Annotated in this window: 63 protein-coding genes and 1 riboswitch (2 of these 64 cut by a window edge); of the genes, 42 read left to right on the top strand and 21 right to left on the bottom strand. The window is 34.0% G+C overall.

Annotated elements, in window-relative coordinates; translation table 11 throughout:
- Positions 1-143 carry the beginning of an arylamine N-acetyltransferase family protein gene (locus P3U32_RS10905; RefSeq protein WP_323703172.1) on the bottom strand. The gene continues 643 nt to the left of window position 1, outside the view, so the window shows 143 of its 786 coding nt (coding positions 1-143); it begins with the start codon at positions 141-143; its stop codon lies off the left edge, out of view.
- Positions 144-254: 111 nt separating this feature from the next.
- Between P3U32_RS10905 and P3U32_RS10900 the strand changes: the two genes are divergently transcribed.
- From P3U32_RS10900 to P3U32_RS10890, 3 genes are all read left to right on the top strand, one after another.
- Positions 255-1070, top strand: coding sequence for a metallophosphoesterase (locus P3U32_RS10900; RefSeq protein WP_323704880.1), 816 nt, complete (start codon positions 255-257; stop codon positions 1068-1070).
- 154 nt (positions 1071-1224) lie between these two features.
- Positions 1225-2274, top strand: coding sequence for an ABC transporter permease (locus P3U32_RS10895; protein ID WP_323703171.1), 1050 nt, complete (start codon positions 1225-1227; stop codon positions 2272-2274).
- 12 nt (positions 2275-2286) lie between these two features.
- Positions 2287-2949, top strand: a complete 663-nt coding sequence (locus P3U32_RS10890; protein ID WP_323703170.1) for an ABC transporter ATP-binding protein — start codon at positions 2287-2289, stop codon at positions 2947-2949.
- Between the two features lie 71 nt (positions 2950-3020).
- Here P3U32_RS10890 and isaB read toward each other — a convergent pair whose 3' ends face one another.
- Together isaB and P3U32_RS10880 are read right to left on the bottom strand one after the other, a co-directional pair.
- On the bottom strand, positions 3021-3593 hold the full coding sequence (gene isaB / locus P3U32_RS10885) for an immunodominant staphylococcal antigen IsaB family protein (protein WP_323703168.1): 573 nt from the start codon (positions 3591-3593) through the stop codon (positions 3021-3023).
- 259 nt (positions 3594-3852) lie between these two features.
- On the bottom strand, positions 3853-4800 hold the full coding sequence (locus tag P3U32_RS10880) for a nucleoside hydrolase (protein ID WP_323703167.1): 948 nt from the start codon (positions 4798-4800) through the stop codon (positions 3853-3855).
- Positions 4801-4972: 172 nt separating this feature from the next.
- Here P3U32_RS10880 and adcA point away from each other — a divergent pair, with 172 nt between their 5' ends.
- The 8 genes from adcA to celB all read left to right on the top strand — a co-directional run bounded on the left by adcA (position 4973) and on the right by celB (position 12944).
- Positions 4973-6505 (top strand): zinc ABC transporter substrate-binding lipoprotein AdcA, encoded by a 1533-nt coding sequence (gene adcA, locus P3U32_RS10875; RefSeq protein ID WP_323703165.1) that lies wholly within the window; start codon positions 4973-4975, stop codon positions 6503-6505.
- 159 nt (positions 6506-6664) lie between these two features.
- Positions 6665-7399: a class I SAM-dependent DNA methyltransferase gene (locus P3U32_RS10870; protein WP_323703163.1), complete on the top strand. Its 735-nt coding sequence runs from the start codon at positions 6665-6667 to the stop codon at positions 7397-7399.
- Between the two features lie 78 nt (positions 7400-7477).
- Complete coding sequence (locus P3U32_RS10865) at positions 7478-8392, top strand: DUF7916 family protein (RefSeq protein WP_323703162.1); 915 nt, start codon at positions 7478-7480, stop codon at positions 8390-8392.
- 436 nt (positions 8393-8828) lie between these two features.
- Positions 8829-10094, top strand: a complete 1266-nt coding sequence (locus P3U32_RS10860; protein ID WP_323703160.1) for a 6-phospho-beta-glucosidase — start codon at positions 8829-8831, stop codon at positions 10092-10094.
- Between the two features lie 27 nt (positions 10095-10121).
- The gene (locus tag P3U32_RS10855; protein WP_323703158.1) at positions 10122-10712 is read left to right on the top strand and encodes a PTS sugar transporter subunit IIA; all 591 of its coding nucleotides are present in this window, start codon (positions 10122-10124) and stop codon (positions 10710-10712) included.
- A 13-nt stretch (positions 10713-10725) separates the two neighbouring features.
- The gene (locus P3U32_RS10850) at positions 10726-11040 is read left to right on the top strand and encodes a PTS cellobiose transporter subunit IIA (protein ID WP_323703156.1); all 315 of its coding nucleotides are present in this window, start codon (positions 10726-10728) and stop codon (positions 11038-11040) included.
- A gap of 23 nt (positions 11041-11063) precedes the next feature.
- On the top strand, positions 11064-11567 hold the full coding sequence (locus tag P3U32_RS10845) for a hypothetical protein (protein WP_323703155.1): 504 nt from the start codon (positions 11064-11066) through the stop codon (positions 11565-11567).
- 21 nt (positions 11568-11588) lie between these two features.
- Positions 11589-12944: a PTS cellobiose transporter subunit IIC gene (gene celB / locus P3U32_RS10840; protein ID WP_323703154.1), complete on the top strand. Its 1356-nt coding sequence runs from the start codon at positions 11589-11591 to the stop codon at positions 12942-12944.
- Positions 12945-13273: 329 nt separating this feature from the next.
- On the opposite strand, the gene P3U32_RS10835 is transcribed toward celB, so the two are convergent.
- Positions 13274-13495, bottom strand: coding sequence for a hypothetical protein (locus P3U32_RS10835; RefSeq protein WP_323703153.1), 222 nt, complete (start codon positions 13493-13495; stop codon positions 13274-13276).
- 73 nt (positions 13496-13568) lie between these two features.
- A riboswitch (SAM riboswitch) is annotated at positions 13569-13668 on the bottom strand.
- A gap of 217 nt (positions 13669-13885) precedes the next feature.
- Between P3U32_RS10835 and P3U32_RS10830 the strand changes: the two genes are divergently transcribed.
- Complete coding sequence (locus P3U32_RS10830) at positions 13886-14614, top strand: NADPH-dependent F420 reductase (protein WP_323703152.1); 729 nt, start codon at positions 13886-13888, stop codon at positions 14612-14614.
- 171 nt (positions 14615-14785) lie between these two features.
- On the opposite strand, the gene P3U32_RS10825 is transcribed toward P3U32_RS10830, so the two are convergent.
- Positions 14786-15133, bottom strand: a complete 348-nt coding sequence (locus tag P3U32_RS10825) for an antibiotic biosynthesis monooxygenase family protein (RefSeq protein WP_323703151.1) — start codon at positions 15131-15133, stop codon at positions 14786-14788.
- 203 nt (positions 15134-15336) lie between these two features.
- Here P3U32_RS10825 and P3U32_RS10820 point away from each other — a divergent pair, with 203 nt between their 5' ends.
- From P3U32_RS10820 to P3U32_RS10805, 4 genes are all read left to right on the top strand, one after another.
- The gene (locus P3U32_RS10820; RefSeq protein WP_323703150.1) at positions 15337-16197 is read left to right on the top strand and encodes an ABC transporter ATP-binding protein; all 861 of its coding nucleotides are present in this window, start codon (positions 15337-15339) and stop codon (positions 16195-16197) included.
- Positions 16198-16203: 6 nt separating this feature from the next.
- A complete protein-coding gene (locus P3U32_RS10815; RefSeq protein ID WP_323703149.1) occupies positions 16204-16935 on the top strand; it encodes an ABC transporter permease in 732 nt (243 codons plus the stop codon).
- Between the two features lie 119 nt (positions 16936-17054).
- The gene (locus tag P3U32_RS10810; RefSeq protein ID WP_323703148.1) at positions 17055-18041 is read left to right on the top strand and encodes a sensor histidine kinase; all 987 of its coding nucleotides are present in this window, start codon (positions 17055-17057) and stop codon (positions 18039-18041) included.
- Complete coding sequence (locus P3U32_RS10805) at positions 18038-18640, top strand: response regulator transcription factor (RefSeq protein ID WP_323703147.1); 603 nt, start codon at positions 18038-18040, stop codon at positions 18638-18640. The genes P3U32_RS10810 and P3U32_RS10805 overlap by 4 nt, the downstream gene beginning before the upstream one ends.
- A gap of 142 nt (positions 18641-18782) precedes the next feature.
- Here P3U32_RS10805 and P3U32_RS10800 read toward each other — a convergent pair whose 3' ends face one another.
- The gene (locus P3U32_RS10800; protein ID WP_323703146.1) at positions 18783-19427 is read right to left on the bottom strand and encodes a FusB/FusC family EF-G-binding protein; all 645 of its coding nucleotides are present in this window, start codon (positions 19425-19427) and stop codon (positions 18783-18785) included.
- 271 nt (positions 19428-19698) lie between these two features.
- On the opposite strand from P3U32_RS10800, the gene glpT reads away from it, so the two are divergent.
- Positions 19699-21060, top strand: coding sequence for a glycerol-3-phosphate transporter (gene glpT, locus P3U32_RS10795; protein WP_323703145.1), 1362 nt, complete (start codon positions 19699-19701; stop codon positions 21058-21060).
- A 216-nt stretch (positions 21061-21276) separates the two neighbouring features.
- Positions 21277-22164, top strand: coding sequence for a helix-turn-helix transcriptional regulator (locus P3U32_RS10790; protein ID WP_323703144.1), 888 nt, complete (start codon positions 21277-21279; stop codon positions 22162-22164).
- 40 nt (positions 22165-22204) lie between these two features.
- On the opposite strand, the gene P3U32_RS10785 is transcribed toward P3U32_RS10790, so the two are convergent.
- Positions 22205-23239, bottom strand: coding sequence for an NAD(P)/FAD-dependent oxidoreductase (locus P3U32_RS10785; RefSeq protein ID WP_323704879.1), 1035 nt, complete (start codon positions 23237-23239; stop codon positions 22205-22207).
- Between the two features lie 154 nt (positions 23240-23393).
- Between P3U32_RS10785 and P3U32_RS10780 the strand changes: the two genes are divergently transcribed.
- A complete protein-coding gene (locus P3U32_RS10780) occupies positions 23394-23561 on the top strand; it encodes a hypothetical protein (protein ID WP_323703143.1) in 168 nt (55 codons plus the stop codon).
- Between the two features lie 207 nt (positions 23562-23768).
- On the opposite strand, the gene P3U32_RS10775 is transcribed toward P3U32_RS10780, so the two are convergent.
- Together P3U32_RS10775 and P3U32_RS10770 are read right to left on the bottom strand one after the other, a co-directional pair.
- Entirely contained in the window at positions 23769-24695 is a 927-nt protein-coding gene (locus tag P3U32_RS10775; RefSeq protein WP_323703142.1) for an aldo/keto reductase, read from the bottom strand.
- Between the two features lie 16 nt (positions 24696-24711).
- Positions 24712-25542: an aldo/keto reductase gene (locus P3U32_RS10770; RefSeq protein WP_323703141.1), complete on the bottom strand. Its 831-nt coding sequence runs from the start codon at positions 25540-25542 to the stop codon at positions 24712-24714.
- Positions 25543-25751: 209 nt separating this feature from the next.
- On the opposite strand from P3U32_RS10770, the gene P3U32_RS10765 reads away from it, so the two are divergent.
- From P3U32_RS10765 to P3U32_RS10755, 3 genes are all read left to right on the top strand, one after another.
- Complete coding sequence (locus P3U32_RS10765; protein ID WP_323703140.1) at positions 25752-25961, top strand: hypothetical protein; 210 nt, start codon at positions 25752-25754, stop codon at positions 25959-25961.
- Between the two features lie 183 nt (positions 25962-26144).
- Positions 26145-27359, top strand: a complete 1215-nt coding sequence (locus P3U32_RS10760; protein WP_323703139.1) for a NupC/NupG family nucleoside CNT transporter — start codon at positions 26145-26147, stop codon at positions 27357-27359.
- A gap of 149 nt (positions 27360-27508) precedes the next feature.
- A complete protein-coding gene (locus tag P3U32_RS10755) occupies positions 27509-28066 on the top strand; it encodes a DNA-3-methyladenine glycosylase I (protein WP_323703138.1) in 558 nt (185 codons plus the stop codon).
- A gap of 68 nt (positions 28067-28134) precedes the next feature.
- Here P3U32_RS10755 and P3U32_RS10750 read toward each other — a convergent pair whose 3' ends face one another.
- Positions 28135-28572: a MarR family winged helix-turn-helix transcriptional regulator gene (locus P3U32_RS10750; protein ID WP_323703137.1), complete on the bottom strand. Its 438-nt coding sequence runs from the start codon at positions 28570-28572 to the stop codon at positions 28135-28137.
- A 222-nt stretch (positions 28573-28794) separates the two neighbouring features.
- On the opposite strand from P3U32_RS10750, the gene P3U32_RS10745 reads away from it, so the two are divergent.
- Positions 28795-29553, top strand: coding sequence for a threonine/serine exporter family protein (locus P3U32_RS10745; protein ID WP_323703136.1), 759 nt, complete (start codon positions 28795-28797; stop codon positions 29551-29553).
- Positions 29554-29563: 10 nt separating this feature from the next.
- Entirely contained in the window at positions 29564-30028 is a 465-nt protein-coding gene (locus P3U32_RS10740; protein ID WP_323703135.1) for a threonine/serine exporter family protein, read from the top strand.
- Between the two features lie 831 nt (positions 30029-30859).
- Here the strand turns inward: P3U32_RS10740 and P3U32_RS10735 are convergent.
- The 3 genes from P3U32_RS10735 to P3U32_RS10725 form a co-directional block, all read right to left on the bottom strand.
- Positions 30860-31303, bottom strand: coding sequence for a YtoQ family protein (locus P3U32_RS10735; protein ID WP_323703134.1), 444 nt, complete (start codon positions 31301-31303; stop codon positions 30860-30862).
- Positions 31304-31364: 61 nt separating this feature from the next.
- Positions 31365-32591 (bottom strand): Nramp family divalent metal transporter, encoded by a 1227-nt coding sequence (locus P3U32_RS10730; protein WP_323703133.1) that lies wholly within the window; start codon positions 32589-32591, stop codon positions 31365-31367.
- Between the two features lie 28 nt (positions 32592-32619).
- Complete coding sequence (locus tag P3U32_RS10725) at positions 32620-33561, bottom strand: agmatinase family protein (RefSeq protein WP_323703132.1); 942 nt, start codon at positions 33559-33561, stop codon at positions 32620-32622.
- A 157-nt stretch (positions 33562-33718) separates the two neighbouring features.
- Here P3U32_RS10725 and P3U32_RS10720 point away from each other — a divergent pair, with 157 nt between their 5' ends.
- From P3U32_RS10720 to P3U32_RS10710, 3 genes are all read left to right on the top strand, one after another.
- Entirely contained in the window at positions 33719-34561 is an 843-nt protein-coding gene (locus P3U32_RS10720) for a hypothetical protein (protein WP_323703131.1), read from the top strand.
- Positions 34562-34727: 166 nt separating this feature from the next.
- Positions 34728-36161 carry a sucrose-specific PTS transporter subunit IIBC gene (locus P3U32_RS10715; protein WP_323703130.1) on the top strand — a complete coding sequence of 478 codons (1434 nt, stop codon included), beginning with the start codon at positions 34728-34730 and terminating at the stop codon, positions 36159-36161.
- Between the two features lie 78 nt (positions 36162-36239).
- Positions 36240-36569, top strand: a complete 330-nt coding sequence (locus tag P3U32_RS10710) for a hypothetical protein (protein WP_323703129.1) — start codon at positions 36240-36242, stop codon at positions 36567-36569.
- A gap of 677 nt (positions 36570-37246) precedes the next feature.
- Here P3U32_RS10710 and P3U32_RS10705 read toward each other — a convergent pair.
- Positions 37247-37663 carry an OsmC family protein gene (locus P3U32_RS10705; RefSeq protein WP_323703128.1) on the bottom strand — a complete coding sequence of 139 codons (417 nt, stop codon included), beginning with the start codon at positions 37661-37663 and terminating at the stop codon, positions 37247-37249.
- Between the two features lie 171 nt (positions 37664-37834).
- On the opposite strand from P3U32_RS10705, the gene P3U32_RS10700 reads away from it, so the two are divergent.
- Both P3U32_RS10700 and P3U32_RS10695 read left to right on the top strand, forming a co-directional pair.
- Positions 37835-38887: an ABC transporter permease gene (locus P3U32_RS10700; protein ID WP_323703127.1), complete on the top strand. Its 1053-nt coding sequence runs from the start codon at positions 37835-37837 to the stop codon at positions 38885-38887.
- Positions 38888-38889: 2 nt separating this feature from the next.
- Positions 38890-39567 (top strand): ABC transporter ATP-binding protein, encoded by a 678-nt coding sequence (locus P3U32_RS10695; RefSeq protein WP_323703126.1) that lies wholly within the window; start codon positions 38890-38892, stop codon positions 39565-39567.
- 899 nt (positions 39568-40466) lie between these two features.
- Here P3U32_RS10695 and nfsA read toward each other — a convergent pair.
- Together nfsA and P3U32_RS10685 are read right to left on the bottom strand one after the other, a co-directional pair.
- The gene (nfsA, locus tag P3U32_RS10690) at positions 40467-41222 is read right to left on the bottom strand and encodes an oxygen-insensitive NADPH nitroreductase (protein ID WP_323703125.1); all 756 of its coding nucleotides are present in this window, start codon (positions 41220-41222) and stop codon (positions 40467-40469) included.
- A gap of 79 nt (positions 41223-41301) precedes the next feature.
- A complete protein-coding gene (locus P3U32_RS10685; protein WP_323703124.1) occupies positions 41302-42585 on the bottom strand; it encodes a homocysteine synthase in 1284 nt (427 codons plus the stop codon).
- Positions 42586-42745: 160 nt separating this feature from the next.
- Between P3U32_RS10685 and P3U32_RS10680 the strand changes: the two genes are divergently transcribed.
- Entirely contained in the window at positions 42746-43273 is a 528-nt protein-coding gene (locus tag P3U32_RS10680; protein ID WP_323703123.1) for a GNAT family N-acetyltransferase, read from the top strand.
- Positions 43274-43293: 20 nt separating this feature from the next.
- Here P3U32_RS10680 and P3U32_RS10675 read toward each other — a convergent pair whose 3' ends face one another.
- Entirely contained in the window at positions 43294-43977 is a 684-nt protein-coding gene (locus P3U32_RS10675; RefSeq protein WP_323703122.1) for a DUF1129 family protein, read from the bottom strand.
- A 143-nt stretch (positions 43978-44120) separates the two neighbouring features.
- Between P3U32_RS10675 and P3U32_RS10670 the strand changes: the two genes are divergently transcribed.
- The 10 genes from P3U32_RS10670 to P3U32_RS10625 all read left to right on the top strand — a co-directional run bounded on the left by P3U32_RS10670 (position 44121) and on the right by P3U32_RS10625 (position 53454).
- Entirely contained in the window at positions 44121-44873 is a 753-nt protein-coding gene (locus tag P3U32_RS10670) for a sulfite exporter TauE/SafE family protein (protein WP_323704878.1), read from the top strand.
- 11 nt (positions 44874-44884) lie between these two features.
- A complete protein-coding gene (locus tag P3U32_RS10665; RefSeq protein ID WP_323703121.1) occupies positions 44885-45322 on the top strand; it encodes a GNAT family N-acetyltransferase in 438 nt (145 codons plus the stop codon).
- An 18-nt stretch (positions 45323-45340) separates the two neighbouring features.
- The gene (locus tag P3U32_RS10660; protein ID WP_323703120.1) at positions 45341-47383 is read left to right on the top strand and encodes a cation:proton antiporter; all 2043 of its coding nucleotides are present in this window, start codon (positions 45341-45343) and stop codon (positions 47381-47383) included.
- A 70-nt stretch (positions 47384-47453) separates the two neighbouring features.
- Complete coding sequence (locus tag P3U32_RS10655) at positions 47454-48290, top strand: SA0632 family lipoprotein (protein WP_323703119.1); 837 nt, start codon at positions 47454-47456, stop codon at positions 48288-48290.
- A gap of 67 nt (positions 48291-48357) precedes the next feature.
- Entirely contained in the window at positions 48358-48651 is a 294-nt protein-coding gene (locus P3U32_RS10650) for a hypothetical protein (RefSeq protein WP_323703118.1), read from the top strand.
- Between the two features lie 83 nt (positions 48652-48734).
- Entirely contained in the window at positions 48735-50297 is a 1563-nt protein-coding gene (locus P3U32_RS10645) for a Gldg family protein (RefSeq protein WP_323703117.1), read from the top strand.
- A 213-nt stretch (positions 50298-50510) separates the two neighbouring features.
- Positions 50511-52031 carry an acetaldehyde dehydrogenase ExaC gene (locus P3U32_RS10640; protein ID WP_323703116.1) on the top strand — a complete coding sequence of 507 codons (1521 nt, stop codon included), beginning with the start codon at positions 50511-50513 and terminating at the stop codon, positions 52029-52031.
- Positions 52032-52364, top strand: coding sequence for a DUF779 domain-containing protein (locus P3U32_RS10635; RefSeq protein WP_323703115.1), 333 nt, complete (start codon positions 52032-52034; stop codon positions 52362-52364). It abuts the gene before it with no gap.
- A 67-nt stretch (positions 52365-52431) separates the two neighbouring features.
- Complete coding sequence (locus P3U32_RS10630) at positions 52432-52971, top strand: GNAT family N-acetyltransferase (RefSeq protein ID WP_323703114.1); 540 nt, start codon at positions 52432-52434, stop codon at positions 52969-52971.
- 12 nt (positions 52972-52983) lie between these two features.
- On the top strand, positions 52984-53454 hold the full coding sequence (locus P3U32_RS10625) for a 2-thiouracil desulfurase family protein (RefSeq protein WP_323703113.1): 471 nt from the start codon (positions 52984-52986) through the stop codon (positions 53452-53454).
- Here P3U32_RS10625 and P3U32_RS10620 read toward each other — a convergent pair.
- A complete protein-coding gene (locus tag P3U32_RS10620) occupies positions 53429-53998 on the bottom strand; it encodes an LOG family protein (RefSeq protein ID WP_323703112.1) in 570 nt (189 codons plus the stop codon). The two genes, P3U32_RS10625 and P3U32_RS10620, sit on opposite strands and share 26 nt — an antisense overlap.
- A gap of 54 nt (positions 53999-54052) precedes the next feature.
- Here P3U32_RS10620 and P3U32_RS10615 point away from each other — a divergent pair, with 54 nt between their 5' ends.
- Positions 54053-54304 carry a hypothetical protein gene (locus P3U32_RS10615; protein WP_323703111.1) on the top strand — a complete coding sequence of 84 codons (252 nt, stop codon included), beginning with the start codon at positions 54053-54055 and terminating at the stop codon, positions 54302-54304.
- 48 nt (positions 54305-54352) lie between these two features.
- On the opposite strand, the gene P3U32_RS10610 is transcribed toward P3U32_RS10615, so the two are convergent.
- The 3 genes from P3U32_RS10610 to P3U32_RS10600 all read right to left on the bottom strand — a co-directional run bounded on the left by P3U32_RS10610 (position 54353) and on the right by P3U32_RS10600 (position 56572).
- Entirely contained in the window at positions 54353-54796 is a 444-nt protein-coding gene (locus P3U32_RS10610) for a YaiI/YqxD family protein (protein WP_416361249.1), read from the bottom strand.
- Entirely contained in the window at positions 54796-55641 is an 846-nt protein-coding gene (locus P3U32_RS10605) for a hypothetical protein (protein WP_323703109.1), read from the bottom strand. The genes P3U32_RS10610 and P3U32_RS10605 overlap by 1 nt, the downstream gene beginning before the upstream one ends.
- 88 nt (positions 55642-55729) lie before the next feature.
- A complete protein-coding gene (locus tag P3U32_RS10600; RefSeq protein ID WP_323703108.1) occupies positions 55730-56572 on the bottom strand; it encodes an undecaprenyl-diphosphate phosphatase in 843 nt (280 codons plus the stop codon).
- 922 nt (positions 56573-57494) lie between these two features.
- On the opposite strand from P3U32_RS10600, the gene P3U32_RS10595 reads away from it, so the two are divergent.
- Positions 57495-57671, top strand: the beginning of a protein-coding gene (locus tag P3U32_RS10595) for an ABC transporter ATP-binding protein/permease (protein ID WP_323703107.1). 1434 nt of this gene lie beyond the right edge of the window; 177 of the gene's 1611 nt are visible here — the first part of the coding sequence; its start codon is at positions 57495-57497; its stop codon lies off the right edge, out of view.

Raw genomic sequence — 57671 nt, 5'->3', positions numbered from 1 at the left:
GGGGTATTGTTTTGAACGCTTATATTCTCAAAAGGTACTGTGTGCATAAATCTTTTAATAAAATGGTTTAAACTGTTTAAATCGATTTGATGATATGTGTCTGAATCAATATTTAAATAGTTTTCAAATTGTTGAATATCCAAAGTCGTCCCTCCAAAAAAATGCTTGGTGCTATTATAACGGATATCAAGCATGAATGTGTTAATATGAAATTAAAATTACATGGTTATAAAATAGAAAGCTAGGTCATGCTTATGAAAATTGGTACGATTTCGGATCTACATATAGATAGAAGTAAAGATTATTATCCACAAGATTTTGAGATGATTTTGGTGAAAGAAATCATGCGTTTGGAGTTGGATTTATTATTAATAGCAGGAGATATTTCGAATCACTACTCACAAACAATACAATTTGTTCAAAATGTTAAGCATCAATCTAATATAGACGTCTTGTTTATTCCGGGGAATCATGATTACTGGAAGAACGAACATGAAGAAAAAACGTCATATGAAATCTTCGAATATTATAAATCACAACCCGAAACAGTAATTGGGCATCCGTATGTCATTAATGATGATTGGGCAATTGTGGGGCATAGCGGTTGGTATGATTATAGCTTTGCGGATCAAGATAAATTCAGTTTAGAACGATTGGAAAGAAGAAAGTACTATGGATCAACATGGTTAGATAAAGAACATATCGATTGGGGTAAATCAGATTTAGAAATGTCTCAATTAGCTGCGCAATCTGTAAAAAATGATTTAGAACAAGTGAAAGACAAAAATATTATATTAATGACACATATCGTCACACATAAGAGATTTGCTGTACCAATGCCACATAGAATCTTTGATTATTTTAATGCATTTATCGGGACATCTGATTTTGATCAGTTCTATACAAATTATCCTATAAAATTCAGTATCATGGGACACGTACACTTTCGAAGTGCAATAGAAGATGAAGGCATCACATATATTTGTCCATGTTTAGGGTATCAAAGAGAATGGCGAACAGAAGATTTAGAAACAGAAATAAAAAATACAATACAAATTGTAGAAATATAAGAGCTATGTTGTTGGGGTTAAAGCCAATGAAAAATAAATAATACTAAAAAGTGTTCCACAATATGGTTAATATTGTGGAACGCTTTTTTCTAATGGTATACTTTATATAGATTGAGAACGGAAAATAATTGGTTTTCTAGAAAGGATTGAAAATATGTTCTTAGCTTGGAACGAAATGAGAAGGAATAAAACGAAGTTCGGTCTTATTATTGGCGTATTAGTTATGATTAGTTATTTATTGTTTTTATTATCCGGTTTAGCCAATGGTTTGATGAATATGAACAGGGAAGCGGTCGATTTATGGAAGGCTGATGCGATTGTTTTAAATAAGGATGCGAATCAAACAGTAGCTCAATCGTCTATAAAAACGGATGACGTAGATGGCAAATTTGATAAAAGTGCGCATTTAAAACAAACAGCTGTCATTGCATCTAACGGGAAATTACAAGAAAATGCAACGGTCTTTGGTATTGATGGAAAGGGATTCCTAATGCCTAAAGTAGAAGAAGGGTCATTGTATAAGAAAAATAATGAAGTTGTAGCTGACCATACTTTGAAAACTAAAGGTTTTAAAGTTGGAGATGAATTGTCGCTTTCAAATAGTGATGAAAAACTCAAAATTGTCGGCTTTTCAGAAAGTGCGAAATTTAATGCGTCACCTGTATTGTTTACGAACGATGAAACAATTGGTAAATTAAATCCGATGCTTAAAGGAGATCGCATTAACGCGCTAGTTGTGAAAGATAAACAATGGAAAGATGTTCAACTAAATAAAGATTTAGAGATTAATGAAATAGAAGATTTCATTACGAAATTACCTGGGTATCAAGCACAGAATTTAACGTTAACATTTATGATTGTTTTCTTATTCGCTATTTCAGCGATGGTGATTGGTATTTTCTTATATATTATTACGTTACAAAAGAGAAATTTATTTGGCGTATTAAAAGCACAAGGGTTAACAAATGGCTTTTTAGCAAGATCTGTGATGAGCCAAACGATTATCATCGCGTTAATCGGTACGCTCATTGGATTTGGATTAACGGTATTGACGGGTTCATTCTTACCAGAAGCAGTACCTATCAAATTTGATTATGTAACGATGTTTATTTATGGCATTGTGTTGATTATCGTTGCGATATTAGGTAGTTTATTCTCAGTGTTAAGCATTAGAAAAGTAGAACCATTGAAAGTCATTAGTTAGGAGGAACATGTCATGTTATCATTTGAAAATGTCACTAAATCATTTAAAGATGGAAATCGAACAATTGAAGCGGTTAAACCTACGAATTTCAAATTAGAAAAAGGTGAGCTCGTCGCAATCATTGGTCCATCAGGTTCCGGGAAAAGTACACTGCTAACAATGGCTGGCGCTTTACAGTTACCATCAGAAGGTACGGTATCATTAAACGGACAACAAATTAATCAATATAATGAAAAGCAACTTTCAAAGTTAAGATTAAAAGAAATCGGCTTTATTCTACAAACGAGCAACTTGATTCCATTTTTAACAGTGAAACAACAATTTGAATTACTTAAAAAAGTGAAAAAAGATGTCATGAGCGAAGAAGAACATCAAAGATTACTTAAACAGCTCGGACTTAATAAAATATTAACTCAATTACCGAATGAAATATCAGGAGGACAAAAACAAAGAGTTGCGATTGCGAATGCTTTATATACCAATCCATCAATAATACTTGCAGATGAGCCAACAGCATCATTAGATACAGAGAATGCGATTGAAGTGATGGAAATCTTAAAACGAGAAACGAAAGAACTGAATAAGTTATGTATCATCGTGACACATGATCAAAGGTTAACGACTTATTGTGATAAAGTATTTAAAATGGTAGATGGTACATTGAAGGAAGAATAGTATTTAAAAATAAATAAAAACAAGCCCATCATTATACTGAATGTTATCAGTACAATGATGGGCTATTTTTATTATCCGATACTCATTTTAGTTAAATAACCATCTTCATCAAAGAATGCTGTGTATAAACCGTCATTAGTATTATATGAAATTGTTGATCCATCGTCAGAAGCGGCTTCTGATCCAGCATTAGATGCGTGTGCGTTTTTGAACTCGGCTTTTGTTACGGAATTTGGCTTAGTTAGGAAAGTGACTTTAATGACTTCATCTTTGTCATTAAAATTTACAGTTGTATCGTAAAGATTTACAGAATGGTCAAAATCTTTTGCAGCATTTGGGTCGACTTTGTAACCATCGATAGTGACGTTATCATATTTTAATGCACGTACAAAATTATAATCTTGTGTAAATGAAGGATCGTATGTTGTGTAACCTTCATATTGATACCAAGGTATTTGTTCGCTTGACTCTTTTGTACTTTGTGCGTTGGTACCACTAGAGCCACCTTCGCCATGACCCCATTTTTGAGTTTGTTCTGCGGCTTGTGCAGTTGAATCATTAGATGAAATAAATGGTGTTGAAGAACCTGCGACAAGTGCTGAAACGACGATTGTTGCTGAAAGAATCTTTCCTGTTTTACGCATAATCAATCACTCCTTAAATTTTGACTAGGTTTTGACTATCAAAATATAGTCAACTTACGAATGCATAAATTTGTGAACAAGTAACCTTCTTCAGATGATTTCTCATTTACCCCTTACACATGTACCTTGACGATTAATTTAAGTGATTAGTGCGATTATCACTCCTAAAATTTGGCTTACACTTTTCGAAGTGTAATTATACTCTTTATTCTCACATCAATTACTATTAAAAGCAAATATTTCTAAGCAAAATAATGAATTAAAGTGACGGATAGCTGCGTAACGCTTTCTCCATCGTATTCCATGCTAATTCAATATCAACTGCGGTTGCAAAGTGTGCATTTGGTTCTTGATGATACGTATGATTTAAATCAACTGACATCGTACCATAAGTTAACGGACTTTGATTTTCAATTTGAATATATGTGTGTTGAAGGGTGAATATTTTAGGATTTAATAAGTATAAGATTGTACAAGCATCATGAATAGGTCCACCATCCATATCGAATTGTTCTTTATAAGTAGATTTGAAGAATTTTAATAATTCAACGACGAATTGAGATACTGGATTATTGATTTGATTAAATCGCTCGATAATCGTGTCATTACCTAATAATTGATGCGTAACGTCTAATCCGAAGACGACAACAGGCACGCCACTGTTAAATACTTTTTTAGCTGCTTCACCATCTACCCAAATATTGAATTCAGCAGTTGGTGTCCAATTTCCAAATGTACCACCACCCATGATGACAATTTCTTGGATATTTTCTGCAATTTTTGGTTCTTGAATTAATGCCATTGCTACATTTGTTAATGGACCAGTTGCGACGATTGTAATTGGCTCATCGCTGTTTAACACTTCATCAACAATGACCTTCACACCGTGATTGCCAGTTGCTTTTAATTTTGGATTTTTAGGTAATTGAGGACCATCCAAACCTGTTTCTCCATGAATACTTTCCGCGAACGCAGATTCTTTAATTAACGGTCGATCTGCACCAGTAGAAACTGGAATATCTCCACGTTGCATAATATCAAGTACATTTAATGCGTTTCTTGTATTTTTATCAACAGATTGATTGCCTGCAACGGTCGTAACCGCTACGATATCGAGTGGACTCGTTTCAGCACCTGCTATTATCAATGCGATTGCATCATCATGCCCAGGATCACAATCCATAATGATTTTTCTATTGTTTACCATCAAACCACATCCTTCTTTGTATTGAACATCTTCACATTATTATACTAAAGCGATTTCATGTTCACAAAATAAACGGGTAATGAATTTTATTTTAAAAAAGCTATTGTTTTTTATAAAAGATAAGTATATAATTTTAAATCGTAACCATTACTATTTAAAGGAAGTGTATGAAATGAAGAAATGGGTAGCAGCGCTTTCCATTGTTATAGCATTATTGGTGATAACGGGATGCACGCAAAGTAATAAAAAGGATAACGACTCAGAAAAATTAAAAGTATCAACAACAGTTTATCCTTTAAAATCATTTATTGAACAAATCGGTGGGAAACATGTAGAAGTTGAATCCATCTATCCAGCAGGTACAGATTTACATAGTTATGAACCAACTCAGAAAGAAATTTTAGACGTAAGCAAATCTGATTTATTTGTATATACCGGGTATGATTTAGATGCTGTGTCGAAAAAAATTGCTTCAGTAATAAAAAAAGATGATAAAAAATTATCATTGCAGAATAAAATTGATCAAACAGAATTGTTAACGGATCAGCATTCACATGAAGAAGAAGGTCATGATCACGAAGGGGAACACGCACATCATCACGGTAGTTATGATCCACATGTTTGGTTAGATCCAACTTTAAATCGTGAAATGATTAAAGGCATTAAAGATGAATTAGTGAAGAAAGATCCAGATAACAAGGCATATTATGAAGAAAATTATAAAAAATTAGATAAAGATTTAAAAGACATTGATCAATCAATGAAAGACGTTACGAAAGATCATCAAGGACATACTGTATTTATTTCTCATGAATCTTTAGGCTATTTGGCACATCGCTATGGCTTCGTTCAAAAAGGTGTTCAAGGTTTAAATGCTGAAGATCCTTCACAAAAATCATTAACTCAAATGGTATCAGAAATTAAAGAAAGCAAAGCGAAATATATATTATACGAGAATAATATTTCGCCGAAAATTGCAGACACAATTAGAAAAGAAACAAATGCGAAGACACTTCCATTTAATAATATGGAGTCATTAACTAAAGAACAATTGAATCAAAAAAATCTATCATATCAATCGTTAATGAAAGATAATATTAAAAATATCGAAAAAGCATTAAACGACAAAATAACGACAAAAGATGACCATAAAGATACAGCACATGATAAAGCAATCGAGAATGGCTATTTTAAAAATAACCAAGTAAAAGATCGTCAATTATCAGATTATGCAGGAGATTGGCAGTCTGTTTATCCATATTTGAAAGATGGCACACTTGATGATGTCTTTAAACATAAAGCTGAAGATGGTGACATGTCTGCGAAAGAATATAAAGCTTATTATGATGTAGGATATAAAACAGATATCGAAAACATTAAAATAACCGATAATAAAATCAGTTTTACTAAGAAAGGTAAGACAGTAACAGGGGAATATGAATATGATGGATATGATATTCTAAAATATGAAAAAGGCAATAGAGGCGTGAGATATACATTTAAATTAAAAGGTCAATCAAATGATGACTTACCAAAATATGTACAATTCAGCGACCATAACATCTATTCTAAGAAGACATCTCATTTCCATATATTTATGGGAGACAATAAAGAAAAAGTTCTAAAAGAATTAGATAACTGGCCAACATACTTCCCTTCAAAATTAACAAAAGATGAAGTGAAAGAAGAAATGTTAGCACATTAATTGAATGAAAATAAAAAAGGACTTGGATGTAGAATCGACCACATCCAAGTCCTTTTTATTTTAGGCACTTGTATACCCACATCATACTAAAAATGAATATATAAGTCTATTTTTTATATAGTTTATGTTTATAATTTATAACATAGAGGGGGAATGGTTATGGATAATATTTATGATAATCAAAAGTTTTTCGAAGCGTATTTACAAAAAAGGTCAGATCCATTAAGTTATAACGAAATTGTTGAAATGCCAGAAGTTAAACGCCATTTACCAGATTTGGAAAATAAACATGTTTTAGATATTGGATGTGGTATGGGCAACTTAATCAACGATATGCTTACATTTAATCCTTCGCATATTACAGGTGTTGAACAATCTGAAAATATGATTCGCGCTTGTCGTGACAATGTTCATTCACAATCGGTATCTTTGATTCATAATGACTTCATGGCATTTCATACTGATTATAAATATGATGTGATTGTTTCTTCACTGGTCTTTCACTATATTGAGGATTTTAACAAGTGTTGTCAGAAACTGAACAATTTATTAAATAATGATGGGACACTGTTATTTACGATGGAGCACCCAATTCAAACAGCAACAAAACATCCTGACGTACGTATTGAAGATGAAACAGGTGTGTATTTACGTATGGAACATTATTTTGATGAATCCGAACGGTCAGCTACATGGTTAGGAACATCTGTGAGTAAATATCATCATACAATTTCAACAATCATCAATAGTTTGATTGCAAATGGTCTTGAAATCATGCATGTGCAAGATTTAGGTCAATCTAAAGAAGTGTTTGAGAACTACGATGAAAATCGTATTCATACTTTGAAACAATATCCACCATTTATACTTATAAAATCAAAAAAGAAAAAGTAATTTTTATGTAAGATAATTTGACATAATTATTTATTAACTATATCTTTAGCGTGTATTTAAAATAAAGGGGTGAAGGTTTTGGTTAAACGATTAATTAGCGCAAATACTTCAGAGATAAGTCGTTTCTCGAAAGAAGAATTGAAGCAAAGTATTAAAGCAAGTGAGGGGAGAACGGTACTGAGTGAAAATGTAGTCGTGCATTCACCTGCGATTGTTCAAGATATTACAAACGCTGAAATGGCAACTGCATTTGGTGCCGATATGATTTTATTAAATGCTTTTGATATACATGTACCAATTGTGAATGGTTTGTATAATGAAACGTTTGAAGGTTCGGGAAATGTTGTTCAAGATTTAAAACATCTAGTTGGCAGACCAATCGGCGTTAATTTAGAACCTGTCGATGATCGTGCTAATATGGCAGAGCAGAAATTAAATATTGCGGAAGGTAGAAAAGCAACGGAGGCAACTTTTAAACGTGCGAATGAATTGGGATTTGATTTCGTATGTTTAACAGGTAATCCAGCAACCGGTGTGACAAATCAGCATATATTAGAAGCGGTCAAAGTTGGGAAAGCGCATTTTGATGGTTTAATTATTGCCGGGAAAATGCATGGCGCTGGCGTAGATGAACCTGTTGTAGATTTAACAGCGATTCGCAAATTTGTAGAAAATGGCGCAGATATCATATTAGTCCCAGCAGTCGGTACCGTTTGGGGTGTGAGTGAGCAAGAAGTGAGAGAAGCTGTAGAAGTGGCGCATCAGAACGGTGCATTAGTGATGAGCGCTATAGGTACATCACAAGAAAGTTCAGATGAAGCGACAATTAGAGACTTCGCAATTAAAAATAAAACATTAGGTGTGGATATTCAGCATATTGGAGATGCGGGATATGGCGGTTTAGCACCTGTTGAAAATATATATGCATTAAGTAAAGCGATTCGTGGCCAACGACATACCGTATCACGAATGGCACGATCAATAAATCGATAAATATAAGAATATGTAAAACAGTCGACACGGCGTAACGGTACCGTGTCGACTGTTTTTTTGATGTGTAGATTATTTTCGGCTCAATACTCGGAAAAACTGAGCCGAAAACGGAATTACCGGCTCAGTACTTGGGAAAACTGAGCCGAAAACGGAATTACCGGCTCAGTACTTGAAAAAACTGAGCCGAAAAACGGAATACCGGCTCAGTACTCGGAAAAACTGAGCCGAAAACGGGAATACCGGCTCAGTACTCAGAAAAACTGAGCCGAAAACGGGAATACCGGCTCAGTACTTGGGAAAACTGAGCCGAAAACTACCGAATCTATATCACAATATTTCCGTAGCACTACGGAAATTTCTAACATGTCGCAATTTTATGAAAACGTTTACAATAAATGTGTATTAAGAAATTTTTGATAAAGGGAGGAAACAAGAAATGTCAAAATTACAAGATGATTTCTTATGGGGAGGCGCTGTTGCTGCTCACCAACTTGAAGGGGCTTGGCAAGAGGGTGGCAAAGGAACTAGTGTCGCAGATGTAATGACAGCTGCTTCTCATGGACATCATAGAGAAATTACGGACGGTGTTATAGAAGGGAAAAATTATCCTAATCACGAAGCGATTGATTTTTACCATAGATACAAAGACGATATTAAATTGTTTCATGAAATGGGATTTAAATGTTTTAGAACATCGATAGCATGGACAAGAATTTTTCCAAATGGTGATGAAGAAGAACCGAACGAAGAAGGATTAGCATTCTATGACGCACTATTCGATGAGTGTTTAAAATATGGCATCGAACCTGTAGTAACACTATCACATTTCGAATTACCTTATCATTTAGTTACTGAGTACGGTGGTTTCAGAAATAGAAAAACAATTGATTTCTTTGTTCGATTCGCAACGGTATGTTTTGACAGATACAAAGATAAAGTGAAGTATTGGATGACGTTCAACGAAATTAACAACCAAGCGAATTATGATGAAGACTTTGCACCATTTACGAATTCTGGTGTGAAATATGAAGCTGGTGAAAATCGCGAACAAATTATGTACCAAGCTGCACACTATGAACTTGTTGCGAGCGCGAAGGTTACGAAAATTGGTCATCAAATTAACCCAGACTTTGAAATTGGTTGTATGATCGCGATGTGTCCGATATATCCGGCAACATGCAATCCTAAAGATGTATTGATGGCTCAAAAAGCAATGCAAAAGAGATACTATTTCACAGATGTGCATGTACACGGTGCGTATCCGGGTTATATGAACACATATTTTAAAACGAAGCAATTTGATTTAGACATTACGGATGAAGATTTAACAGATCTACAAGAAGGTACTGTCGATTACATTGGTTTTAGTTATTACATGTCATTCGCGATTTCACATACAGCTTCAAATGAACAATATGATTACGTGGAAACACGAGATTTAGTGAAAAATGAATATGTAAAAGCATCGGATTGGGGATGGCAAATTGATCCGGAAGGCTTAAGATATGCGATGAATTGGTTTACTGATATGTACGGCTTACCATTATTCATTGTTGAGAATGGATTTGGTGCCATTGATGAGTTAGGTGCAGATGGCGTTGTACATGATGACTATCGTATTGAATATTTAAAAGCACATATCGAACAATTTATGAAAGCAGTCGATGAAAAGTTAGAAAACATTGATTTGATTATTTCATAAATCGATTTATCTACGATTGTTTTTAAAGTGGTTGTGATTCAAGTCAATGTCTTACTTAACGAACAAGATATAAAGAAAATTAGTACATTTATCCATCAACAACATTCACAATTCTCGTATAATCACGTGCTTGAAGAAAATATCGCATTGGAACAATATAGTGGATTTTTTGATCAGTATTGTAATGAAGAGGCGTTTAACGTGATTGAGTCTGATTTGGATAAAAGTGCCATTTATGACTTGTTGATTAAGCAGTTAAGTATGAAGGAAGAAGCGGATTTTGAAAGTAAGTTACGAAAGCAACTTCAATATAGAGAAGGTTTGAGCTCAGTCGTCTTTAGTGATGAAGTAGCGGTGCCACATACAGCACATTCCGTTGGTGATTATTCAAGTATCGCAGTTGCACTCGTACCAAACGGCGTTTACTGGGACGAACAGCACGAGAAAATTAAACTGATTATTATGTTGTCACCATCAAAATATAATGACAATGAATTAAAGACAATCATTGATATTATCGTTAATTTAATAGATTCAAATGATAAAGTAACGGCGCTCATGGATTGTAAAGATTATCAAAGTTTTAAGGCGTATATGGTTGGTCAGTATTATAAATAAAGGGGTTTAGCCTATGGAACAGGAAAACATTCAAGTCGTTTCGTTCGAAATTATATTACATAGTGGAACGGCGCGTACAAGTATCCATGATGCATTTAAATGTATGCGCGAGGACAACTATGTAGAAGCAGAACAGCTATTAAATGAAGCTAATCAAGAAATTACATTAGCACATCAAGCACAAACAGATTTATTACAAAAATATGCATCAGGTGAAACGATTGATATGGAAATCATTATGGTACATGCACAGGATCATCTCATGACTACAATGACTTTAAAAGAAGTAGCGATAGAAATGTTGCATTTATATCAAAAGGTTAAATAACGTCATTTGAAAGAGGGATATACATGAATAAAGAAACAAAAGCAAAAATAGAAAAAAACAGAAAAGAAACCAGTCTTAAGACGATGTATTTTAATCGATTTTTGTTAGTGAGATACATGTCGGCTTTATTCTTTTTCACAAATTTATATTGGTTTTTCACACTTACGATGAGTCGTTCTTTATTGCTGCTCATACCGCTGATGCTGATGTTATTAATGATTGTCAGCGTGGCTGAACAAGTGCGTATGTATAGTCGTCATTCAAATCATGCGAAATATACATTTTATAGCTTTTCAACGTTATTCATCGTCAATGTCGCTTTAATCATCATGGTATTATTTACACCTTTATTTCAACATTTATATCCGTTTTTAATTGATCAATCTGCTACGAGAATATTTATTATAGGGGCGCTTGTTGCAGGATTAATCATTAGTGGTTTTGTCATGTTCAGGCTAAATAATATTCGACAAGATAAGGATTGGCATTTTAAACGATTGCAGAGATATGAACGTGCATTAAATTAAATATAGAAAAGGGGTATCGGTATGGGGTCGGAAAACAAAGTGTTTGCTTTATTAGAGAAATATTTAATGGGTCCAATGGGGAAAGTTGCATCATTTAGAATTGTTAGGGCAATTATGGCAGCCGGGATGGCATGTATACCATTTACAATTGTCGGATCGATGTTCTTAGTATTGAACGTAATACCACAAACAATTCCAGCATTAGAAGGCATTTGGAATAATACGTTCTTTAAAATCGGTGACTTGTATATGTTAGCGAACAAAGCAACAATGGGGATATTGGCATTATATTTCTGTTTAGTTATCGGTTACGAGTATACGAAGATTTATGCAGATGAGGAAGACTTAGCAGTAAATCCATTGAACGGTGCATTATTATCAATGTTTGCGTTCTTTATGGCTATTCCTCAGTTAGTCATTGAAGATGGGAAAATGGTAGTAGTTAATATAATGAAGAAAGACGTCAATATATTTAACGGTTGGGAAATGTCAGGTGACGGTGTCAGTAGATTAGGAACGACAGGTATCTTCACTGCCATCGTTATGGCCATTATCGCAGTTCAATTATATCGTCTCTGTGTAAAGCGTCAGTGGATTATTAAAATGCCTGAAGCCGTTCCAGAAGGTGTTTCAAGATCATTCACAGCATTAATACCTGCTTTTTTAGTAGCATTTGTTGTGTTAATATTCACTGGTATTTTAGTCGCATTAAATACAGATATCTTTAAAATTATTGCAGTACCATTTGGATTTGTTGTTTATTTAACAAGTAGTTGGATTGGTATATTGGTTATATACTTCTTAATTCACGCACTTTGGATTGTAGGTATTCACGGTGCTAATATTATCGGAGCATTCATCACACCAATCTTGCTTTCTAATATGCAATTAAATATTGATGGAGCAAATATACCATTTGCCGGAGAATTCCCAAATTCATTCGCAATCATGGGTGGATCAGGAGCAACGTTAGGTATGTGTATCTTTATCGCATTCTTAGCAAAATCCGAACAACTGAAAGTATTAGGTAAAGCAGCATTAGCACCAGGTATTTTCAATATTAATGAACCATTAGTATTCGGTTTGCCGATTGTTTATAATCCATTTTTAGCGATACCATTTTTCTTAGCACCAATGATTTCAGCATCTATTGGTTATTGGGCGATCAAGTTAGAAATTGTTAAACCGATTATTGCGCAAGTACCTTGGCCATCGCCAATCGGGTTTGGTGCATTTATCGGTACTGCCGGCAGTTTTACAGCAGTTGTCGTAGCACTTATTTGTGGGGCAGTCGCGTTCTTAGTATGGTTCCCATTCATTAAAATATACGATAGAAAATTAGTTGAACAAGAAAAAGGAAACGACGCTTTAATTTAATAGATTGTAAAAAGAGGCTTGGAAAAATGAAATCCAGGCCTTTGTTTTATGTAAACATTTGGTAATAATTAGCGTGAAAAATTGTGTAAATTGTTGGTAAATAGTAAGTGTAATGTTAATATTTAATTGTATTAAAAATAGCCATCAGGTTTTAGAGTACGCTGATGACTATCGAGTAAAGGCTCACACTGTGGATGTGATTACCAAACGAACCTTAGTGTTTGAAGCTAACTATACGGCAAATATAGTTAGCTTATTTTTTTTGCTTGTTTTTAATAGCATGAATGCCGACAAAGTATATTGCTTTGTCGGCATTCGTGCGTGTTCATTTATTTCTTCGTTATTCTAATATTAATTTCAAATTCATTGAACTGAATCGTTTGATCATCATGATGATTTTGGTTGCTTGGGACGTAGTCGGATTCTAACTTTCTAAGTTCAGCAAGTAGTGCACTTTTCTGTTGTGTTCTTCCAATTGAGGACGCCCAATTATTAGGTGGGTGTTCCTTTAATTCATCTAAATCTGCTAAAATATCTTCTCTTGTTCTCATATTATTGCCTCCTAAAGTTTGAGTTACAATAAAACAGCTCATCTTAAAATTAAGAAGAGCTGTCTAGAGATTCTTCTTATCTTTCAAGTATCACTTGTTGGATTTAGCACAGTGCAAACGCCTGCTGCTGAGGTTTCTTCGGGCCAATTCCCTCCACCTACTCTAAATAAGATTACGAGCTATTTTATTGTTCCCTTATAATAACGAATAAAGTGAAATTTGTCTAATGATAAAATTTTTTCCTTCGAAAATATTACTGAAAAGTCATATACATCACAAAAGTACGAAAATATGTACCTAGGCTTATTTTATTGCCTTCTTGGATTATGTAAGTAAAAAGAATATAATCAATGAACTAAATAAAACATTTAAATTAAAGGAGATATTATGATGAAAATAGGAATTATTGGTGCGGGTCCCATTGGCGCAACATTATCACATAAGCTTGTTAATAGCGGTCACGATGTAAAAATTGCTGATGTACGTAGTGTTGATCGTTTAAAAGATAAAAATATTAGCGGTAAAGCAGTCGAAGTTGAAGATGTCGTAACGAATATAGATGTTTTAATTTTATCTATACCAACAAAAGTAATGACTGATATTAAAGATGTTATTTCAAAAGTTGAAGATAAAGTGATTATCGTTGATACATCTAATTATTATCCATTTAGAGATCATAAAATAGCAGCAATTGAAGATGGAGAAGTTGAAAGTGAATGGGTATCTCAACAAATAGGTAGAGATGTAGTGAAAGCTTTTAACAATTTACTTGCATATACATTAGCGGAAAAAGGAAGTCCTCAAGGAACTGACAATCGTATAGCTATAGGGATTTCAGGAAACAACGATGCTGAAAAAGATATCATCAAACAACTGATTAATGAAGTAGGTTTTGATGCTGTAGATAATGGTAAGTTATCAGATTCATGGAAACAACAACCAGGAACACCTGCGTACTGCACTGAATTAACAAAAAGTGAATTAGCAACAGCATTAGAAAAAGCTAATAAACAAAAAGCACCACAATTAAGAGATGAAATTATGAAAAATTTCACTCCAGATTTTACGCATGATGATACTGTTAACTTAAATAGAAAGATTTATAATGCAGGAAGTTGATGCAGTCTATGGTGAAATTGAATTGAGTCATTTATAAGCCACCACTACAATTTTTCTTGGTCGATTACATTGTATTAAAGTGAGCTATAAATGGTTTTTTTTATACATAATAATATGGAATAGTAGTTTTCGGCTCAGTACTAAGAAAAACTGAGCCGAAAACGGAACCACTTATTTATTATCTTCATTTCTCACAATATACTGTTCATCGTGTTTTGGTATGCCGTCTTGATCTTCTGTATAACGTTCTACTTCCATCGTTAATGTGTATTTCTCTCTTAACTTCATTATTTTTTCCATTGTTTGTGAAAGGTGATGTTCATCTAGGGCATTTTGATTGGTCCATTGATCTATAAGTAAGACTGTGCCATTTTCTTCTAAAGGCATAAAATATTCATATTTTAAGTTACCTTCTTTTTCACGTATTTCTGAAACAATACCACTGGATATCATTTCTAACGCAAAGTCTTTTGCTGCTGTTCCTTCGCCTCGATAATAAATATTTACTGTAATTGTCATGGATTCATCTCCTAATTGTATAAAAAACATGGATTATATTTTCATTATCTATAAATAGTGAAAAATGTCAACTCCATTTAATTGAACTGTTATTTTTATTGATTTTAATGACATTTGTCATGTTGAATCTATGACAGTTTGTACTTATAACGTGTTGTGTTGTTATTTATACTGAAGTTAATTAATTAAGGACGGTGATGAGGATGATCGATGTTCAAGGTGTAACAAAGGTTTATGGTGTTAAGAATGTTGTGAATGGGGTGTCTTTTCAAATAAATGAAGGGGAGTGCACGGCGCTCATTGGTCCAAATGGTGCGGGGAAGTCTACGTTAATAGACATGATTATTGGGGATAGACATCCATCTGATGGGAAGATTGTGAGTGATGATCATCAATTAGTTAAGAAGAGTATGGGCATTCTATTTCAGACGACTATTTTTCCTGAAATGATTAAGGTTAAAGAATTGTTTCATCTTCATCAATCGTTATATAAAGATACACTTTCTATGGTTGAATTTAGAAAGATAACGAGATTTGACGATGATAAATTAAATCAATTTGCTTCAAAATTATCTGGTGGGGAACGCAGAATTCTTGATTTTACTTTGGCGATTATAGGTAAGCCTCGATTTATCATATTAGATGAGCCGACCAGTGCGATGGATACAGAGATGAGAAAACACTTTTGGGAAGTTATTGAACAAATGAAGCAAGAGGGGAAAACGATTTTCTACACGTCTCATTATATTGAAGAAGTAGAACGTATGGCAGATTGTGTTGTCGTACTCGATAAAGGAAAACTGATAATGGATAGTACGCCTAGAGCGATACGTTACAGCGAAAGTAAGACACATATTCAAATGCCAACATCCAATAAACATATTGTTGAATTTTTAGAGAATGTGAATGTAGAAGAAATGAAAGATATGTTGTTTATTACGACACAAGATGCAAATCCGGTTATTAAAACACTGCTTGAGCATCATGTGGATTTTAATGATATCGAAATATCTAAAGCGTCGTTAATGGATACGATATTTTCTAAAAATAACGAAAGGGTTTGATGAGATATGTTATGGGCCTATTTTAAATTTGAATTGCTATTAGTTTCTAGGAAAAAATCGTATTTAACATTATCAATTATGCTGCCACTTGTATTTTATATCATCTTTACAGCGATGTTAGATTTACCAAAAGCATACGAAACACAATTTTATAAAGCATATATGTACAGTATGGCGACTTTCAGTTTAAGTAGCTTTTGTATTATGACATTCCCATTAGAAATGATTGAGGATAACAAAATTGGTTGGGCAAAAAATCTGTTTAAAACGCCTTTGACTCCCAAATATTATTATGCAGGAAAAGTGTTAAAACTCATGTGTATGTTTAGTATTTCAATCATTGCTTTGTTTTTAACAGGATGGCTTTATAAAGGTGTTGAAATGTCTGCAGGTGAATGGATCGGTTCAGGATTATTATTGTGGTTAGGGTCCAGTATGTTTTTATCCATAGGCGTTTTAATCGCACAAATGAAAGACATTCAGAAGGCAAGTGCGATAGCCAATATATTATATTTAGGGCTTGCGGTTGTGGGCGGACTTTGGTTTCCGACAGACCAGTTTCCCGATTGGTTAAAAGAAATATCATATTTAACACCTACGTATAATTTAAGAGAACTGTCTCTTTCGCTAACAACGAGTGGAGGTATGCATGTTCAATCATTACTCATTCTAATGGTATACTGTATATTGTTTATAAGTATCGCGTTAATTATACGAAAAAAGACGGAAGTGATTTAATGTCCCTTTTAGAAAAAATAAAAGCTGCACCTATAGGAACATCGAATTTAATATATTTAATTTTTCCTATACTAAGTTTGACGGTGTTGGGTCATAGAGGCCCATTGTGGAGTGGTATATTGATTACCGTTCTATTTACTGCCAGCTATTTAATCATGATTTATGAAGACCTATCAAATAAATTAATGTTAAGAAGAATGCTATTAGGGATTCATTTTATAGGCATACTTTATTTTGTAGAACTTTTTAATGCATCACATTTAATGTTTTTCTTTTACGCAGCATATATTATTCCATATGTATTTCAAGTGAAAAAGAAATCTATTGAAGTCTTTATGTACATCATTGCATTTGCTATAACGATATTTATTATAGCCATGAATCACAGAGATTACTTACTTTTTATGGCTCCAATGAGTGTGGTCATTATATTAGTAATGTTAGGCAATTTTAAACTTTTAGAATCGAAAAAGCTACAAGATGAAATTAGAAATCAAAATGAACACATTAATACGCTCATAGCTGAACAAGAACGAAATCGAATCGGTCAAGATTTGCATGATACTTTAGGACATGTATTTGCGAGTTTAAGTGTGAAATCTGAACTTGCGATGAAATTAATAGACAAAGATGTCGATAAAGCGAAAGAAGAGATAGCTTCTGTTAATGAATTGTCGAAAGAGGCTTTGATGAAAGTCAGATCCATTGTGGATAACTTGAAAATACAATCTTTTGAAGAAGAAATTATGTCGATGCATACGCTTTTAGATAATGCGAATTTATTATTTGAATTTAAAAATGCAGATCGCGCGCAATCGCTCAGTCCAACTAAACAATCAGCATTAGCGATGATATTGAGAGAAGCAATCAATAATGTCATTAAACATGCCGGCGCAACAAAAGTAATTGGTGAACTCATTGAGGATGAAAATGGTTTGTCAATGATTGTTGAAGATGATGGAAAAGGCATGAAGAAAGTCGGGAATGATGATTTTCAAAGTATAAAAAAACGAGTGCATGCTTTGAATGGACAATTCGACGTGCATCTATTAAATAAAGGATTGAAAATGACAGTGACATTGCCTAGAGGAGATGAAACATTATGACATCAATTGTGATAGCTGAAGACCAAGAAATGTTAAGAAAAGCAATGGTTCAGTTAATGGAAATGAATGAAGAATTAGAAATATTAAGCGATGTTCCAAACGGCGAGGTAGCCCTGAAAGCCATTGTCGATAAACAGCCAGACGTCGCAATTTTAGATGTTGAAATGCCGAAAATGACTGGTTTGGAAGTGTTGAAAGAAATTAAAACATTAGGATTGAACACAAAAGTCATTATTGTTACAACCTTTAGAAGACCAGGATATTTCGAAAGCGCAGTAGCGAATGATGTCGATGCCTATGTGTTAAAAGAACGATCGATAGATGAACTTGTCATTACGATTGAAAATGTAATGGTAGGTAAGAAAGAATATAGTGAATCCTTGATGACATCAATATTTAAACAGAAAAATCCATTAAACCCTAAAGAACAACTCGTGTTAAAAGAAATTGGTAAAGGATTATCTAGCAAGGAGATTTCTAAAGTATTATTTTTATCAGATGGAACGATTAGGAATTACACATCATTGATTATAGATAAATTAGAAGCGGATAATCGATTTGACGCATGGAAAATAGCATCCGAAAAAGGGTGGATATAGGAAAAGAGCGTAGAGAAGTATGATGAGGTGGTTTTCGGCTCAGTACTGAAAAAAACTGAGCCGAAAAACAAAATACCGGCTCAATATATAGAAATAGCGGATGGAAAATAATCATTTTCCATCCGCTATCTTTATTTCTCTGTTATTTCATTTTTACTGATTGTATAAATTCATATAATCCGTCTAATTGATCGAGCTGTTGATTACAATGTTTACTGTCATGACAAATGTAATTGCCATTCTTTGTATATGTTCCGTCACCTTTTGATTTCGTTGTCGATAGGAACATAGAAACGTTGGATTCTTTCTTACAAACACTGCATATCCCTGGTTTAATAGTTGGAGATAATTCACCAACAACGCCAACTAATTTATCTTGTTCATACGCAATGATAAATTTCTTCTGCTTACCTGAATCATTCCAGCCTACATAGGATGTTGTTTTTAAATCTATATTTTCCCAATCTGGCTGTTTTAATTTTTTAGTCTTCTTAAAAATCTTCTCTAGTTGTTTACTAGATGGTTGATTAAAAGGTTCAACATATGAACGTAACCCGAGAATTAATTTTTCTACTTGGGCGCGTTTGATTTTTTGGTGCATGATAATGTTTGTGAAATCTTCTATTTCAGAATGCTTTTCATTGAAAAGTTGTGATATATGGTCATAAGTGATTGCTTGAAAAGTTTCGATTGTTTTAAAATCATTTACTGATTTATATACATTAAGTAATTGTTCAGAATGTGCCTTAATGCTGACGAATTGATATGGTTGTATAAAATTATTCATAAAAAATCCCTTCTTTAATTATTTAGAGTGGTAGTTATGAATAATTGTAGAGAACATGACACGTTAAGTAGCATCTTGAGATCCCTCCTTATCAGAAACAGTATAGTCCTTTATCACATTAATTTCAAATCTAGTTTGTTGAGAGCTTAATTAATTTGCTAGATTTCATTGACTTTAAAGGGTGTGAATGAAATGATGTAATTATACACGTTTTTACAATTTCTTAATATTATTTACGCAAAATTAACAAAGGGATGAGGAGGAGAGGACGATGGCTAATTTTTTAAAACCAGCAAAGCATATTGAACCTTTACCTAAAGAACAAGTTGATCAAACTTACAAGAAGTTAAGGTTTCAAGTTTTTCTCGGTATATTTTTAGGATACGCAGGATATTATTTATTACGTAAAAATTTTTCATTAGCAATGCCGGCATTGATTGATGAAGGTTTTAGTAAAACAGAATTAGGATTTGCTTTATCAGCAATTTCGATAGCATATGGTTTTAGTAAATTTGTAATGGGGACGATCAGTGACCGGAGTAATGCAAGGGTGTTTATTACTTTAGGTCTTGTATTGACTGCAATTGTAAATTTGTTAATGGGTTTTATTCCTGTATTAACTTCAAGTGTATTTATTATGTTTGTCATGCTTTTCCTAAATGGTTGGTTTCAAGGTATGGGGTGGCCACCATCTGGTAGAGTACTGGTACATTGGTATAGTGTGAGTGAACGTGGTGGAAAAACGGCGATTTGGAATGTAGCACATAATGTAGGTGGTGGATTAATGGCTCCAATTGCATTAATAGGTATTTCGCTTACTGGTACACTTTCATTTGGCTATTTAAAAGGATTTGAAGGGGCATTTATATATCCAGCATTGATAGCATTAATCATTGCACTTATTTCTTATATACTTGTAAGAGATACACCACAATCAATGGGATTACCACCAATTGAAGATTACCGTAATGATTATCCAAATAAAACACATGAGACGTTAGAAACGGAACTTACGACGAAAGAAATTTTATTTAAATATGTTCTGAATAATAAATGGGTATGGATGATTGCTATCGCAAATATATTTGTATATTTTGTTCGATATGGTGTGTTGGATTGGGCACCTACGTATTTAAGTGAAGAAAAAGGATTCGACTTAAGTGCATCTGGTTGGGCGTATTTCTTATATGAATGGGCTGGTATTCCTGGAACATTATTATGTGGGTATATTTCAGATAAACTCTTTAAAGGTCGAAGAGGGCCAGCAGGATTTATATTTATGCTTGGTGTAACGATTGCGGTCGTTGTTTATTGGTTAAATCCTCCGGGCAATCCATTAGTAGATAATATTTCGTTAGTAGCGATTGGATTCTTAATATATGGTCCAGTCATGCTCATTGGATTGCAAGCGTTAGATTATGTTCCTAAAAAAGCAGCGGGGACTGCAGCAGGATTGACTGGTTTATTCGGCTATCTTGGAGGGGCTGTTATGGCAAATGTCATTATGGGTCTCATTGTTGATAAGCTCGGCTGGGATTCAGGATTCTTATTATTAACGATAGTTAGTGTGTTAGCTATGTTAAGCTTTATATTAACGTGGAACAAGCGTGGTCAAGAAGTAGTGAAATCATAAGCATACGAGTGATTGAGATTGGGACATAATGTAATGTCTCAGTCTCTTTTATTATCTTGGCAGTAGATGACTGTCCCGCCCCCTTTTTTTCTTTTGTTACTAAAAGTGTCAAAAATGTTATTTTTAATAATTTTAAATATTTATATTTACTATTTAAAGTTTTCGAATTATAATATTATCGTTAAATTTAAATACTTTTACAATAGGAGATTTGTTGTGAAAAATATATGCGAAATCAAATACTTAAAGTATTCAGAAACGAAGTATAGGAATCATGTAGGGATATCCTTTTTTGTAGTCTTAACGGGGAATGCGATGGTTACAATTAAAGGTGTAAGTTCATTGTTTAATGAAGGTGATGCGTTTGTTGTTAAGCATAATGAATGTTATAAACTCGATGTTCTTGAGGATAATGTCGTTGTTCAAATTCATTTGTTTGAAAATTTAATAGGAGAACTGTTGCCAGATTTATTATGTGAATCTAATCTAAAAAATCAAATTGACATGAGTGAGATAAGGGAAGAGTTGGTTAAGCTTTGTTCATTATATTTATCTAAAGAGGAAAATAGAAATTTAAAAATACTTAAATGTATGATAACTATTTTAGAAATTTATAGTGAACAGGTGAAGTTAAACGGTGAGGAATGTGATGATCCAGTTAGAGATGTAAATCCTGTAGTTGAAGAAGTGAAGTCTTATATTTATCAACACTACAATGAAAGAATAACGATGCACACTTTTACAGATAAATATCATTATTCGGAATCATATTTTTCAAAGTTATTTAAAGAAAAAGTCGGGATGAATTTTAAAGATTATTTAACGGATATTAGATTATTAAATAGTATTTATGACTTGGTTCATACGCGCGCTAAGGTCATTGATATATCTGAAAAGCACGGTTTCTACAATGTATCAACATATATTAACGCATTTAAAGGGTATTATGGTGTCACACCGAAAAAATATAGAAACATGTTTCAAAGTGATCAGGAACACTTTGCACGAGGAAATTTTTTCAATGAAGTTGATAAAGAAAGAAATTTATCTGAGGATGAGATTAAGTTCCATTTAGATAATTTCGAGTATAAATATAAAGACTAAATTCCTGAGTAGCTCAGAAATTTAGTCGAATAGGTTAAAGTTAGGACATGTATTTTTTGATTACAGATTTATTTTTTTCTTTAAATAAATCATTATGACTAGAAACAAGACCTTCTTCTTGTGCGTCAGGTGTGATATAGCTTTTAGCTAAATTAGCTGCATGTGCTGCATCGGTGAAACATGCGGCAATGAGATGTATTTTAGCATCGTGTTTCAGAATATCCCCAGCACCGAAAATACCAGGAACAGAAGTTTGACAATTGCCTATACCTTCAATGAAGAATTCATCTACGAGTTTTACTTTTGTTTGTGATTGATGTAGTAGGTCGGCATCTTGATCAAATCCGTGACTAATGATGACTTCATCCACAGGAATAATTTCTTGTTCGTGAGTAGTCACGTTCTCTAGGACAACTTCTGTAATAATCGGTTCATTAGGATGACTGTTCAGTTGTTTAATTGTCATGCTTGGTTTTTTAATAATATTAAGTTGATCTAATAAGTCACTCATATATTCATGGCCAGAGATTTCATCTTTTCTATAACAAAGTGTCACTTGTTTAGCATATTCAGATAAGTCTCTTGCCCAGTCTAGAGCAGAATTTCCAGCACCAGAAATGAGTATATGTTTGTCTTTATATTTTTGCATCGATTGAACAACATAATTTAAGTTCGTTAATTCGAAACGTTCGGCACCTTCAATATCTAAAGTGAGTGGTTTGATAATGCCGCTACCGACAGCAATAATAACAGCTTTAGAATGATATTCATTGCCACTTTCTGTATAGACGATAAAATGTTGTTCTTTTACTTTTTGGATATCAATGACCTTTTCTTCTAAACAGATTTCAGGGTCAAAGTGGGTACCTTGTTGAATCAAGTCTTCGATGATTTCATAACACGGTTTCGGTGCGAGTCCACCAATATCCCATATGATTTTTTCAGGATAAATTTGCATCTTGCCCCCGAGTTTAGGTTGAACATCAATAATTCTTGCGCGCATCCCTCGTACGCCAGAATAGAAACTTGCGAATAACCCGGCTGGTCCCCCACCAATAATCGTAACGTCAGTCATTGCCATAAGTCATGATACCTCCTGAATTTAAACTTAACTATTATTATCCTACATTTGTAATTGATAATCAATATCAATTAAAAGAAGTTATGAATATTTAGGGCGAAAAGAAGTAAGGTATGTGTGGATGTTGGCTGGAGAGTGGGGCTAACTCATGTTATGGGAGAGTCTTGGATTAATTAAAGAGTTAACTCACGACATGGGCCAATTCTTTGGACCACCTACTTTCTTAATTTTAACAATACTTCTCTTTATAGAAGTTGTCCAATTAAGTGTAGACGGTCCAGAGTTAATCTACGACTTGATCAAACTCGTCGCTTAATGAGGGAATTAATCTACGACTTAGCCAAACTCGTCGCTTAATGAGGGAGTTAATCTACGACCTCAACTCTGCACCCGCACTCATAAACATCCAACACCATACCAACACCACACCCAATAAAAAAACACATCAAAAAAAGACTGTACCTAAAAACATGCAGTCATGTTTTTGATACAGTCTCAAAAGGAACGAAATGCTTCCTATGCTCTATTTAGAAATAGGGAAGAGTGTTTCGATTTGTTGAATATTAGTTTCTGTTAGTTCTACGTCTAATGTTCTTAAGTTATCTATAACTTGTTCTTTTCTTTTCGCACCGGGAATGATGACATCTAATGATGGTTTTGTTAAATAATAAGCAAGAACGACATGTGCAACATCAACATTATGTTCTTTCGCGATGTCTCTCAATTTGTCGACTTTTTTAAGGTTTGCTTTGAATTGCTCGCCTTGAAAATCTGGATTTTTAGTACGTAGATCATTGAATGTTGTATCTTCGTTATATTTTCCAGCGAGTAGTCCAGCAGCTAATGGGAAGTACGGTATAAATGTAATGTCATTTGCAGCTGTGTATTCTAGAATATGTTCGTTCTCACGATTTAATAAATTGTATTCGTGTTGTATGACATCAACTGCACCATTTTTATTAGCTTCTTTCAGCTGTTCTAATGTGAAGTTGGATACACCGATTGCTTTGATTTTACCGGCAGCTTTTAATTCTTGTAATGCAGCCACGGCTTCATCTTTAGGTGTTTCTTCATCTGGAAAATGAATATAATATAAATCGATATAGTCCGTTTGTAATCTTTCAAGACTTTGTTCGACTTGTTCTTTAAGAAATTGTGGATCATTTGAAAGTTTCGTTTCATCACCATCAAAATAATGTGCGCCTTTAGTAGCGATAACAACATCTGATCGATTATATTCTTTGATAACTTGTCCAACGAGTTCTTCTGATCGTTCAGGACCGTAAATAAATGCAGTATCTAATAATGTAACGCCATTTTCGATTGCTGCGCGTACAACATCTTTACCTTGTTCTTCATCTAGGTTTGGATATAGGTTATGTCCACCTACAGCGTTTGTACCTAAACCGATTGGATTGACTTCTATATTTGATTTACCTAATTTAGCCATGTGAATCACTCCTATTTTAAAATTCTTCGTATACAGCAGGGTCTTGACCTTTTAGACGACCATCTTTATGAGATAAAGCATCAATTGCTTCTAAATCTTCTTTTTCTAAAATGAAATCAAAGAGATCAAGATTCTGTAATTGTCTTGAAATGGATGTAGACTTAGGAATTGGAACTACGCCGTTTTGAACATGCCATTTCAATATGATTTGTGGAATTGTTTTATTATATTTTTCTGCGATTTTTCTAATATTATCGTCATTGATTACTTCAGAAGCACGACCAAGTGGACTCCAAGCTTCTATTATAATACCTTTTTCATTGTGGTAATCAAATGTATCTTTTTGGTTAAAGTAAGGGTGCAATTCAATTTGGTTTACAGCTGGTAGGACGCCTGTTTCTTTTTCTAATGTGTCGATATGTTCTTCTAAAAAGTTACACACACCTATAGATTTCACGAGCCCTAATTTTTGAGCGTCAATCAGTGCTTTCCAAGCTTCGACATATTTACCTTGTTTAGGATTCGGCCAGTGGATTAAATATAGATCAATATAATCAACACCTAGGCGATATATGGATTCTTGGATGGCTGTGATGGCTTGATCATAGCTATGGTAACGTCCTGGTAATTTAGAAGTTACAATGATTTGATCGCGATCGACATGGCTCGCTTGAATGGCTTTACCAACCGTTCCTTCGTTTTCATAGTTATATGCAGTATCTAAAATTCTATAGCCATTATTTAATGCATTAACGATGGCATGTACACCTGAAGTTCCGTTTAATTTGTATGTGCCAAAACCAACTTCTGGTAATATTTGTCCATCAATTAAATTGTGATTTTCCATGATAAATTTTGCCCCCTAATATAAAAATATCGTACGAATAAACTATATCACACACATATTTATGTGTTTTAATAATTAGCTTACAATGGTGAGGGAAAATTTTTGTAAAAACGTATTGAATTCATAACTTGTATATAGTAAGATTAATCTCATTGCGCAAGAAGGAACACGATGATTTTGGTCATATTATAGAGTAAAGAAGGGGTAAAATGGAGCGCGGATGTATCATTTCATTAAGTATCATAGATGCTTTAATGTTAATCATGTTAGTACTGTTTAATGCGGTCATTGTTTCTAATATTTATGTACTCATTGTTTATACATTAATCATGGTACTCATTTCTGGATATATTGTATATTTATCTGTAAGTATGACATGTGATCAATCGATAAACCAATTCGAACAATCGGATCAATAAAATTAAAAATGAACTGAGTGTGCCTTTGAAATCTGATGAAACATATGAGAATTCAAGGGCACGCTTTTTTAGTTTTTATATATAGAAATTGTAAATTCGATTTTAAAAATGTAGTAACATACTTTTAATATGCGTGGTATAATTATGTTGCTTTTTAATAAATAATAAAGGTGGACAATAACAATGTTTCTCATTATCAATATTATTGGTTTGTTGGTATTCATTGGTGTCGCTTTTCTATTTTCTAGGGATAAAAAGAATGTTGATTGGAAATCAGTATTAATACTAATTGTAATCAATTTAGTGTTAGCATGGTTCTTTACGCAATATTCTTTTGGGGCAAGATTTGTAAAGAGCGCGGCTGATGGTGTGTCGTGGCTGATTGAATCTGCATTTTCGGGAATTGGATTTGCGTTTGGTAGCTTTACAGCACCAGGACCGGGAAAAATGGATATGGCAGTTTCTGCATTACTTCCAATATTACTAGTTGTACCAGTATTCGATATACTAATGTATTTAGGGATTTTACCAAAATTCATTTCATTCTTAGGATGGATTATTTCAAAGGTTACAAGACAACCGAAATTTGAATCATTCTTCTCAATTGAAATGATGTTCTTAGGTAATACAGAAGCTTTAGCAGTATCATCTAAACAATTAACTTCTATGAATAAAGTCAGAGTATTAACATTGGCAATGATGTCAATGAGTTCTGTATCAGGTGCGATTGTTGGTGCTTACGTTACGATGATACCGGGTGAATATGTATTAACAGCTATTCCATTAAATATCATTAATGCAATCATAGTAACAACAATCTTAAATCCATTTGATTTAGATCCAGAAGAAGACGTTGTCGCAGAGATAGACGAAGGGGAAAGACAACCGTTCTTCTCATTCTTAGGAGATTCAGTAATCAATGCAGGTAAGTTAGTGCTTATTATCATTGCGTTTGTTATCGCATTTGTAGCTATTGCAGACTTGTTTAATAAGTTACTAGGTATTATGGATCCAATTCCATATTTACCAAACATAAGATTAGAGTATATACTTGGTATCTTTATGTTCCCATTTGCTTTATTACTTGGTATGCCAGTTTCAGAAGCATGGGTTGTTGCGCAACAAATGGCGCTTAAAATTGTAACAAATGAATTTGTTGTAATGAGCACAATTAGTAAAGAAATTAGTGAGTATTCAACACATAGAGCAGCCGTAATTAGTACTTTCTTAGTATCATTTGCGAACTTCTCTACAATAGGTATGATTATAGGTACACTGAAAGGTATCGTTAAAGAAGACGTATCAAACTTTGTATCTAAATATGTGCCGATGATGCTTTTATCAGGTGTGTTAGTATCACTATTAACAGCAGCATTTGTTGGTCTATTTGCTTGGTAAGCAATGCCGACAATATTTTTAAAAGCCACCTCGACGTCAATCGACTTTGAGGTGGTCTTTTGTTTCAACCTTGAATGAAGATATATGAATGAGGGTAAATACAAGGTATCGCTTTATAAATATATAATAAAGAAATGAGTGTGACTATAATGAGTGAATGTTCATGGCCAACTAGTGATTTGATGAAATTGTATCATGAAAATGAATGGAGCAGAATTAGTAAAGATGATCAGCATATATTTGAAATGTTGTCTTTAGAGGGTGCGCAAGCAGGGTTGTCTTGGGAGACTGTTATTCAGAAGCGTGATGCTTATCAACAAGCCTTCAGACAATTTGATATTGAGCAATGTGCACAATTGACTGATGAAAATCTTGAAGAAATTAGAGTCACTTATAATGTGATTAAACATCGTGGAAAGATCAAATCTGTACGTAATAATGCAATTGTTGCGCAACGTGTTCAACAAGAGCATGGTAGCCTGGCAGAATTTTTCTGGTCTTATGTTGATAATAAACCTATTATCAATGAATGGAAGGCGGAAAGTGAAATGCCAGCAGAAACAGAACTTTCTATTAAATTAAGTAAAGATTTAAAGAAGCTAGGTTTTAATTTTGTTGGCCCTAAGATTGTATATTCATTTATGCAAAGTATCGGTATGATTGATGATCATATCATAACGTGTCCATACCACACTTATAATAGATAATAAAAAACCACCATTGCGACGTTGACCTTAAGTGTTACTGTAGGTTGCGTATCAGTGGTGGTTTTTTATTAATTGATTTCTTCTTTTAAATTCGTTTGAATGAATGCTTCTAAGGTGTTACATAATTCTTGGGAATCATCAAAGTTCATATCTAACTCTTTAAATACTTTCGCAATTTCTGCTGAAAGTTGAACTTGTGTGTCTATTCCTGAATCTGTGAGCGTAACGCGTAAATTTCTTTCGTCGTTAACGGCTCTCTCTCGGTTGATAAACCCTTTTTCTTCTAATTTTTTCAATAATGGTGTTAATGTTCCTGAATCTAAATACAGTCTGTCACCTAAAGTTTTAATATTGATTACTTCGTTTTTATCTATAGCTACAAGAACGATATAACCTGTGTAAGTTAAGTTATATTTCTTCAATATCGGTGTGTATTTTTTAATTAATTCTTTTGACGCAACATATAATAAGAAACTTAATTGTTTGTTGATTGGTGGTAAACCCATATATTCATCCTCCTTACGTCAAAATTAAGCCTATTATGAAACTAGGGTAAAGTCAAGTGCTATAATAAACGTTCATAAAATAGCAAAAAATTATCGTACCCAATTAGGTTTGATATGACTTTAGATTGTGGTAAACTTTTAGCTTATTTAAAAATAATAGTTAAATTGTTATTTGATATTTGATATCCTTATGACGTGACCATTAAAAGAGGTGAATATAGAATGAATCAACAACCTATTTCAAAAGAATTAGTACAGGAAATTGTGATGAATGCAGGGCGTGTTCTTCTAGAAGCTGGTTCCGAAGCATTTCGTGTTGAAGATACAATGCATCGAATTGCTAAGCATTTAGGGTATCCAAATAATCAATGTTACGTCAGTTCAACGATAATTAATTTTTCCTTAGATATAGATGATAATATAAGAGTTTATAGAGTGAAGAAGAGAGATACACATTTAGGTGATATTCATCAATTAAATCACGTGTCTCGAATGATAGAGAAAAATCAAATCTCTGCTGAAGATGCGCTTAAAAGAATAAAAGAAATACATACTTCACCAATGCCATATCCATTATTCATCAAAGCAATTGCTGCTGGGTTGATTTCAATATTCTTTCTATATTTATTTTCAGGTGTTAAAGAAGACATTGTTGCGACATTTATCGCAGGGGCGCTTGGATATTGTATTGTGGAAATATTACATGCTTGGACAAGTGTGAAATTTATAGCAGAAATCGTAGCAGCATGTGTTATAGCAACGATCTCAGTCATTAGTCAAATGATAACAGGTGGAAATACATTGAATATCGCGATTATATCAGCAGTCATGCCGATTGTACCAGGTGTGTTAATCACCAATGCGATACAAGATTTATTTCTCGGGCAATTATTAGTAGGGATTTCTAAAGGATTGGAAGCGACCTTTACATCTATAGCAATAGGTGTCGGAGTAGGCGTTACATTATTAATTTTCTCTTAAGAGGTGAGTTATGGTAATCACGAGTATATTAAATTTATTATTTAGTTTTGGAGCATCGAGTTTGTTTGGTGTGTTATTTAATTCACCTAGATATTTACTTGTGCCAGCCGGTATTGTAGGGGCAATCGGTTGGGGCGCTTTTAAGTTGAGTTTAATGTGGAATGGATCAGATATAGAATCTTCATTTATAGGAGGGTTCTTTATCGGCGTGATGAGTCATTTGATGAGTAAGAGATTCCTATCGCCAGTTATATTATTCATTATTCCAGGAATTATTCCACTTGTACCCGGAGGACCTGCTTATGAATCGATAAAAAACCTAGTGCTCAACGATTATCATGAAGCGATCATTACGATGATTGAAGTCGCACTCATTTCAAGTTCAATCGCATTAGGATTGCTAATAGCTGATTTATTATCAAAAATGTATTTCAAGAGTAAAAAACAGATGCATTTAAAGAAGATTAATAATTAACACTATATATAAAGAAGTTTTAGATGATTTGGCATTTTTGCGTATGCTGTTCCCGCAAGAGTCAGCGATAAAAAATACTGAACATTGCAAGTGGAGGTCGACAAGCAACATTGGAGCGTTGAACATTGCAAGTGAGGGGTGACAAGCAACATTGAGACGTGGAACATTGCAAGTGAAGGTCGACAAGCAACATTGAGGCGTCGAACATTGCAAGTGGAGGCTGACATGCAACATTGGGTATGGCTAACGAGATAGAAAGTGAAAACAATCTCGTTAGCGAAGAAATGTACACATCAAAAGCCTGTATTTACTACAAAAGTGAGAAAACAACGTGCTAACGAGATAGTTTTAGGAAACAATCCTGTTAGAAAATCTAACGAGATAGAAAGTGAAAACAATCTCGTTAGCGTTGAAATGTACACATCAAAAGCCTGTATTTACTACAAAAATTGAGAAAACAACGTGCTAACGAGATAGTTCTGGAAAACAATCCTGTTAGAAAATCTAACGAGATAGAAAGTGAAAACAATCTCGTTAGCGGGTAAATAGCCCATATAAAAGCCTAAATTAACCATAAAAAATGAAAAAATAAAGCGCTAACGAGATAGTTTTAGAAAACAATCCTGTTAGAAAATCTAACGAGATAGAAAGTGAAAACAATCTCGTTAGCGGGTAAATAGCCCTCGTCAAATGGTAAATGAGCTATAAAATATGAAAAAATGATATTCTAACGAGATAGTTTCGGAAAACAATCCTGTTAGAAAATCTAACGACATAATTAACACTATATATACATGACAAAGGCTGAGACATACGTCTCAGCCTTGTTTTTTATTCATAAATATATTGAATGACTGATAATGCTTGGTCAATTGTTTCTACTGTAACGCTTGCTTTATTCGATAGTTCTTTCAATGGATGTATTAAATCTGTAGGGCGCACGATAATCAATGGTTTGTTTAATGCAATAGCTGTAGAAGCATCCATTGCTGTATTCCATTGTTTATATTTTTCGCCAAATAATGCAATGACGATATCTGATTTGTTCATTAATACTTGTGTACGTAAGTTGTTGATATCAGAAGCGGCATTGTCTTTGTAATAATTATTAGGTTGTTCTCCTAATATGGATTCTCCAACATTATCAGAACGATCATGATTTGTTTGTGGACCTACAAAATTTAATGGTAAGTCTAAAGCTTGTGCTTTGTTAGAAAGGTCTTCTCTCCAGTTATCATGTATTTGACCTGCTAAATAGATTGTTAATTGTGTCATTTCGTATCACTCCTTAAACATCATTTTACCATAGTTATATTTTAAAATTCATATGAGCGATTTACGCACCCATAAAGCTTTGTATCGCATCTATGAGACTGTATACGCCTAAGAACGATACGACAACAACAACGAAAAGACCGATGATATTTAAAATGATTCCATTTGCGAATTTACCCATCATATTTTTCTTATTTAATATGACGAAGATAAATATTGCAATAATCGGCAAAATAATACCGTTTAGTGCTTGTGCGATAAGCAATACTTCTAAAGGTTCAAATCCTAAAGAAGAAGTAATAATTCCGATTACAATGACAATCGCAAATACGAGACGATATTTTTTGCTTTTTACACCGCCTTCCCAACGAAGACAACTGCTCATTGTTGCCGCAGCGCCCATTGGAGATGCGATGGCCGAGGATAAACCGGCCGAGAATAATCCGATGCTCATAAAGAGTGGTGCAAAGTCGCCAAGTATCGGTTTAAGCGGTTCTGATAATTGGACTAAACTCGTTACTTCTTTGCCATGAATTAGCGTACCAGCTGTAACAAGTATTGCTGCTGAAATAACACCACCAAGTCCTATCGCAATGACCGTATCCAGTCTAACAATTTTTAAATCTTTGATGCCGTTAAATCTTTCATGTATAGAACTCGCATGAATGAAAAAGTTATACGGAACAACAGTCGTTCCAATTAATGCAATGATTGTAATTAATGATCCATCCGGAATGCTAGGGACAAATGCACCTTTAAGTACAGCTCCGAAATCAGGTTGAATGACGATAACGGTTGTAACAAAGATGACACCCATAATGAGCACGAGTACAGTCATGACTTTTTCTATCAAGTCGTAACTTCCTTTTAATCCTATTAGCAAAATAATCACACCAACAACAGGTGCAATCAAATGCTCAGGTAAATCTAATAAGTATGCCGCACCAAGTGATGTACCGAGTAAATCTCCAGATATGTATGCAGCACAACCAATCGCAACTGCAATCATACTAAACCATACTGTTAATATTTTTAAGAAAGTGTGGTTAAATATATCTCTAATGGCTTCCCCAAGGCCTTCGTTCGTAACAAGTGCAAGTCGTGCAACCATTTCTTGAAGCGCAATCGTTGCGATGATGGAGAAGATGACTGCCCATAGTAAACTATAACCGAATCCAGCGCCCCCTTGTGTCATCGTTGTTACAGTACCAGGTCCAACAAATGAAGCTGTAATGATCATTCCAGGTCCAAAAATACTAAAATTACTTCGTTCACGCTTTTCAGCCATAATTAACCATCCCTTTGTTAATGTGTCATTATACTTTATTTAAATAATGAATATGACCAGCCAATACATAAAGTACTGCTGTTGATACAAAGTGAGCAGAATTCTGATTCGCATCTTGCATTGGATAAACTTCTACAAAATCCATCCCGATAAGACCGAGTTTTCCAAATTCATAAATCATCGTTAATAACTCGTAACTAGTTAAACCGTTACCATCAACAGGTCCGCCTGGATTAAACGCAAAATCTAACACGTCACTACAAATAGTAAGATATACAACATCGACATCTTTACTCGCTTGCGCATAAATATCTTTCGCAAAAGCTCTTAAATCTGATGTTTCTCTAATATCATTGATTGTAATCGTTACTGCGCCATTTTCCTGCGCGAATTTGCCTGATTCAGGTTGGTTTCGTGGTCCATGAATACCTGTATGAATTAAACTTTCATTACGAATACCATCTGTTTCATATAAACGCATGAAAGGTGTGTTTCTAGCAAATTGTTCATTCTCATAGTTTGGCATATTATCATAATGCGCATCTAAATGTATGATGCCTACTTTTTTACCTGTGTTTGTTAATCCTTTTAAAATAGGATAGGTAATGCCGTGGTCACCACCAAGGCCAACTAAAAATTTATTAGATTTCCATAAATTTTCAGCAAACTGTTCGATATTATTTACTGTTTGTGTAACATCGTGAGGCACGGTCGTTACATCACCGACGTCACCAATCGTTAAATGTTCATGTACATCAATGTGGTCGAGTTCTGGTAAATAGCCACTATATCTTGCTGATGATAATCTGATTTGTTTCGGTCCTAATTCACATCCTGTGTAATCTCCCCAAGTACAAGGACCTTCGAAAGGAACACCGTATACAAGTACATCTGTTGAATAGTTACTTTCTTTAGATAAGTTTTTGGAACCTAAAAAACAAGGTGTGTTGCCGTATATACGTTCTGTCATAGTAAAATTACCCCTTTCGATTCGTTAGTGCTTATTATAAATAAGTTAACATTTGTTTTCAAATTTTTATGGATATTTATTTGGAAATAGTGAATAATTAGTATGAATATAAATTGCTAATAATCACTTTTCAGTAGTGTAGGAGGAAAATAATACGATGAAATTTAAAGTGTTACTTTTTTTAATGACGATTATATTTTTATCAGGATGTAGTATCACGATTGGTGATCCACCAAAAAGTAAAAAAGAAAATAAAAGTAGTGAAACTAATCAAAATAAAAATAAAAAAACAGCTTCTGCACCGAAAATAGACATATTGTCACAAGACTTTTCGACACATTATATGAATGAAAATCATGTGAGAGGTTATAAAGGTTTGATGAAAGCAATGGATAAAGAAAAGGTTGAGTCTAAATTTGGCAGTGCAGATGAGATAAGGAACTTTTTAGGTAGAGAAGGCCATGTATATGGCAATCTTTTGGTGATGTACTATTTAAGTGACGAGCGTCCAATACAGCAATATGGTATTGTGCCAAACAAGAAAGAAACGTATCGTGAATTTGTAGATGTACATGGTGAACCAGACCGAGATTTAAGAACAGGGTATGGTCGCTCATTTGTTGTTTATAATAAAACGCCGAATAATGGTTACCAAATCGTCGTCTATACAAATGGAAGTAAAGATGATGATGAGATTACGTATTTGATGCAATATCCAGACAACTTTGAATTTACGCAATCAAGTGATGAACATAATACTGTGATTACAAATGATAATGTATACAATGTTGTAGAATCATTTGAGGGTATTGATAAAGTAGATAAATCATTTATGAAGTGGAAACCATTGAAGAAGAATGGGAATGTATTTAGTCTTACTTATACAGATAATAAAGGAAAATTATTAGGATCTTACAAAGTGAGTGAAGACGGATACGTAGAATCCTTTGATGGAAATGGTAATAAAATTAGAGCGAGTTATATCCATTTAAATGAATAATAATAACTGAAGCCAGAAAATGTAATGTTTTAAAAATTACATTTTCTGGCTTATTTAAGGCATTGACAAATTTTTTGGAACCGATTACAATCAAGTTGTAAATACAAAGTATTTTTTTAGACCTTTTTGGTACCGGTACCAAAAAAGAGGTGAAGGAGTGAATAAAATGGATTATAAGAAGGAAGCACGGAATATCACGGAAGCAATTGGTGGGAAAGATAATATTGAAGCAATTGCGCATTGTGCCACACGTTTAAGACTTGTATTAAAGGATGAAGGTCAAGTCAACGAAGACGCTTTAAATGATATGGACGTCGTTAAAGGAACGTTCTCAACAGGCGGGCAATATCAAATTATTATTGGCTCAGGCACAGTCAATAAAGTATTCGCTGAAATGGAAAGTATAACGGGACTTGAAGCTTCAACGAAATCAGAAGTGAAAGAACAATCTTCGAAAAAGTTAAATCCAATTCAAAAATTTGTGAAGATGCTATCTGATATTTTTGTTCCAATTATTCCTGCAATCGTAGCAGGCGGATTATTAATGGGGATTAATAATTTATTAACTGCGGAAGGTCTATTTTATGATCATTCCTCACTGATAGATGTACATAAGCAATTTGCTAGCTTAGCACATATGATTAATATCTTTGCGAACGCGCCATTTGTATTTTTACCAGTGTTAATTGGTTTTAGTGCAGCGAAACGATTTGGTGGAAATGCATTTTTAGGGGCAGCGTTAGGGATGATACTTGTACATCCAGAATTGATGAATGGATATGATTATCCAAAAGCATTAGTCAATGGTGATAAAATTCCGACATGGGAGATATTTGGTTTATCTATCAAAATGGTAGGTTACCAAGGACAAGTGCTTCCAATCCTAGTGGCAGCATATATATTAGCAAAATTAGAACAAGCATTTAGAAAATTTATTCCTTCAACTTTGGATAATTTATTAACACCATTATTATCATTATTCTTTACAGCTTTTATTACTTTTGCAGCAGTAGGACCAATTACACGTACAGCAGGTTATTTCTTATCAGACGGATTAACATGGTTATATGAATCAGGTGGTGCAATTGGTGGATTAATCTTTGGTTTAATTTATGCACCAATCGTTATAACTGGTATGCATCATAGTTTCATCGCAATAGAAACAACATTAATTGCAGATCATGCAAATACAGGTGGATCATTTATTTTCCCAATCGCAGCTATGTCCAATGTGGCACAAGGTGCAGCAACTTTAGCAGCATTCTTTATTGTGAAAAATAAAAAGCTAAAAGGTACAGCCTCAGCAGCAGGTATTTCAGCTTTGTTAGGTATTACTGAACCAGCAATGTTTGGTGTGAACTTAAAATTACGTTATCCATTTATCGGTGCAATAATTGGTTCCGGTGCGGGTGCATGTTATATTGCAGCAACTAAAGTTAAAGCAATCGCATTAGGTACAGCAGGATTACCTGGATTTATTTCAATCGCAACAGGTAGTTGGTTAAATTATATTATAGGTATGGCAATCGCGATTGCAGTTGCTTTCGTAGTAACAATCATATTATCGAGAAGAAAAGTTTATAAAGACGTAGCATCGTAGAGCATTAGAAACATAATATTTGTTTCATGATTAGATTTTTTCGTACAATAAAGGTAAGTAACGAATGGAGGTATAATCATGAAATTAAACGAAATAGATGAGAACGAATTATATCCTACTGAAAAAATTGGTCCAAGTGTATTAGGAACAATCATTTATAAAGTAGGCGAACAAACACAATTCAAAGGCGCATATATTACAACAAGTGAACGCGTCATCATGAGTGTAGATATGAATGGCGAACCATATAAGAGAGTATTTAGTTACCAAGATATTAAAGGTGTAACGATAGAGGATCAAGGCGTATTATTTATAGAATTTCCACAAGGGAAAGTCGCAATGATTGATATCGAAGAAGGTAATGTAGATACTTTTAAAGATTACGTAAATAATCTCATTCAAGCATAAAAACATAATTGAAACGCAAAAGACCAGGAAAAAGCATCCTGGTCTTTTGCGTTTTTTTGTATATGTGAGGAGGCAATTTTGTTAGGTTAGTGAAATTATTCGTAAAGTCGTAGATTAACTTTTGAATTAAGCGACGAGATGTGTGAAGTCGTGAGTTAACGCCAGAGTTAATCCAAGAGAAAGGCCAAGTCGTGAGTTAACGCCGAAGTTAATCCAAGAGAAGCCCAAAGTCGTGAGTTAACTCCGGAATTAATCCAAGAGAAAGGCCAAGTCGTGAGTTAACGCCGAAGTTAATCCAAGAGTCGCCCCAAGTCGTGAGTTAATTCCGAAGTTAATCCAAGAGATGGCCCAAGTCGTGAGTTAACGCCAGAGTTAATCCAAGAGAAAGGCAAAGTCGTGAGTTAACTCCGGAATTAATCCAAGAGAAAGGCAAAGTCGTGAGTTAACTTCGAAGTTAATCCAAGAGAAGCCCAAAGTCGTGAGTTAACTCCGGAATTAATCCAAGAGATGGCCCAAGTCGTGAGTTAACGCCGAAGTTAATCCAAGAGTCGCCCCAAATCGTGAGTTAACGCCGAAGTTAATCCAAGAGAAGGCCCAAGTCGTGAGTTAACGCCGAAGTTAATCCAAGAGAAAGGCAAAGTCGTGAGTTAACTCAGAAGTTAATCCAAGATTCGCTATTACAAGACTTCTTCTTTACCGTTAAATATGAGTTTTGGTTCAATTGTCGCTTTCAACGAGTGCGCGACTGTACAATATTTATCGACACTTAACTTGATTGCGCGTTTTAATTTTTTTAAATCCACATCGCCTTCAATATCAAAAATTAAAGTGACGTGTTTCACTGCTCTAGATGTACTATCTTCTCTTTCATCATCTACTGTAATTGTGAATTCTGTTACATCTACTAATCTGTCTTTCATAATATTTATAACGTCAATTCCAGTACATCCTGCTAAGCCACTCAACATTAATTCTACTGGTGATGGTCCATTATCATCGCCACCGTTTTCAGTGGACGCATCTGAAATGATTTCATGTCCAAATTGTGATTGTGCTTTAAAAGTCTTTTTACCGTGCCAAACAGATTGTATCATGTGCATCTTCTCCTTTTACTTAAATTAAGTAGATATATTGTATCAAGTAAAAGGTAATTAAACGAGTAAATCGTTTTGTAAGTCGAAAGGACTTTTTTTGATTTGTTCATATTCAGTTCACATTACTTAATTATGATATGCATATACATTAAAGAGAGAGGGAAGATCACTATGAAATTAGCATTTAAAGAACTGATGTATTACAAGTTTAAATATTTACTTGTGACTTTAATACTGTTCTTATTAGCATTTCTTGTTTTATTTATATCTGCGTTAGCGCAAGGCTTGGCAAAAGAGAATGTTTCAGGAATAGAACAATGGAATAAACAACACTATGTCATTGCAAAGGATGCTGACAATCAACTCATGCAATCCAATATTACTGAACAACAAGCAGATGATGTTCAAGCAGTTGTTGGCGGAGATCCAATTAAAACTGCAATGCAAAAAGTGAAAACAAATAATGGGAAATTAGATTTAATGTTCACGCAACTTACAAGTAATATCCAACCGAAACCTACTGAAGGAACATTACCGAAGCAAGCTGATGAAGTTTTATTAAATAAGAAATTAAAAGCAGAAGGATTTAATGTTGGAGATCATATTAAATTATCAGATGGAAAGCAGTCATATAAAATTGTCGGCTTCTCTGACAATATTATGTATGCACATACGTCGATGGCATATGTAAATGAAGATGCTATGCAGGAACTTAAAGGCAATCATACTGCACTCATAGCGTATGACAATCTAAATAAGCAACAAGAAAGTAAGATTCAAGACATTGATAATATGAAAGTCATTTCTCAAAAAGATATGTTCGATGCGATTCCAAGTTATAATGCGGAACAACAACCATTAAACTTGATGATTATATTTTTATTTGTCATATCAGCAATAGTCATTACAGCTTTCTTCTATGTCATGACTATTCAAAAAACGAGTCAATTTGGAATTTTAAAAGCAATTGGTACGAAAAATAGCCAATTAATGATGTCACTTATGGTACAAATTTTGATGATTACATTGATTGGGGTAGCATTAGCCATATCAATCATTAGCGTGATTGATACGTTTATGCCGGTTACAATGCCGTTCTATATAAATGTTAACTTAATGATGTTAATGGTAGTCGTATTTATCATCGTTTCATTGTTAGGCGCTGTATTATCTCTTATAAAAGTAATGAAAATAGAACCACTTGAAGCAATAGGAGGCGAGTAAATATGGGGTTAGTAGTTGAACACGTAACTAAAACATTTGGAGAAAAAGAAACGGCAACACGCGTATTAAATGACATTTCATTCACTGCTGAAAAAGGTGAACTGATTGTATTAAATGGTGCGTCAGGTTCAGGAAAATCAACATTATTATCGATAGTAGGTGGACTGTTAGGTAGAAGTTCAGGAACGATTACATTAGATGATATTGATTACGTCGATTTACCAGATAAGCAATTAACAGAAATGCGTTTAAAACAAATTGGATTTATTTTTCAATCGTCACATCTGATTCCGTATTTAAATGTGACAGATCAACTCACGTACGTAGGTCAAAAAGCAGGAATGAAGAAGAAAGAAGCGAAAGAAAGAGCAGAAAAATTATTAACAGAAATAGGTTTATCTCATAGATTAAAAGCATATCCGCAATCACTGTCAGGTGGAGAAAAACAACGTGTTGCAATTATGAGAGCTTGGATGAATCATCCTAAATTGATATTGGCAGATGAACCAACAGCTAGTTTAGATTCAAATAAAGCAATTGAAGTTGTTAAAATGATTAAATCAAATGTTAAGGAACATGATTCTATTGGTATTATGATTACGCATGATGAAAGAATATTTGATTATGCAGACCGTGTGATTAAATTAAGCGAAGGACGTATATCTGAAACAGTTTCTTAGTCAGGAGCCAGCGCTAAAAAATGCTGAACATTGCAAGTGGAGGTCGACAAGCAACATTGGGGCTCTGAACATTGCAAGTGAAGGCTGACAAGCAACATTGAGGCGTTGAACATTGCAAGTGGAGGCTGACAAGCAACATTGAGGCGTTGAACATTGCAAGTGGAGGCTGACAAGCAACATTGAGGCGTTGAACATTGCGAGTGGAGGCTGACAAGCAACATTGAGGTGTTGAATATTGCAAGTGGAGGTCGACATGCAACATTGGTCACTCTAACGAGATAGTTCTAGAAAACAATCCCGTTAGAGCGAAAAGAGACCACAAAAAAGCCAGAATGAACTATAAAAAATAAGAAAATACCCCGCTAACGTGATAGTTTCAAGAAACAATCTTGTTAAAAAATTTAACGAGATAGTTCTAGAAAACAATCCCGTTAGAGCGAAAAGAGACCACAAAAAAGCCAGAATGAACTATAAAAAATAAGAAAATACCCCGCTAACGTGATAGTTTCAAGAAACAATCTTGTTAAAAAATTTAATGAGATAGTTCTAGAAAACAATCTCGTTAGAGTGAAAAGAGCACACAAAAAAGCCTGATTTACTGCAAAAAATAAGAAAACACCCCGCTAACGAGATAGTTTTAAGAAACAATCCTGTTAAAAAATCTAACGAGATAGTTTCAAGAAACAATCCCGTTAGCGAGTACTTTCCATTTAAAAAACACCAATATAAAAACGGCTGGGACATAATATATGTCTCAGCCGTTTTTAGTATCTTGGCAGTAGATGACTGAGTTGAAAATACGCTTATAACAAGCTTTTTTCAAATCTAGTCATCCTTGCCGGGGCGGGACTACGAAATCTTTTTTATATAAATTAGATTTCTGTCCCGCTCCCTTCTTTTTATCTTTTAATAAATCCTTTTTCATTGAGTCGATCTAATATGTCAGGTCTTGTTTTTTGGCCCATCATTTTAGAGATTTGTGCTGACCATGATTCTGAGCGTTGGCCGTTTGTACGTTGTTCATAATATGCTTGGATATCTTCGTCATATTGTTTGATTTGCTCGAGTTGTTCTGTTGAAGCGGATTGATATTTATTTTCATGAAAAACATGTTCAAATGGTAGGCGTTGTTTTGGTGAACCTTGTTCATCTTCACTTGGAACACCAACTGCCATACCGAATAATGGGAAGACGTGTTCAGGTAAGCCTAACAGCTCACTTACTTTTGCAACGTCATTTCGTAATGAACCTAAGAATACAATGCCGTAGCCCATATCTTCAGCTGTAAGTGCAACATTTTCAGCAGCAAGTGCAACGTCAATTGTACCTACAAGTAGGCCTTCAGCTGATTCTAAACTTGGTTTCATATTTCCTTCAGTTGCTTCGTTAATTAAATGATGTCTGTAATAATCAATTACAAATACAAATAAATAACCATTATCAACAACATGTTGTTGTCCTGAGATTTCTTTTAATGCTTCTTTGATTTCTGGATCACTAATACCAATGATTGAATACGCTTGAACATAGCTTGATGTAGAGGCCATTTGTCCAGCTTGAACTAATTTTTTTATCGTTTCTTTAGATAAAGGTTCGTCTTTAAATTGTCGTATAGATCGGTGCTGTTGTGTTAAATCATATACAGATTGTTTCATGTTTTCCTTCTCCTTCTTGATACTTAAGATGTTTAAATGGTATCAAAAAATGAAAGATAATTCATTTGACTAGACTTATCTATTGAATTTTTTCAAGTGCTTGCTTTAAATCGAGAAGGATATCATCAACGGATTCAGTACCTATAGAAAGTCGAACTAAATCTTTAGTTACGCCTGAAGCGAGTTGTTCTTCATCGCTTAATTGTTGATGTGTTGTGCTGGCTGGATGAATCACAAGAGACTTAGAATCACCTACATTTGCTAGTAATGAGAACAGTGATAATGATTCAATAAATTTAGGTATACTATCCACATCACCATCAACACCGAATGTTAGAATAGCGCCTTGGCCATGAGGTAAATATTTTTTAGCAAGTTCATGTGAAGGATTTGATTCTAGTCCAGGATAATTGACCCAACTCACTTTATCATGTGATTCTAGGAATTCTGCAACTTTTTGAGCATTTTCAGAGTGACGTTCTGTTCTTAAGTGCAATGTTTCCAAACCGATTAAAAATTGGTGTGCATTAAATGGTGAAAGTGCAGGACCTAAGTCACGTAATAATTGAACACGCGCTTTAGTAATATAAGCAGCATCGCCAACGTCTTTCGTATAAGAGACACCATGATAACTTGGATCAGGTTCTACTAATCCAGGGAATTTTCCGTTATCCCAATTGAATTTACCACTATCGACAATGACGCCACCGATAGATGTACCATGTCCACCAATGAATTTTGTTGCAGAGTGAACAACAATATCTGCACCAAATTTAATTGGTTGAAGTAAGTGTGGTGTCGCAAATGTATTATCAACGATTAATGGGATATCATTTTCATGTGCAATATTTGCTACTGCTTCAATATCTAGCACGTCTATACTTGGATTGCCTATTGTTTCTGCAAAAATTAATTTAGTCTTTTCATTAATGGCAGATTTAAAGTTATTTGGATCTTTCGGATCTACAAATCGTACCGTTATACCGAATTTCTTTAAAGTGACAGCAAATAAATTATATGTACCACCATATAAATTGGTTGAAGCAACGACTTCAGAACCACTTTCAGCAATATTTAAAATACTTAAAGTGATAGCAGCTTGACCACTGCCTACACTTAATGCGGCTAATCCGCCTTCTAATAAAGCAATGCGTTTTTCAAACACATCATTTGTTGGGTTCATGATTCTTGAATATATGTTACCTTCTTCGGCAAGTGCGAATAGATTTTGAGCGTGCTCAGTAGATTGAAACGTAAATGAAGTCGTTTGATGGATAGGTACTGCAGTTGAACCAGTGACTGGATCAGGTACTTGACCACCATGAATGGCGAGTGTTTCTTTATTCCAATTTTCTTGTGTCATAAATGAATACCTCCTTGTGTGATATATGCCATTATAGTCAGAAAGTTTTAAAAATTCAATCAAATCCGAGCGAAAAGATAAGAAAAAATAGAAATGGTATATTTATCGTTTTAATGAGCAATTGTGTATACTTAATTTATTAACCATTCGGGGGTGCATCATGATAGAAGTTAGACCAGTAGAGTTAGAAGATGCAAAGGCATTACTAGATTTGGATTTACGTAATAGAGAATTGTTTGAAACATATTCAGGTTCTAATAAAACCGATTCAGATTATCAATTGAAGCGATATCGGAAAAATATAGAAAAGCAAATTCATGAAATGAACAACGATGATGGTTATCATTATGTGATGGTTCATATAGAAGAAAATAAAGTTATCGGAACGATTGATTTATTTTCAGTTGTAAGACATAGTATTCAAAGTTGTATGATGGGCTACGCACTTGATGCAGAATATAGTGGGATGGGGATTACTACTTTTGCAGCTAAAGAAGTGATAAAAATAGCCTTTAATGAATTAGGATTTCATAGAGTTGAAGCGGGTGTGCAACCGGATAATATTGGCTCATGGAAAGTATTAGAGAAGGCGGGCATGCTTAGGGAAGGGTTAAATAGAAAGAACGTTAGAATTAAAGGTGAATGGAAAGATCATTATTTATATGCCATTGTTAATGAACACTTTTAAAAAATAAAAATCAATCAACCTTAACGAATGTCAGGTTGATTGATTTTTCTATAATGGTCGATATATAAACCTAATGGTGTTAGGACAAAAGATAAAATAATATATAGCCAGTTGGATGTATAGATTTTTGGACCAAGTTGTAAATAATTACTTGGTAGAAAGAATGCAAGAATAGTTAAAATGAGTGTTCCGGCGATCAATGTGTTTGTGATAAGTGTGGTCCAATTCGATTCGCTATAAATCCTAATCTGCACGACTTTAAAAATCATCCAAATAAATATGAATATCATTGTAAACCCTGTGACGAATGTAATAAGAAACGTATATAAATAAGTATGTTCAATCTGTGTAAAGAATCCTGTAAATCCTCTTATAAATGAAAATACACCTAACAAGATAAGGATGTGTAATCCAATAAATTTAAATATATTTTGAAATGTGCGGTTAGGCATATTTTTAATTAAATTATCGGCGTGCTGCTTTGGATTGTGATCGAAAAATTCCATTGCATGCATGCCGTCTTTTTCGGCGCTTAATAAATGATTCAATATATTGAGTAACATTTTTTCTGAATTATATGCATTAATACTGAGGTTCGCACGCACATAAGTAATGTAATTTTCGTAAACTTCTCGGTCATGACTGTTCAGTCTTAGGCGCTTAACATTGTTCTCAATGATTAAATCGCGTGTAGATTTTTTCATTAGCAGCGTCCTTTCTTTGTTTATTAGTTTTATTTTACCAAGTATTTAATTATAAAACATTACTTATTTGAGGTTATTACTTTTTACAGATGTTATTTTTTTCGATATTATTAAAAGTGACAGGTGGTGTGGGTTTGGAGATCGTGACGTTATTTATTGTGTTTTTAGTAGGTATTTTTGCAGGAACGATTAATATTATTTCTGCAGGTGGCTCATTAATCGTACTTCCTTTGCTAATATTTTTCGGTTTACCAACGACCATTGCGAACGCTTCAAATCGTGTTGCGATATTGGTACAGAACCTTTTAGGATTATATGTGTTTTACATAAAAGGAATGAGAAATATTAAGCTAAGTCTTATATTAAGTATTCCAGCTATAATAGGTTCTTTCATTGGCGTACATTATGCCATAAATCTCCCAGATGCCATTTTTAACCGCATGTTAGGCATTATTATGCTTCTTGTTTTAATCATTATGATTATTCCTACAAAATGGAAAGATAGTAAACATCAAACTGATGAATTATCGACTTTTCGAAAAGTACTTCTAGTACTCGTATTTATAGCATTAGGTGTATACGGTGGCGTGATTCAAGCAGCAGTAGGCTTCTTGTTTATCATTGCTTTGAATTTAATCATGCCTAAACTGAACTATGCTGAAGTGCAATGTATAAAGACACTCGTTATAACGATTTATTTATCGTTATCTACATTTGTATTTATATTTCAAGGTTATGTTAACTGGCCGTTTGCGATTAGTTTATCACTAGGATCTGGAATAGGTGGATTCATAGGTGGCCGATTAACAGTTTCATTACCAGAAAAGCAATTAAAGATAATCATGTTTTTAATCATTTTTATATTGGCAATCAAGTTGCTTATTGGCAACCATTAGGTAGGTAAAATATGTTGGAATTTAATTTGATCAATGAGGATACAGACATTTATAAAGTCAGTGAAATGGCTGCATCTTCATTTAAAGATGAAAATCATAGTATGACACTCGCAATCTCTTTGGAATTTGAGGCGATGAAACGAGCACTTGAATTTGAAACAAGCTTATTACTAGGTGCTTTTTCAAATCAAATATGCGTGGGATTTATTTGGTCTAAGTTTGAAGTGCAAAATAAAGAAGTCAAAATTTATAACTTATTTGTTGAAGAAGCTTATCGCAGACAAGGAATTGCAACAAAGTTAAAGCAAGAAGCCGAGAAGTGGGCATCGCAAATTGGTGCGCACACAATCGTTTCGACGGTGCACGCGAACAATCAACAGATGATTGATATCAATAAGTCGATGGACTATGAAATTGAGAAAGTCATTATGCGTAAAAAGTTATTTTAAAAAGAAGAGAGGAATTTTATGGCCATATTCGAAGGATTTCTATGGTTTATTATGGGCATTATTTTAAGTTCAATAATACATCATTACATATCTAAGATACCTTTAAGTTTTGTTCAAATTATTATTGGGTTTGTGATATTTTTATCACCTATTCCAGTAGAATTGAATTTTGAATCTGAAGTATTTATGGTGGGTATTATTGCGCCATTGCTATTTTTAGAAGGTATATCAGTTTCAAGGGTACACTTAGCAAGATATTTAAAACCGGTCATGTCAATGGCACTTGTGCTTGTATTTACAACGGTACTTGGTGTTGGGTTTCTACTACACATTGTTTGGCCAGAATTACCGTTGGCGGCATGTTTTGCAATTGGTGCCATCGTTTCTCCAACAGATGCTGTGGCAGTACAAGCCATTGCTAAAGGTAAAATGTTGCCAAAAGGCTCAATGACGATATTAGAAGGCGAATCTTTACTCAATGATGCAGCAGGTATCTTATCATTTAAGATTGCGTTGGCCGCATTAGTTGGTGGTTCATTCTCATTATCTGGTGCAGTTGGACAATTTTTAATTACTGCATTGGGTGGCGCGGTTGTTGGTCTAATTCTTGGTTATGGTGTTGTGCAACTTCGTGTGTATTTAACACGAAATGGCATTAATAATGGGAACATGCTCACATTTATACAGGTGATTACACCATTCTTAGTGTATATTGTTGCTGAAACGTTCCATTCATCAGGAATTATTGCAGCTGTTATTGCTGGATTAATTCATGGCGTGGAAAAAGACAGAATCGCACAAGCAACGACAAAAGAACAAGTAACCTATAATCATACATGGGATTTATTAAGTTATTTATTAAATGGATTTGTATTCATTTTACTTGGTTTCTTAATTCCAGAAGTGATGTATAACATTTTAGAAGAACCAAAACATGAAGTCATTCACGTGATTAAGATGACATTAATCGTAGCAGCACTCGTATACGTATTTAGATATATATGGGTATTGGTTTCTTATAAATACTTTTATTTACCAGAAAGCCGATTTTCTAGAATGTTAAATAGTGGTACGGATCTTGCACCACAATCCCAAGTCGATAAACCAAATCGATTTAAATATGCGTTTATCATGACGATTTGTGGTGTACATGGAACGATATCATTAGCTATCGCATTAATGTTGCCATTCAAATTATCTCAACATACAGACTTTATATACAGAGATAATCTGTTATTTATTGCGACAGGTGTGATATTGATTAGTTTAGTACTTGCACAAATTGTATTACCGTTTGTTACACCTAAAGCTAAACCGAAAGATCAAAGTAAATTGACGTTTAACGAAGCTAAAATATTACTGATCGAAGGTGCTTTAGAAAAGTTACAAGAGTTCTATAGTAAAGAAACAAGCTATGTATATGGAAAAATAACACGTAGCTATCATATGCAATTATCGTTCTTGAGAGAAAGTGGAGAAAAAGATGAAGACATTAAAGAATTAGAACGAATGCAACGTATCGCGATAGACACTGAATTCAGTACGTTAGATAAATTGATTAAAGAAAATAAAATTTCACAAAGTACATTTGACAACTATAGACAAATTACAGAGCGTTCATCAACTTTCAAAAATGCTTCACTATATACAAAATCTAAACTTATGTTAAAGCTATTTCTTCGTCGTAGAAAGATTAAAACTGTCATAAATGCGACTAGTTCGCTTTCAATTGAAGCGAATTTAAAAGAGATGCGTTTCATCACGAAAGAAGTTCATTTCCAAGTGTTAAAAAGACTTGGTGAAGAAATGAATGATGATAATGAATTTGAAATTAGTATTGTATGTGACTCTTATTTAAATAAAGTAGAACGACTAACGCCAAATCATTTTAAAGGAAATCGTACAGCAGTTTATACTGAAATGGAAATATATGCGTTAAGAATGCAACGAGAAATGATTAATCAATTAACTGAAGAAGGTAAGATTAGTCGTACAATGGCAATTAAATTAAGAGAATCTGTCAATTATGATGAAATGATTGTTTTAGGAAACAGTATCTAATCTGTTTTCAATAGATAGCTTACAGGTAGTGTGGTAAAATGTTTAAGACTATATATAGGAGGCGACACCTATGAAGAAAGCACTTTTACTGGTGGTGAGCTTAGTAATACTTCTAGCTGCGTGTGGGAAAGATGATGAACAAAAGAATTTGGAGCAAGAGATCAAATCTTTAGAGCGATCAACTAAAGATTTTCAAAAAGATAAAGCATCTTTGGAAAAAGAAAATGAGAAGTTGAAAGACAGCATTAAAGATAAAGAAGATGAACTTGATAAACTGAAAAGTGAATCGGATTCAAGTCAATCTGACACGAGTAAAAAGGATTCTAGCAAATCCAAAGAAACATCAAGTAATGATTCAAGTGACAAATCAGCAAAAAAGCCACTACCTAATACAATTCGTACTTCGACAACTGGTGATGTAACTTTAATGAATGATTTGAACAACAAACAATTTCAATTTGAAGATCGTGGAATGAAAGTGGTTGTTGATCATATTCAAATATTTCAAGTGAATAACATGCCAGAAGGTCAAGTACTCTTATTCAATGGAGCAAAAGATGGATATGTCGTCATTTATGAAGTGACGACAGAAAATACGTCAAAACAGAAATTGTACTATGATAATACAACATCTATTGTAGATGGTAATCATGAACAACGTTCTGACTATGCATCTTTTATACCAGATTCTCATAACGAGAAATATATGAAGAAATCTAAAGAGAATACAGACGAATATCAGCCAGGAGAACAGACGAAAAGCTTAAAATCTATTCCGATTTCAGTTGAAGCTTATAAAGCCATTAAAGATAAACGTGCAAAGTTTAATATTAATGGTGGCGTTAGTCATACATCAACGTTCGACAATGCTACAAGCAATGTGAAATCATTTAACCTGGATATTTAGTTGCGTTTAGATTGAATTGTATTAGGGAATAAATAACGAATGATTAATTGAAAAGAGGGATGTCATCGTGCATGAAAAAGATTTTGTGTTAATAGAAGGTAAGAAGCTGACATTATTAGAACTTGGCCATGAAATCGAATCGATAACAGGTCGTACATTAAAGTCAACTACTGGTGAAGTGAGAAGTTGGCCATCTGAAGCGGTTATATTTGATCGTAAATCTAATGTTAATCAAGTCACTTATCGCTTTAATGATGTGAATGATATTATAGATGCAACGATCGAAGTACCAAGAGGATTTGATAACTATAAAACAGATCCCGTAACAATTAAATTGCTAACATATATTAGAAAAGCATAGTTAGCCGTGGTTTAAATAACAATAATAGTTAAGAGGCTGAGCATTTAGGCTCGGCCTCTTATTTCATGTGAAAGGAGAATATAATGAAAGTAAAGTTGCTAATGCTGAGTTTAATGAGTGTATTTGCTATTTTGGTTAGTGCATGTTCGAATGGTGTTAACGAACAAGAAGGCAAAGAAGGAAAAATAGTACTATCTCCAAAGAGTGGTGATACTAAAGGTAAAGTCTTATTTGATAGTGCACATGGTCAAACAGCCGGTAGTGCAGATTGGGTCATAAATGGTGGATTCTCTGATTTTGCAGATGCTTTAACAGAAGCAAACTATGAAGTAACTGACTTAGGCTACAATCAACAATTAGATTATAAAAAAATGAAGAACTACCAACTCGTTGTCATTCCTGAAGCGAATAATCCTCTAAAAACAAGTGAACAAGATGCGATTGAACAATATGTAAAATCAGGCGGCAGTGTTTTAATGATTAGTGACCATTATAATGCAGATAGGAATTTTAACCGCTTTGATTCCTCTGAAGTAATGAATGGTTATAGAAGAGGTGCTTTTGATAATCCTACAAAAGGTATGAATGCTGAAGAACAATCTTCAGAAAAAATGAAAGACGTTGAAGGTAGAGATTTCTTGAGTGAAGTATTCGGTTTGAGATATAGATATAATGCTTTAGGTAATATTAAAGTCGATGATTTAGCTGATAAGAAAGACAGCTTTGGCATTACAGACGGTGTGAATGCAGTATCTATGCATGCTGGATCAACATTAGCCATCACAGATCCGAATAAAGCGAAAGGCATCGCATTTGTACCAACACTATCTAAAGATGATGCGTGGAGTCATGCTGTTGATCAAGGTATATATAATGGCGGCGGTAAAGAAGAAGGGCCGTATATTGCGATAAGTAAAGTCTCCAAAGGAAAAGGTGCATTTATTGGAGATTCTTCAATGATAGAAGATAAGTCACCAAAATATAAACGCGAAGATAATGGTGAAACGAAGAAAACCTATGACGGGTTTAAAGAAGAAGATAATAAAAAAATGGTTATGCAAATTGTGGAATGGTTAAACAAGAAAGATGATTCAGAAGACTTAACCGAAATGAACACACAATTGGATGATAAAACACAACTATTAGACTTCGAAGAACCAAGTAATAGTAGCGAACCCGAAAGAGAACCATGGGGAACAGCGAAACAAGGATACAAATGGTATGATCCATCCACGTATGCTGAAGGAAGCTATGGAAATAAAGCAACAAGTGAGAAAGAAAATGATAGTAGTTCATCAACCGACACGCAACAAAGTACATCCTCGAATAATGAAAGTAAAGGCGAATTTGAAATGCCAAGTACTGTACAAAAACAAGAAAAATTTCAAATCACAGTACACGTTGATGAATCGAAGCTAGAGAATCAATCATTCCAACTCTCAATTAAGAATAACGATGGGCAAGAAGTCGGTATGTTTAACGGTCAAGCGCCAGGTATATCTGACGAAGTACAGCCAAGAATTAAAAATGGAACAACAGATTGGTATTTTAAAACAAAAATTGCGAACGAAGCAGATAATAATGTGAAAGTTGAAGTATTATCTGGCGGACGTGTCATAGCTAATACTCAATTAGAAGTACAATAGAAATGAAAAGAGGCTGGGACAATATATTATGTCCCAGCCTCATCCTTTTGTACTGTAAGTTGCAAGTGAAACGTCACAAGCGAAGTTCTCGGGGCCAACATCAAACACTTAAACAAGAAAAATTATACTAAAATAGTAATAATCGTATTGTTTGATGATAGCGTTTTCCTCAATTAAAATAAAGGTGTAACTAATAAAAGGGGGCGTTTGAATATGGCTTATGAATATCCAACTGCAACAAATGCAAAATACAAAGTGAAAGATAAATATCAAAACTTTATCGGTGGTAAATGGGTTGATCCTAAAAATGGCACGTACTTTGATAATGGCTCTCCTGTAACTGGAGAAGTTTATGCCAAAATTCCTCGTTCTACAAAAGAAGATGTCGATGAAGCAGTTAAAGCTGCTCATAAAGCACAAGTTGAGTGGGCTAAGAAATCACCTGCTGAACATTCGCAATTACTTTTAAATATTGCTGATCGTATTGAAGAAAATTTAGAAAAACTTGCAGTTATTGAAACATTTGATAATGGTAAACCGATTAGAGAATGTTTAGCTGCAGATTTACCTTTAGTTGTTGATCACTTTAGATATTTTGCTGGTGTTGCTAGAGCTGAAGAAGGTGCAATTTCACAAATTGATGATAATACAGTTGCTTATCATTTTAAAGAACCAATAGGTGTAGTGGGGCAAATCATTCCTTGGAATTTCCCGTTATTGATGGCAACTTGGAAATTAGCGCCTGCGATCGTAACTGGTAATGCTGTCGTTCTAAAACCAGCAGAACAAACACCAGTTTCAATCTTACATTTAATTGAACTCATTCAAGATTTATTACCAGAAGGCTTGATTAATGTTGTAAATGGATTTGGTGCTGAAGCTGGACAAGCATTGGCAACGCATGAAGACATTAATAAAGTTGCATTTACTGGTGAAACAACAACTGGTCGAATTATTATGCAAAATGCCAGTCAAAATCTAATTCCAGTTACTTTAGAATTAGGTGGGAAATCTCCGAATATCTTCTTTAAAGATATTATGGATGAAGATGATGACTTCTTAGACAAAGCAGTCGAAGGTCTCGTAATGTTCGCTTTAAACCAAGGTGAAGTGTGTACTTGTCCATCTCGTGCGTTAGTTCATGAAGATATTTATGATGCATTTATTGAAAAATGTATTGAACGCGTGAACCAAATTAAGATGGGTAATCCATTAGATACTGAAACAATGCTTGGTGCACAGACTTCTCAAGAACAAGCTGAAAAGATTAAAAGTTATCTTGATATAGGTAAGCAAGAAGGAGCAGAAGTACTTGTTGGCGGTAATGTTAGAGAAGAATCAGGAGAATTAGAAAATGGTTTCTATATTGAACCTACAATATTTAAAGGCACACAAGATATGAGAATTTTCCAAGAAGAAATATTTGGTCCGGTATTATCATTAGCTACTTTTAAAGATGATGAAGAAGCTTTAGAAATGGCAAATGATACATTGTATGGATTAGGTGCAGGTATTTGGACTAGAAATCAAAACAAAGCTTATCGTTTCGGTAGAGGTATCCAAGCCGGACGTGTATGGGTGAATAACTACCATACTTATCCAGCACATGCGGCATTTGGTGGTTATAAAATGAGTGGTATTGGCCGTGAAAATCATAAGATGATGTTAGATCATTATCAACAAACGAAAAACTTACTCGTAAGTTATGACGAGAAACCGGCAGGACTGTTCTAAATGTTAGAACAAGTAACTGCCACTGAAACAGCTAAATCACTCATACGTAGTTTGAAACAGACACACGGTGAAAATCTCATCTTTCATCAATCAGGTGGGTGCTGTGATGGTAGTTCTCCAATGCTTTTTGTTGAAGGAACATTAATTATTGGAGATGTCGATGTTAAGTTAGGTGAAATAGAAGGTGTACCTTTCTATATGAATAAGAAACAGTATGAATATTGGAAACATACTAATTTAGAACTAGACGTTGTGGATGGTAAAGGTGGTATGTTTAGTATCGAAGGACCAACAGGTAAAAGATTTCATATTCGAAGTTCTGTAAGGTCATAATTTTTGAAAGGATGTGCTAAAATAATAGTACATCCTTTTTTTAATATGATAAAGGTTGGTGAAGCTAATGGATCAGTACATTGAAACAAAACGTTTAATATTAAGAAATTGGAAAGACGAAGACATTGCACCATTTCAAAAAATGAATGCTAATGCCGAAGTAAGAAGATACTTTCCGGATATATTAAGCTATGAAGCAACTAAAAACATTGTTGAACAAATGAAAACAGTTATTGACCAATATCACATTGGTTTATTTGCGGTGGAATTAAAAGAAACGCAAACATTTATCGGTATGGTTGGATTAAATTACATACCAAAGGGAAGCATAATGAGCTTTCCGGAATTGCCTTTTTATGAAATTGGTTGGCGTTTAGATAAGACAGTATGGGGCAATGGATTGGCTACTGAAGCGGCAGAGGCCGTCCTAACATATGCGAAAGAAAAAGGAATTGATGAAGTGTATAGTTTTACTTCTGAAATTAATAAGCCGTCTAGACGTGTAATGGAGAAGTTAGAAATGGAACACATTAGAGATTTCTTGCATCCAAAAGTGATTCATGATGAAACTTTGGCAGCACATGTTTTATATTATAAATCCTTATAAGGAGTCGTCAATATGATTGTAATTAGTGCGTGTCTCGTAGGTGAACGTGTGAGATATGATGGAAATCATAAATTAGATTTATTTTATAAACGTTTAATTGATGATGACCAAGCAATAACAGTTTGTCCAGAAATACTTGGTGGATTACAAGTGCCAAGAGAGCCAGCTGAAATTGTAGACGGAGATGGATATGACGTCTGGAATGATACAGCTGAAGTCATTACAACATCCGGTCAAAATGTGACTGAACAATTCAAACAAGGTGCTAAACGTACACTTTCAGTTATGAAAGACTTAAATGCACAAACAGTCGTTCTGAAAAGTGATAGCCCATCTTGTGGTTCATCAGCAATTTATGATGGCACTTTTTCAGGTAATAAAAAAGAAGGCGTCGGTGTTACGACAGCCCTTCTCAAGATGAATCATATAGATGTTTACGATGAACATACGTTTAAAGCTATTTCTGATAATCTCGAAGTTTAACAGGTTGAGCCATGTTCATTTTCGTGAATAAATCTGGAAGATTATCTTTAATGATTGCTAGATGTTCATAATCTTTACTTACAAATTCTGTTTGAATCAAGTGGTTGATCATTTGGTTTAAAGGTTCAAAGAAATGATTAATATTAAATACGCCGATTGGTTTATTGTGGAGACCAATTTGCGACCATGTATAGATTTCAAAGAATTCCTCTAATGACCCCGCACCACCTGGTAACATAATAAAACCATCAGCCATATCAGCCATCATTTGTTTTCTTTCGTGCATTGTTTCAACAACATGATATTCTGTTAAATTTTCATGAGCGATTTCACGCTCTCCTAGGAATCTTGGCATGACACCAATGGCAATGCCATCGTTTTCTAATACGCCGTTTGCAACAGCACCCATCATACCAGTTGATCCAGCACCGTAAACTAACTCATATTGATTCTCTGCTAAATATTTACCTAAAGCATAGGCTTGTTCAGTATAAACCGGGTCGTTTCCATTACTTGCACCACAAAATACTGCTATTTTCTTCATGTATATTGCTCCTTCCATATATGTATTAAAATAAAATGACTAGGGGGTTTGAATATGAATGTATTCTTAATGGTTGTGATTATTGTTTTTATTTCTACAGTAGCTGGATTAATTAAAAACTATCAAGATAAAATGGTCAAAATTGAAAAAATAAAATCCCAGCGTGTTAAAGACGAATTGGAACTTGAAAATAGTAAACATCAAAATTATTTACTTGAAACAGAAAAAATGAGATTAGAGTTAGAACAAATGAAAGAACTAGACCAAGTGAATTTGGAAAAAGCTAAAAAACAATTATTAGAATAGGGAAGTGAGACAAAAATCAATAATCACATTTGATTTCTGTCTCACTTCTTATTTTTTTATAAGCTGTTTTAAAAAATTTGAAAAGATATCATGGTCTTGTTGTGTTAGCTTTTTAGGGCCTTTCGTTCTACCACCTTGTTGTCTCACTTGAGCGGAAATATGCCGCTGTGTTAACAATTGTTCAATATTCTGTGTGGTATATTCATAACCTTTATGATGAATAACATGTTGAGCTTTATTTAATAGTAAGCTTGCCAGACCATAATCTTGTGTAACAACAATATCCTCACCAGTAGTTAATTTAACAATTCGGAAGTCAGCACTATCCACACCATGATCAACATATATAGTAGATACATAGTCAGGATATTCTGCTAAAGAAAAATGATTTACACTTCTGATGATTAAAACAGAGATGCCAGTGTTTTCGACGATACGTATAATATCATCTGTAACAGGACAAGCATCTCCATCTATAATGATACGTTCAATCATTTATTGCGACGTAATCTTTTTTTATTTTGGTCATGGTAAATTGTATGTTGTTCATACGGAAATGCTTGAATGTGTTCCGCCATAGATGCTTTATGTTTATTAAATAAAGCGTGGTCTTTATTTTCTGGCTTCTCGTTTCTTACACGTTCGTCAATCAGCGCTTGAATATTTGGTGTTGTAGTTGTTGCAGTATTTGATTCATCTTTTGATGATTCTGATTCAGTTGATTCTGAAGTTGCTACTGCTTGTGCATCATGTTGCTCATATTCTTTAATTTCATCAATACGTGCTTGTTTATTCTCCTCAGCAAGTTGTTGCTCTTGTTGTTCTCTTTCTTCGATGTTCTTCTGAAGTTTTTTATCCAATTTAGTTACCTCTTTTTTGTTTTCTTTTTCTAGTTTTTGACCTTTTTTAGCTTGTTTGTTTTCTTGGTTTTGATAATATTCTAAAGATTTAAGACGTTCTTTTTTATTTTCTTTACGTGCTTTTTCTTCTTCTTTGTTTCTGTTTTGAATATTTTTTTGAAGTTTTTTATCTAATTGATCGATTTCTTTTTGTTTCAATTTTTCTTCTTTTTTCTCTTCTTTAAAAGGTTGTTTCATTTGTTTGTTGTAATCATAAAGACGTTTCTTTTGAACGACATAAGATTTCACAGGTTGTGATTTCTCTACGACAACGTCTCTTGTAGCAATAGATTTATCTTTAACTTTATGAGAAATATTTACTGTTGTGTCTGTGACGTTTTTAACATCTGGATGATCTTTGATTTTTTTTCGTTCTAGAATAAGTGGTACTAAGACTAATGGTAACGTATTAACGACTAATTTTACTTTATCATTCATGAATAATTCCTCCGTATCAGTTTGTATTAATATATCTTATACAAATACCCTTTCACTACATGTTTGAAACTGTAGATTAATTGAGGTATTAAATGTTAGAGCCGATGCCGAAACCGAAGTAAGCAATTGCGATGATAATAACTAAAATGATTCGATAAATCGCAAATGGTATTAATTTCACTCGGTTAATGAGTTTCAAGAATAATTTAATTGATATTAAACCGAAAACAAATGCGGCAATAAATCCAACGATATAAAATGGAATTTGATCCACCGTGATGTATTTTAAATTTCCTAACAATGCTTTTGCACTTGCAGCAAACATAATTGGAACTGCCATAATGAATGTGAAATCTGATGCTGCTTTGTGATCTAATTTTAGAAATACACCAGTCGAGATTGTTGATCCAGAACGACTGAATCCAGGCCATAGTGCAATCGCTTGTGATAATCCGATAACGAATGCTTTTGGATAATTCATACCGTCTACTGTATGTGGATTTGTGACACGTTTTGAATAAATATCGGCAGCAATCATATAAACTGCACCGAGTAGTAATCCTATTAAAACAGTTGGTACACTGAATAAATGTTTCTCGATGAAATCATCGAATAATAATCCAAGAATACCTGCTGGCACAAGACCAACGATAATATGTGATAATTTTAAATGATGCTTTTTCTGTTCGTTCTTCTTGATGTGTAACATTTCTATATATCTACTTTTAAATATCCAAGCTGCAGCAAGAATAGATCCTAATTGAACGACAACTTTAAAGGTGAAAGCAGATTCACTCCCTAAAAACTCTTTTGATTTAAGCCACATGTCATCTACTAAAATTTGATGACCAGTAGAAGAAACAGGGGCAAATTCTGTTAATCCTTCTACTATCCCTAAGATAATTGCTTTTATTAATTCTAATATGAACATAGTTTAGTTACTCCTCTTTTTGTATGAAAGTCTGTGGTTATCAATCGACAATCACTGTATCGCTATTGTACCAAATATTGCATTATAATATGAAATATATTAATAGTACATTTTAGAATTTCGACAAAATGATATATTAGTCGGCATTTTTTATGCGCATGCTTTTTGTGGAAGTCCGCAATAAAAATATGATGAACATTGCAAGTGGGGCCTGACAAGCAACATTGAGACGGGGAACATTGCAAGTGGAGGTCGACATGCAACATTGGGACGCTGAACATTGCAAGTGGAGACTGACATGCAACATTAGAGCGTTGAACATTGCAAGTGGAGGCTGACAAGCAACATTGGAACGTTGAACATTGCAAGTGGAGGTCGACATGCAACATTGAGCGCTTGAACATTGCAAGTGGAGGCTGACATGCAACATTGAAGCGTTGAACATTGCAAGTGGAGGTCGACATGCAACATTGAAGCGTGGCTAACGAGATAGTTCTGGGAAACAATCCTGTTAGAAAATCTAACGAGATAGAAAGTAAAAACAATCTCGTTAGCGGGAAAAAGGACACCTCAAAGTCCCGTTTTTACTACAAAAAGTGAAAAAATAAAGTGCTAACGAGATAGTTCTAGGAAACAATCCTGTTAGAAAATCTAACGAGATAGAAAGTAAAAACAATCTCGTTAGCGAAGAAATGTACATATCAAAAGCCCGTTTTTACTACAAAAAGTGAGAAAACAATGGGCTAACGAGATAGTTCTGGGAAACAATCCCGTTAGAAAATCTAACGAGATAGAAAGTAAAAACAATCTCGTTAGCGGATTTCATCCATAAAAAAGTGTGTGCTCTCGTCTAATATATTAATAGTACATTTTAGTTTATTTTTAAATTTTAGGCGTTATAATGTAGAAAGGTGGTGACATTGTGAAAGATTTAACAAAGTATAGTATGCAGTATAAATCGTTACAATTCTTAATGTTTATTTTTTCATTATTACTTAGTATAACGGTTGTCGTTCAAAATATATATTTAGGTAAAGTAATTAACCAAATGCTCGTCCATAAATCTATACAAGGTCATTTATATGTATGGATTGGTGTA

It is taken from the genome of Mammaliicoccus sp. Dog046 (assembly GCF_034039665.1).
Taxonomy (GTDB): domain Bacteria; phylum Bacillota; class Bacilli; order Staphylococcales; family Staphylococcaceae; genus Mammaliicoccus.
This window is presented reverse-complemented; position numbering and strand designations above follow the sequence as displayed.

Bases quoted from the DNA above. Each gene is read 5' to 3' on its own strand.
- P3U32_RS10850 (WP_323703156.1), top strand. From the start codon at position 10,726: ATGGAACAGGAAAACATTCAAGTCGTTTCGTTCGAAATTATATTACAT.
- P3U32_RS10680 (WP_323703123.1), top strand. From the start codon at position 42,746: ATGATAGAAGTTAGACCAGTAGAGTTAGAAGATGCAAAGGCATTACTA.
- P3U32_RS10660 (WP_323703120.1), top strand. From the start codon at position 45,341: ATGGCCATATTCGAAGGATTTCTATGGTTTATTATGGGCATTATTTTA.
- P3U32_RS10675 (WP_323703122.1), bottom strand. From the start codon at position 43,977: ATGAAAAAATCTACACGCGATTTAATCATTGAGAACAATGTTAAGCGC.
- P3U32_RS10890 (WP_323703170.1), top strand. From the start codon at position 2,287: ATGTTATCATTTGAAAATGTCACTAAATCATTTAAAGATGGAAATCGA.
- P3U32_RS10825 (WP_323703151.1), bottom strand. From the start codon at position 15,133: ATGACAATTACAGTAAATATTTATTATCGAGGCGAAGGAACAGCAGCA.
- P3U32_RS10765 (WP_323703140.1), top strand. From the start codon at position 25,752: ATGGAGCGCGGATGTATCATTTCATTAAGTATCATAGATGCTTTAATG.
- P3U32_RS10820 (WP_323703150.1), top strand. From the start codon at position 15,337: ATGATCGATGTTCAAGGTGTAACAAAGGTTTATGGTGTTAAGAATGTT.
- P3U32_RS10755 (WP_323703138.1), top strand. From the start codon at position 27,509: ATGAGTGAATGTTCATGGCCAACTAGTGATTTGATGAAATTGTATCAT.
- P3U32_RS10780 (WP_323703143.1), top strand. From the start codon at position 23,394: ATGTTATGGGAGAGTCTTGGATTAATTAAAGAGTTAACTCACGACATG.
- P3U32_RS10745 (WP_323703136.1), top strand. From the start codon at position 28,795: ATGAATCAACAACCTATTTCAAAAGAATTAGTACAGGAAATTGTGATG.
- P3U32_RS10800 (WP_323703146.1), bottom strand. From the start codon at position 19,427: ATGAATAATTTTATACAACCATATCAATTCGTCAGCATTAAGGCACAT.
- P3U32_RS10640 (WP_323703116.1), top strand. From the start codon at position 50,511: ATGGCTTATGAATATCCAACTGCAACAAATGCAAAATACAAAGTGAAA.
- P3U32_RS10900 (WP_323704880.1), top strand. From the start codon at position 255: ATGAAAATTGGTACGATTTCGGATCTACATATAGATAGAAGTAAAGAT.
- P3U32_RS10605 (WP_323703109.1), bottom strand. From the start codon at position 55,641: ATGAATGATAAAGTAAAATTAGTCGTTAATACGTTACCATTAGTCTTA.
- P3U32_RS10715 (WP_323703130.1), top strand. From the start codon at position 34,728: ATGGATTATAAGAAGGAAGCACGGAATATCACGGAAGCAATTGGTGGG.
- isaB (WP_323703168.1), bottom strand. From the start codon at position 3,593: ATGCGTAAAACAGGAAAGATTCTTTCAGCAACAATCGTCGTTTCAGCA.
- P3U32_RS10740 (WP_323703135.1), top strand. From the start codon at position 29,564: ATGGTAATCACGAGTATATTAAATTTATTATTTAGTTTTGGAGCATCG.
- nfsA (WP_323703125.1), bottom strand. From the start codon at position 41,222: ATGAAACAATCTGTATATGATTTAACACAACAGCACCGATCTATACGA.
- P3U32_RS10625 (WP_323703113.1), top strand. From the start codon at position 52,984: ATGATTGTAATTAGTGCGTGTCTCGTAGGTGAACGTGTGAGATATGAT.
- glpT (WP_323703145.1), top strand. From the start codon at position 19,699: ATGGCTAATTTTTTAAAACCAGCAAAGCATATTGAACCTTTACCTAAA.
- P3U32_RS10835 (WP_323703153.1), bottom strand. From the start codon at position 13,495: ATGAGAACAAGAGAAGATATTTTAGCAGATTTAGATGAATTAAAGGAA.
- P3U32_RS10830 (WP_323703152.1), top strand. From the start codon at position 13,886: ATGAAAATAGGAATTATTGGTGCGGGTCCCATTGGCGCAACATTATCA.
- P3U32_RS10870 (WP_323703163.1), top strand. From the start codon at position 6,665: ATGGATAATATTTATGATAATCAAAAGTTTTTCGAAGCGTATTTACAA.
- P3U32_RS10685 (WP_323703124.1), bottom strand. From the start codon at position 42,585: ATGACACAAGAAAATTGGAATAAAGAAACACTCGCCATTCATGGTGGT.
- P3U32_RS10805 (WP_323703147.1), top strand. From the start codon at position 18,038: ATGACATCAATTGTGATAGCTGAAGACCAAGAAATGTTAAGAAAAGCA.
- adcA (WP_323703165.1), top strand. From the start codon at position 4,973: ATGAAGAAATGGGTAGCAGCGCTTTCCATTGTTATAGCATTATTGGTG.
- P3U32_RS10730 (WP_323703133.1), bottom strand. From the start codon at position 32,591: ATGGCTGAAAAGCGTGAACGAAGTAATTTTAGTATTTTTGGACCTGGA.
- P3U32_RS10775 (WP_323703142.1), bottom strand. From the start codon at position 24,695: ATGGCTAAATTAGGTAAATCAAATATAGAAGTCAATCCAATCGGTTTA.
- P3U32_RS10760 (WP_323703139.1), top strand. From the start codon at position 26,145: ATGTTTCTCATTATCAATATTATTGGTTTGTTGGTATTCATTGGTGTC.
- P3U32_RS10880 (WP_323703167.1), bottom strand. From the start codon at position 4,800: ATGGTAAACAATAGAAAAATCATTATGGATTGTGATCCTGGGCATGAT.
- P3U32_RS10860 (WP_323703160.1), top strand. From the start codon at position 8,829: ATGTCAAAATTACAAGATGATTTCTTATGGGGAGGCGCTGTTGCTGCT.
- P3U32_RS10725 (WP_323703132.1), bottom strand. From the start codon at position 33,561: ATGACAGAACGTATATACGGCAACACACCTTGTTTTTTAGGTTCCAAA.
- P3U32_RS10645 (WP_323703117.1), top strand. From the start codon at position 48,735: ATGAAAGTAAAGTTGCTAATGCTGAGTTTAATGAGTGTATTTGCTATT.
- P3U32_RS10710 (WP_323703129.1), top strand. From the start codon at position 36,240: ATGAAATTAAACGAAATAGATGAGAACGAATTATATCCTACTGAAAAA.
- P3U32_RS10750 (WP_323703137.1), bottom strand. From the start codon at position 28,572: ATGGGTTTACCACCAATCAACAAACAATTAAGTTTCTTATTATATGTT.
- P3U32_RS10655 (WP_323703119.1), top strand. From the start codon at position 47,454: ATGAAGAAAGCACTTTTACTGGTGGTGAGCTTAGTAATACTTCTAGCT.
- P3U32_RS10615 (WP_323703111.1), top strand. From the start codon at position 54,053: ATGAATGTATTCTTAATGGTTGTGATTATTGTTTTTATTTCTACAGTA.
- P3U32_RS10785 (WP_323704879.1), bottom strand. From the start codon at position 23,239: ATGACTGACGTTACGATTATTGGTGGGGGACCAGCCGGGTTATTCGCA.
- P3U32_RS10720 (WP_323703131.1), top strand. From the start codon at position 33,719: ATGAAATTTAAAGTGTTACTTTTTTTAATGACGATTATATTTTTATCA.
- P3U32_RS10815 (WP_323703149.1), top strand. From the start codon at position 16,204: ATGTTATGGGCCTATTTTAAATTTGAATTGCTATTAGTTTCTAGGAAA.
- P3U32_RS10620 (WP_323703112.1), bottom strand. From the start codon at position 53,998: ATGAAGAAAATAGCAGTATTTTGTGGTGCAAGTAATGGAAACGACCCG.
- P3U32_RS10600 (WP_323703108.1), bottom strand. From the start codon at position 56,572: ATGTTCATATTAGAATTAATAAAAGCAATTATCTTAGGGATAGTAGAA.
- P3U32_RS10665 (WP_323703121.1), top strand. From the start codon at position 44,885: ATGTTGGAATTTAATTTGATCAATGAGGATACAGACATTTATAAAGTC.
- P3U32_RS10770 (WP_323703141.1), bottom strand. From the start codon at position 25,542: ATGGAAAATCACAATTTAATTGATGGACAAATATTACCAGAAGTTGGT.
- P3U32_RS10630 (WP_323703114.1), top strand. From the start codon at position 52,432: ATGGATCAGTACATTGAAACAAAACGTTTAATATTAAGAAATTGGAAA.
- P3U32_RS10895 (WP_323703171.1), top strand. From the start codon at position 1,225: ATGTTCTTAGCTTGGAACGAAATGAGAAGGAATAAAACGAAGTTCGGT.
- celB (WP_323703154.1), top strand. From the start codon at position 11,589: ATGGGGTCGGAAAACAAAGTGTTTGCTTTATTAGAGAAATATTTAATG.
- P3U32_RS10635 (WP_323703115.1), top strand. From the start codon at position 52,032: ATGTTAGAACAAGTAACTGCCACTGAAACAGCTAAATCACTCATACGT.
- P3U32_RS10845 (WP_323703155.1), top strand. From the start codon at position 11,064: ATGAATAAAGAAACAAAAGCAAAAATAGAAAAAAACAGAAAAGAAACC.
- P3U32_RS10700 (WP_323703127.1), top strand. From the start codon at position 37,835: ATGAAATTAGCATTTAAAGAACTGATGTATTACAAGTTTAAATATTTA.
- P3U32_RS10695 (WP_323703126.1), top strand. From the start codon at position 38,890: ATGGGGTTAGTAGTTGAACACGTAACTAAAACATTTGGAGAAAAAGAA.
- P3U32_RS10735 (WP_323703134.1), bottom strand. From the start codon at position 31,303: ATGACACAATTAACAATCTATTTAGCAGGTCAAATACATGATAACTGG.
- P3U32_RS10705 (WP_323703128.1), bottom strand. From the start codon at position 37,663: ATGATACAATCTGTTTGGCACGGTAAAAAGACTTTTAAAGCACAATCA.